Annotated in this window: 37 protein-coding genes; 21 read left to right on the top strand and 16 right to left on the bottom strand. The window is 60.9% G+C overall.

Annotation, left to right across the window (positions count from 1 at the left end; translation table 11 throughout):
* Window positions 1–820 (top strand): EAL domain-containing protein (locus tag VGU61_RS21860; protein ID WP_326861431.1); only part of this gene is annotated, 820 nt, incomplete at its 5' end.
* Window positions 821–880: 60 nt separating this feature from the next.
* Here VGU61_RS21860 and VGU61_RS21855 read toward each other — a convergent pair.
* Window positions 881–1663, bottom strand: coding sequence for a 3-oxoacyl-ACP reductase FabG (locus tag VGU61_RS21855; protein ID WP_326861430.1), 783 nt, complete (start codon window positions 1661–1663; stop codon window positions 881–883).
* Between the two features lie 306 nt (window positions 1664–1969).
* Between VGU61_RS21855 and VGU61_RS21850 the strand changes: the two genes are divergently transcribed.
* Entirely contained in the window at window positions 1970–2290 is a 321-nt protein-coding gene (locus VGU61_RS21850) for a hypothetical protein (RefSeq protein WP_326861429.1), read from the top strand.
* A gap of 3 nt (window positions 2291–2293) precedes the next feature.
* Here VGU61_RS21850 and VGU61_RS21845 read toward each other — a convergent pair whose 3' ends face one another.
* Window positions 2294–3517, bottom strand: coding sequence for a cyanophycinase (locus VGU61_RS21845; protein ID WP_326861428.1), 1224 nt, complete (start codon window positions 3515–3517; stop codon window positions 2294–2296).
* 630 nt (window positions 3518–4147) lie between these two features.
* Between VGU61_RS21845 and VGU61_RS21840 the strand changes: the two genes are divergently transcribed.
* Both VGU61_RS21840 and VGU61_RS21835 read left to right on the top strand, forming a co-directional pair.
* Window positions 4148–6742 carry an ATP-binding protein gene (locus VGU61_RS21840; RefSeq protein WP_326861427.1) on the top strand — a complete coding sequence of 865 codons (2595 nt, stop codon included), beginning with the start codon at window positions 4148–4150 and terminating at the stop codon, window positions 6740–6742.
* A gap of 255 nt (window positions 6743–6997) precedes the next feature.
* Complete coding sequence (locus VGU61_RS21835) at window positions 6998–7702, top strand: glutathione S-transferase N-terminal domain-containing protein (protein ID WP_326861426.1); 705 nt, start codon at window positions 6998–7000, stop codon at window positions 7700–7702.
* A gap of 118 nt (window positions 7703–7820) precedes the next feature.
* Here the strand turns inward: VGU61_RS21835 and VGU61_RS21830 are convergent, their stop codons facing one another.
* Window positions 7821–8444 (bottom strand): hypothetical protein, encoded by a 624-nt coding sequence (locus tag VGU61_RS21830; RefSeq protein WP_326861425.1) that lies wholly within the window; start codon window positions 8442–8444, stop codon window positions 7821–7823.
* 154 nt (window positions 8445–8598) lie between these two features.
* On the bottom strand, window positions 8599–10254 hold the full coding sequence (locus VGU61_RS21825; protein WP_326861424.1) for a phosphoethanolamine--lipid A transferase: 1656 nt from the start codon (window positions 10252–10254) through the stop codon (window positions 8599–8601).
* Window positions 10255–10526: 272 nt separating this feature from the next.
* On the opposite strand from VGU61_RS21825, the gene VGU61_RS21820 reads away from it, so the two are divergent.
* Window positions 10527–11375, top strand: a complete 849-nt coding sequence (locus VGU61_RS21820) for a polyprenyl synthetase family protein (protein WP_326861423.1) — start codon at window positions 10527–10529, stop codon at window positions 11373–11375.
* 102 nt (window positions 11376–11477) lie between these two features.
* Here the strand turns inward: VGU61_RS21820 and VGU61_RS21815 are convergent, their stop codons facing one another.
* The 8 genes from VGU61_RS21815 to VGU61_RS21780 form a co-directional block, all read right to left on the bottom strand.
* Entirely contained in the window at window positions 11478–12416 is a 939-nt protein-coding gene (locus VGU61_RS21815; protein ID WP_326861422.1) for a phytoene/squalene synthase family protein, read from the bottom strand.
* Entirely contained in the window at window positions 12413–13963 is a 1551-nt protein-coding gene (locus VGU61_RS21810; protein WP_326861421.1) for a phytoene desaturase, read from the bottom strand. Before VGU61_RS21810 ends, VGU61_RS21815 begins: the two co-directional genes overlap by 4 nt.
* On the bottom strand, window positions 13915–15066 hold the full coding sequence (gene crtY / locus VGU61_RS21805; RefSeq protein WP_326861420.1) for a lycopene beta-cyclase CrtY: 1152 nt from the start codon (window positions 15064–15066) through the stop codon (window positions 13915–13917). Before crtY ends, VGU61_RS21810 begins: the two co-directional genes overlap by 49 nt.
* Window positions 15059–16378 carry a glycosyltransferase gene (locus tag VGU61_RS21800; protein ID WP_326861419.1) on the bottom strand — a complete coding sequence of 440 codons (1320 nt, stop codon included), beginning with the start codon at window positions 16376–16378 and terminating at the stop codon, window positions 15059–15061. Before VGU61_RS21800 ends, crtY begins: the two co-directional genes overlap by 8 nt.
* Window positions 16336–17061 carry a fatty acid desaturase gene (locus tag VGU61_RS21795; protein ID WP_326861418.1) on the bottom strand — a complete coding sequence of 242 codons (726 nt, stop codon included), beginning with the start codon at window positions 17059–17061 and terminating at the stop codon, window positions 16336–16338. The genes VGU61_RS21800 and VGU61_RS21795 overlap by 43 nt, the downstream gene beginning before the upstream one ends.
* The gene (locus VGU61_RS21790) at window positions 17058–17531 is read right to left on the bottom strand and encodes a beta-carotene hydroxylase (RefSeq protein WP_326861417.1); all 474 of its coding nucleotides are present in this window, start codon (window positions 17529–17531) and stop codon (window positions 17058–17060) included. The genes VGU61_RS21795 and VGU61_RS21790 overlap by 4 nt, the downstream gene beginning before the upstream one ends.
* A 477-nt stretch (window positions 17532–18008) precedes the next feature.
* A complete protein-coding gene (locus VGU61_RS21785; protein WP_414691683.1) occupies window positions 18009–19130 on the bottom strand; it encodes an ABC transporter substrate-binding protein in 1122 nt (373 codons plus the stop codon).
* Window positions 19131–19349: 219 nt separating this feature from the next.
* A complete protein-coding gene (locus tag VGU61_RS21780) occupies window positions 19350–20273 on the bottom strand; it encodes a helix-turn-helix domain-containing protein (RefSeq protein ID WP_326861415.1) in 924 nt (307 codons plus the stop codon).
* A 189-nt stretch (window positions 20274–20462) separates the two neighbouring features.
* Here VGU61_RS21780 and pobA point away from each other — a divergent pair, with 189 nt between their 5' ends.
* Complete coding sequence (gene pobA, locus VGU61_RS21775) at window positions 20463–21644, top strand: 4-hydroxybenzoate 3-monooxygenase (RefSeq protein WP_326861414.1); 1182 nt, start codon at window positions 20463–20465, stop codon at window positions 21642–21644.
* Between the two features lie 24 nt (window positions 21645–21668).
* Here the strand turns inward: pobA and VGU61_RS21770 are convergent, their stop codons facing one another.
* Entirely contained in the window at window positions 21669–22184 is a 516-nt protein-coding gene (locus VGU61_RS21770) for a LapA family protein (RefSeq protein ID WP_326861413.1), read from the bottom strand.
* A gap of 341 nt (window positions 22185–22525) precedes the next feature.
* Between VGU61_RS21770 and mtnP the strand changes: the two genes are divergently transcribed.
* The 14 genes from mtnP to VGU61_RS21700 all read left to right on the top strand — a co-directional run bounded on the left by mtnP (window position 22526) and on the right by VGU61_RS21700 (window position 37350).
* On the top strand, window positions 22526–23371 hold the full coding sequence (gene mtnP, locus VGU61_RS21765; RefSeq protein WP_326861412.1) for an S-methyl-5'-thioadenosine phosphorylase: 846 nt from the start codon (window positions 22526–22528) through the stop codon (window positions 23369–23371).
* A 21-nt stretch (window positions 23372–23392) separates the two neighbouring features.
* A complete protein-coding gene (gene arsS / locus VGU61_RS21760) occupies window positions 23393–24355 on the top strand; it encodes an arsenosugar biosynthesis radical SAM (seleno)protein ArsS (protein ID WP_326861411.1) in 963 nt (320 codons plus the stop codon).
* Between the two features lie 308 nt (window positions 24356–24663).
* Window positions 24664–26802, top strand: a complete 2139-nt coding sequence (locus tag VGU61_RS21755) for an FAD-dependent oxidoreductase (RefSeq protein WP_326861410.1) — start codon at window positions 24664–24666, stop codon at window positions 26800–26802.
* Between the two features lie 13 nt (window positions 26803–26815).
* Window positions 26816–27496 (top strand): TIGR04283 family arsenosugar biosynthesis glycosyltransferase, encoded by a 681-nt coding sequence (locus VGU61_RS21750; RefSeq protein WP_326861409.1) that lies wholly within the window; start codon window positions 26816–26818, stop codon window positions 27494–27496.
* A gap of 267 nt (window positions 27497–27763) precedes the next feature.
* On the top strand, window positions 27764–28381 hold the full coding sequence (locus VGU61_RS21745) for a TIGR04282 family arsenosugar biosynthesis glycosyltransferase (RefSeq protein ID WP_326861408.1): 618 nt from the start codon (window positions 27764–27766) through the stop codon (window positions 28379–28381).
* A complete protein-coding gene (locus VGU61_RS21740; protein ID WP_326861407.1) occupies window positions 28378–29112 on the top strand; it encodes a DUF3047 domain-containing protein in 735 nt (244 codons plus the stop codon). The genes VGU61_RS21745 and VGU61_RS21740 overlap by 4 nt, the downstream gene beginning before the upstream one ends.
* The gene (locus tag VGU61_RS21735) at window positions 29109–30224 is read left to right on the top strand and encodes an FAD-dependent oxidoreductase (protein ID WP_326861406.1); all 1116 of its coding nucleotides are present in this window, start codon (window positions 29109–29111) and stop codon (window positions 30222–30224) included. Before VGU61_RS21740 ends, VGU61_RS21735 begins: the two co-directional genes overlap by 4 nt.
* A gap of 184 nt (window positions 30225–30408) precedes the next feature.
* Window positions 30409–30699 (top strand): DUF427 domain-containing protein, encoded by a 291-nt coding sequence (locus VGU61_RS21730; protein ID WP_326861405.1) that lies wholly within the window; start codon window positions 30409–30411, stop codon window positions 30697–30699.
* 147 nt (window positions 30700–30846) lie between these two features.
* Complete coding sequence (locus VGU61_RS21725) at window positions 30847–31272, top strand: DUF4383 domain-containing protein (RefSeq protein WP_326861404.1); 426 nt, start codon at window positions 30847–30849, stop codon at window positions 31270–31272.
* 91 nt (window positions 31273–31363) lie between these two features.
* The gene (locus VGU61_RS21720) at window positions 31364–31921 is read left to right on the top strand and encodes a sugar O-acetyltransferase (RefSeq protein WP_326861403.1); all 558 of its coding nucleotides are present in this window, start codon (window positions 31364–31366) and stop codon (window positions 31919–31921) included.
* Between the two features lie 222 nt (window positions 31922–32143).
* Window positions 32144–33181 (top strand): extracellular solute-binding protein, encoded by a 1038-nt coding sequence (locus VGU61_RS21715; protein WP_326861402.1) that lies wholly within the window; start codon window positions 32144–32146, stop codon window positions 33179–33181.
* A gap of 97 nt (window positions 33182–33278) precedes the next feature.
* Window positions 33279–35540, top strand: a complete 2262-nt coding sequence (locus tag VGU61_RS21710; RefSeq protein ID WP_326861401.1) for a TonB-dependent siderophore receptor — start codon at window positions 33279–33281, stop codon at window positions 35538–35540.
* An 8-nt stretch (window positions 35541–35548) separates the two neighbouring features.
* A complete protein-coding gene (locus tag VGU61_RS21705) occupies window positions 35549–36238 on the top strand; it encodes a Fe2+-dependent dioxygenase (protein ID WP_326861400.1) in 690 nt (229 codons plus the stop codon).
* Entirely contained in the window at window positions 36235–37350 is a 1116-nt protein-coding gene (locus tag VGU61_RS21700; protein ID WP_326861399.1) for an alpha-hydroxy acid oxidase, read from the top strand. The genes VGU61_RS21705 and VGU61_RS21700 overlap by 4 nt, the downstream gene beginning before the upstream one ends.
* A 13-nt stretch (window positions 37351–37363) precedes the next feature.
* Here the strand turns inward: VGU61_RS21700 and VGU61_RS21695 are convergent, their stop codons facing one another.
* On the bottom strand, window positions 37364–38173 hold the full coding sequence (locus VGU61_RS21695) for a hypothetical protein (protein ID WP_326861398.1): 810 nt from the start codon (window positions 38171–38173) through the stop codon (window positions 37364–37366).
* Between the two features lie 208 nt (window positions 38174–38381).
* Here VGU61_RS21695 and VGU61_RS21690 point away from each other — a divergent pair, with 208 nt between their 5' ends.
* Window positions 38382–40745, top strand: coding sequence for a hybrid sensor histidine kinase/response regulator (locus VGU61_RS21690; protein WP_326861397.1), 2364 nt, complete (start codon window positions 38382–38384; stop codon window positions 40743–40745).
* On the opposite strand, the gene VGU61_RS21685 is transcribed toward VGU61_RS21690, so the two are convergent.
* Together VGU61_RS21685 and VGU61_RS21680 are read right to left on the bottom strand one after the other, a co-directional pair.
* A complete protein-coding gene (locus VGU61_RS21685) occupies window positions 40738–41973 on the bottom strand; it encodes an FAD-dependent oxidoreductase (protein WP_326861396.1) in 1236 nt (411 codons plus the stop codon). The two genes, VGU61_RS21690 and VGU61_RS21685, sit on opposite strands and share 8 nt — an antisense overlap.
* Before the next feature lie 68 nt (window positions 41974–42041).
* On the bottom strand, window positions 42042–42321 hold a 280-nt coding region (locus tag VGU61_RS21680), incomplete at its 5' end, for an alternative oxidase (protein ID WP_326861395.1).

Here is a 42321-nt window from a genome sequence, read left to right as displayed (position 1 = left end):
GATGGAGGTGGCGGCCAACTACAAGATCACGCTGGCGCAGACGCTGCGTCTCGCCATCGAGGAAAACCAGCTTGAGCTTCATTACCAGCCGCAGGTGGATTTCCGCACCGGCGAAATCGTCGGCGCCGAGGTGCTGATGCGCTGGAACCATCCCGAGCGCGGGTTGCTGCCGGCCGGCGACTTCCTGCCGTTCGCCGAGGAAAACAACCTCATGCTGCCCTTGTCGGCATGGATGATCCAGATGGTGTGCCGCGATCTGCAGAAATGGAATGCCGCCGGAAAGCCGGTCTCGCGGGTGTCGATCAACCTGTCGCCGCAATGCCTGGATCGCGGCGACACGGTGCAGAAACTGGCGAATGCGATGACCCGCTACGGCATCGCGCCGGCGCAGCTCGAAGTCGAGATCACCGAGAATGTCTGCATCGGCAATCCGCAGCAGGCCCTGCATCACCTGAACAAGCTGGCCGACATGGGCATCGGCATCGCCATCGACGATTTCGGCATCGGCTATTCGTCGCTCGCCTACCTGCAGCGTTTCCCGGTGAAGACGCTAAAGATCGACCAGTCCTTCGTGCGCGATATCGTCGATCCCGACGGGCATTATCCGGTCGTGCTGGCGGTGATATCGATTGCGCGCAGCATCGGCCTGAACGTCATCGCCGAGGGCGTGGAAACGGAAATCCAGGCCCGCTATCTGCAGCAGGCCGGATGCGACACCATGCAGGGATTTCACTTCTATAAACCGCTCAACGCGGCGGCCTTCAACACGGCGATCGATGCGGTCGCCAGGAGGCCGGCGTCCGTCAAGCTGCCCATCTGACCGGCGCGCAACGCATCGTACCCGGCGCGAGTCGCCGGGACCCGTTCCGGTTTGCCGCCCCTATGCGCCCTGGCCCTGGAACAGCATCAGCGCGCCGTCGACGACGATGGTCGCACCCTGGATATAGCGCGCCTTGGCGGACGCCAGAAACACCGCCACATGGGCAATTTCCTCCGGCTCGCCGGCGCGTTTCATCGGAATGTTCTCGACCTGCCGCTTGCGGTGCTCCGGATCGTCCAGCGCCTTCTGGTTCATCGGGGTGAGTATCATGCCCGGCGCGATATTGTTGACATTGATGTTCTTCTCCGCGAGCTCCAATGCTAGCGTGGTCGTCAGATTGCGCAAGCCGCCTTTCGAGGCGTCGTAGGCCGACCCGCCCGCACGGGGAATTTCCTGGTGGACGCTGGTGATGTTGATGATGCTGCCGTGCCTGCCGCTTCCTTCCATGGCGCGGATGAATTCGCGGCAGCAGTAGAACGGGCCGTACAGATTGGTCTTGAGCGTGGTGTCCCAGTCCTCATCGGTCATGTCGCTGACCGGCTTTCCCAATGCGTTGACACCGGCGTTGTTGACCAGGATGGTCGGCATGCCGAGCGTGTCCTTCACCTGCCTGAACAGGTTCGCGACCTCGGCGGGATTGCGCTGATCCAGCTGGAGCACGGCGCATTTCCGGCCTGCCTTTTCGACTTCCTGCGCCGTCTTTTCAGCACCTTCGCGGTCATGGAAGTACACCGCAACCACATCGGCGCCTTCCCTGGCGAATTCAATGGCGGTTGCCTGCCCGATGCCTGAATCGGCCCCGGTCACGATGGCGATCTCATTGGCAAGTGTCTGTACGGTCATAAAAGCTCCTGGTTGCTGAAATGGTTTGAACACGGCATGCCGGTTCGATGCATCCGTCCACGTCCGGGTTCCATGCAAAAAGCACGATCGCTGCCATGCGGAAAGAGCGGTGCGGCATTGAAATTGCTTGTCCGTTGTACATGGTTCGTGAAACCAGTCATCGGAAAAATCGAGGGGCAGATCATGTCGGGAACAAGCAATCTGGCCGAAGTGCAAAGGTCGTGGGTACACCGGTAAAAATTATCCCGGCCCATGCAAGTTCTCCAATGCCCGGGCACGATGGCGTCTTCAACCCGGAGGTGAATCATGAATAGCGACGGAAGCGGAAAACTGGACCAGGCCTACGAGGGACTTGAGCGGGAAACGCCTGATCGGGTGGCCCGTGCCATCCGCTGGCTGCGCCGACCGGAATCGCGCTGGATCCGGATTCCTCTCGGACTGCTGCTCATTGCCGGAGGCATTTTCGGCTTCCTGCCTGTTCTCGGCTTCGAGTTCATACCGCTGGGATTGCTGCTCATTGCGCAGGACGTGCCTTTCCTGCGCAAGCCCGTCGGTGAATTCACCCTCTGGCTTGAGCGCAAATGGGTGGCGCTGCGGCAGTGGTGGCAGCACCGGCGACGGCACTGATCCTCAGTATGGGTTGGTCGGGAAAAGGCTGCCTGATTCAACGCCGCCGGATTTATAGACGGGGTAGGCTGACCAATCGCTCAGGTTGATCCTCGACGTGTCGTCTGCCAGTTTCCGGATCTGGATCGCTGAAGTCGGGATCGATAAGGGCCTGCCTGAAGCGCATACCGTCGGACCCTGGGTCACATTCACAAAATATATTGCGCTTTCAGTCGTCGTCGATACATTCGTTACCCGTCGTCCTGTATGGCTGCCGTCAGAATTGCGTTGAACGAGCAATGCCGCTTCGACACCGACGCCGATACCCCTGGCTGTATTGTTCTGAAGTACGCCTCCCGTGCAGCCGAGTTGCTGCGTTCCCGCCATGGTGTGTAACGATATCAACCGGGACACGAAGGTGACGAGGCGGCCCATGCGGTCCCGGGAATCGAGATGCGAATCCATGATCATGTTGGCAAACACCGGCGGAGCAATGAAACCTCCGCTGGTGCTCAACGGACTCGGATCAAATGTCATGTACAGGTTATAGGGATCCGTGAGTGCCTGGGTGGAAGTGACGGTGCCGTTGAACCCGGAAAAGTCGAACCCGCCCAGGACTGCCAGGCCCGCGCTGGTCCCGCCGATCGGCACATTCTTTTGCATCAACCCATTCAAGGTCGTTTCGAGAGCCTGGCCTTTCCAGTACCTGAAGTAGTCAGTCTGATCGCCGCCGGCAATCCAGACCGCATTCGCTCTGCTTACAACGGCATTCACAAAAGGATCGTTGGCCGCCGCTGTGCTCGGTATCACCAGGGTCTCGACCGACGTCAGGCCGAGGGATGCCCCGCCGACCCAACCGTCCTGATACGTATTGGACACCGACGATTTCCTGCCGCTGTAATAAATGTAGGGGTTGTAACCGCCGTCGCCCGTCGCGCGGATGACCACCAGGCGGCCGCCCGTCGCGGGCGTGATTCCCGCGCGTTGAATCATCCAGCGGAAAGCCTCGTCCACATCCGGTCCGCCGCCCATCAATACGTAGGAAGGATCGGGCCGTGTCTGTGCAACGGAAGGCGTCATGTCCGGATTGCCAACCGAATAATAGGTGTAGGGCGTCGCCGGTGTGCCGGGCTTCTTTGCCGCGTCGGCAAGAGTCGGCATCAGCAGCAGCAGCACAACCATCGTCATATACGAGAAGGTTGTATTGATGAGTTTTTCAAGGGTTCCATACGTGGCAATGTTGAACATATATCACCTTGGGTATGACAACCGGGGCCGGTTGGAGGAAGGGAATGCCAGTGTATGGCGAAATGCCCTTTTCGAAAGGCGCCGATCACTGTGACTATTGCGTTATCTCAAACCGGACGGAAGTGCGGAGCCAACAGGCAGTGTGAGCATCCGCTGCACAGGACCTTTGAGACGGACGGCATAAGGCGGGTGAAGCATTTGCACCGTATCCGTGGGCGAAATGGATGCACGTAGGTCCAGGTAAAAACACCATCTCCTTGCCAGTTTCATAAGCGCGCTTGTCCATTCCTTCCAGCCGGTTTTTTCTCTATGAAAAGATGCCGATACCAACTAAGATTGCGGCACATGGCTAAGGTCCTTTGCCTTGCGCAAGCTCAATTTCCCCAGAGAATATATCCGGACAATTATTGGCTTTCCCAGTCCGGGCGAATGAACTGCGGCGCTTCATCAATCACTGATAAAAAGTTATACATGGACCATTTTTCGGCCAGCCGCATAAGCCCATTTATTGTCGATCCGGCACAGACGGACAGCGACGTCATGCATTTGATGTACGGCCTGGACTGGTCAACCACGAACGTTTCGCACCCTGCGGAATGGCCGGTCTCCCTGCAAATTTATGTTAGGAACATGCTCTCATCGGGATTCCCGATTCTCACTTTGTGGGGACCCGATCTCGCCTGCCTGTATAACGACGCCTACATTGCTTTTCTCGGCGATAAACACCCGGCCGCGTTCGGAAAGCCATTCAAGGAAATCTGGCCCGAAATTATTCAGGACGTCGAGCCGATTCTTCACAAGGCATTAAGCGGACACTCTTCCTATTTTGAAGACATGCCGTTCTCCATCATCCGTAATGGACAACGTGACATCGTGTGGGTGACATTCAACTATGCGCCGGCATATGGTGACGATGGCACTATTATGGGCATGCACAGTGTGCTAATCGACACGACCAACCGCGTCATGGCGGAAAAGCGCAAGGCCTTCCAGCTGCAGATGGCCGATAGCTTGCGTGAATTATCCGAACCGAACGAGATTATGGAAGTGGCATCGCGGTTGACCGGGGAATATCTCGCGGCAGGCCGGGTCGGTTATTCGGAAATCGACGAAGAGAAAGGAATGGCAAGCGTATATCTGGACTGGACCAACGGCATGCTCTTCACGCTGGCCGGCGAGTCGAGGCCGTTGGATAGTTTCGGGCCGGCCATCATCAGCGAACTCAGGCATGGCAACACCTTGCAGATCAACGATGTATATCTGCACCCGAAATCGATGCATTATGCAGAAGGGTATGCCAGCATCGGCGCTCGCGCGGTTCTCGTTGCGCCTCTGCTGGAAGCAAACGGATTGACGGCCGCCTTTCATGTTCATGAAGCCGCGCCACGCAATTGGACGGACGAAGAAGTGGCCCTGGTGGAGGACGTGGCGAAACGGACCTGGGATGCAGTTCGGCGCGCACGCGTGGAAAAAGCATTGCGCGATGAAACGCGTATTCTCGAAATCCTGAATAAAACGGGCCAGCTGCTGGCATCGACGCTGAATCTGTCGGATCTGCTGCAATCGATCACGGATGCCGGAACCCAATTGGTCGGCGCGAAGTACGGGGCATTTTTCTATAACAATATCGATGCCAACGGCGAGACGTATATGCTTTATACGCTCTCGGGTGCGCCGCGCGAAGCCTTCGAAAAATTCGGGTATCCGAGGGCGACGCAGGTCTTCAGGCCAACGCTTCATGGCGCAAAACCTTTACGCAGCGACGACATCACCACGGACCCGCGATACGGGCAGATGGCGCCGCATCATGGCATGCCCGAAGGTCATCTGCCGGTAAGGAGCTACCTTGCCGCGTCGGTCATTTCCCGAAACGGTGAAGTCATCGGCGGGCTCTTTTTCGGTCATCCCGATGCCGGTGTCTTCAACGAAAAGGCGGAAAGAATCATCGAAGGCGTTGCGGCGCAGGCCGCGATTGCGATCGACAATGCGCGCCTTTATGACGTCGCCCAGAAATCCGCGCTGGAGCGCCAGGTGCTCCTGTCGAGCGAGCGAGCCGCACGTGCCGAAGCGGAAAGGCTTATCCGCGCAAAGGATGAATTTCTGGCCATGCTTGCGCACGAACTGCGCAATCCCCTTGCTCCGGTCAGCGCAGCGGCGCAAATGCTGAAGCTGGCGCCAAACGACGAACCGCGCGTGCGCCAGGCCAGCGCCATCATTTCAAGACAGGTGGTTCATATGACGCACCTGATCGATGACCTGATGGACGTGTCGAGAGTAACGCGCGGGCTGATCCAGCTCGAGAAGGAGACGCTGGACATCCGATCGATTATCGCAAGTGCCATCGAACAGGCGCGGCCGCTGATCGAAGCGCGCCGGCATATTCTCGGCACCCAAATCGATGCAGAGCGTGCATTTGTGCATGGCGACCGCACGCGACTGGTGCAGGTCGTCACCAATCTGCTGAACAATGCCGCGAAATATACGCCTGCCGGTGGAGAAATCGGCCTTCGCGTTGAAACGGCGGACAAGCAGGTGCGGGTCAGTGTGACCGACAATGGCAACGGCATGGATTCATCCCTGGTGCCGCATGTTTTTGATTTGTTCACCCAGGGCACGCGTGACCTTGACCGTTCACAGGGCGGACTGGGAATCGGACTTGCACTGGTAAAGGCAATCGTCGCTCTCCACGAAGGCCATATTTCAGCCGCGAGCGAGGGGCTCGGCAAAGGAAGCACCTTTACCGTCTCCTTGCCGCAAGCCGAGATCGTCACTGTCCGGTCCGAGAATGGCGAGTCCTTGTATGACGTGGATGTGCTTCACATCATGGTGGTCGACGACAACGCCGACGCGGCGCATTCGCTGGCGGTCCTGCTTCAGGCACTCGGCCATTTCGTCACTGTAAAGACGAATGCGAGAGACGCATTGGATGATGCGGTTCTGAATCCGCCGGACGCGTTCATCCTCGATATCGGCCTGCCGGATATAAGCGGCTATGACCTGGCCAAACTGCTGCGCGCTCGTGCGGAATGCAGCCATGCGATGCTTATCGCGCTTACCGGCTACGGTCAGCCACAGGACCGCGATATGTCGCAAGCCGCCGGCTTTGACCACCATCTCGTGAAGCCGGCGGATACGCAGGTAATCATGAAAATTCTTGCGGACGCCAGGCGAACTTCGACACCGCAGCGTTCACCGGAACAGCAGAGCAGGCATAACGCCGGATAGCAGTTCGACCGCATTGTTTTCAGCGGCGCCGATGTGCCGTGGCGTTCGTGGTTCGGACCTGCCGCGATGAACCGCTCGCGCATTTACAGCGGATGGCTTGCTTGCCTTGTCGCGTCAACATCGCGAAATGCGCAAATCATGTACCCTAACCGTCCGTAACATGCCACGCCGATGCATCGGTGTGTCGGGATAGTGTCCCAGGTAAAGTCCTATCCCGTTGCAAGCGGCGGCTTTCCATCAATCAAAGGACTCCCCATGCCCGATCTATCCGCATTTCCCATTACAAAGAAGTGGCCCGCAGCCCATCCCGATCGACTGCAGCTTTATTCCCTGCCCACGCCGAACGGCGTCAAGGTGTCGATCATGCTGGAAGAGACGGGATTGCCTTACGAACCCCATCTCGTCAGCTTCGAAAAGAACGACCAGACCTCGCCGGAATTCCTGTCCCTCAATCCGAATAACAAGATACCGGCCATCCTCGACCCCGACGGGCCCGGCGGCAAGCCGCTCGCCCTGTTCGAGTCCGGCGCGATCCTGATCTATCTTGCCGAGAAGACCGGCCGCTTCATTCCCCAGGATGCCGCCGGGCGTTACGAAACGATCCAGTGGCTGATGTTCCAGATGGGCGGCGTCGGGCCGATGTTCGGACAGCTCGGCTTCTTCCACAAGTTCGCCGGCAAGGATTATGAAGACAAGCGGCCCCGCGACCGCTACGTCGCGGAATCGAAGCGGCTGCTCGGTGTGCTCAATCAGCGCCTCGCGGACCGAACATGGATCATGGGCGACGACTACACCATCGCCGATATTGCCACCTTCCCATGGGTTCGCAACCTGATCGGCTTCTATGCCGCGGGCGATCTCGTCGGCATCAAGGATTTCCCGCATGTCACAAGGGCGGTCGAGCTGTTCGTCGCGCGTCCCGCGGTGGAGAAGGGCTTGTCGATTCCAAAGCGAGATTGAGTAGCGCGGTCGGTTCGGATGCGCGCATTTGTCATGGCAAGAGTGAATACTCCCGAACCGACCTCAGTGACAGAGCCGCTAGCACAGCACGGTTGCTTTCTCGGGGAGTTGAACCCAGTCAACGAGCATGAGCAAGTGCCCAACCCAACCAGATGAGATTTGCAACTGCCAGCAGAATGTAACTAAGCAGGTTCGCACGAAACACGGCGGGCCTTAACTGGTTTTTGGAATACCGAGGTTCGTAGTGACCGATTACGTGCGCCTCCGTGATATAGGACGCAAAAAAGAACGGAGTCAGTAAGGCGAGCGAAGCCGTTGGCACCATCCAGTACAACTCGCCCTCGTATGGAATTAGCCATGGTGCCTGCCAAGTGACGGCAAGCAGCTTTTCTGCGGGCGTGGCTATGCCATACGCCGTGCCTCCGCCCGTACCTCCCTGCAAGGCAAATAGCCCCGCCCAAGTAAAAGGGATTCCCGCTACGGTCGATAACACATTCGCTATCGCAACCGACCTGACCCTCGAAATCACCCTTGTTCCAAGCATGCGGCCCAATACGAACGCTTCCAGTGCGATCACGGGAAGCATCGCGACGACCATGGCGGGAAGCGTCAGGGCGAGCATCGGAACGCCCATATTTGCGCTTGCGTCGCCAGCGAAGGAGAGCAGAAGGAAACTGGCGGCGAGCCTGCGCAGTTGAATCGCATGTATTTTCATAGCAAGCATGTGACCAGTTTTGCTCAAAGGCTGGCTGCTTGCCAAGGTCCAATCACATTGGTATCAAAGCGCAATACCGGGCGTGGCGCCAGGTGAAAATGTGACGATCATCCTGTAGTCGGAAGGATATTCCGCCTCAATCGACCGTACCATCGGCGCAAAGCGCTACATGCTCATCAAGTCATTGCGGCTCCACGCGGCAGGGCGCAAGCATATCCATCCCGCTCCGGTAGGCATCGCTTCTCGTCTCCGTTGCGCCGAGGAGGGTGTGATAGATGTTGTCGTGGCTGAATCGCAGCGGCAACTGGCGCTGCAGGCAGGCTTGATCCAGCTTCATTCTTTGCGCATATCCATCCGACATCCAGAAGATGAGCGGAATCCGCTTCTGCTCGTCCGGTGCGACCGGATAAGGTGCGCCATGCAGGAATACTCCTTTCTCTCCCAACGATTCGCCATGGTCGGAAACGTAGAGAAGCGCCGTATCGAAGCGGGATGCCTTCTTCAGGATCTCGATCTTCCTTGCCAGAACATGATCGGTGTACAAAATGGTGTTGTCATACGCGTTGCGAACCTCTTCCAGGCTGCATGAATCGAGCGCATTGCTTTTGCAGGCAGGCTTGAAGATTTCGAACGCCGGCGGATAGCGCTTGAAGTAGGCCGGTCCGTGGCTGCCCATCTGGTGAAACGCGATCACCGTATCGCCCGCGAGGCCGGCAATACGCTCCTCCAGTCCTTCGAGCAGGAGTTCATCGAAACAGGATTCATCGTTGCAAAGATGTGCCGGGCCCCGGTCAAGGTAGGTGAATGACCGGACCCGTTCGCTGAAGATCCTGCTGCCGGAATTGTTGGCACGCCATTCAGTGTGGATTCCGGCCTTCGTCAGGGTATCCAGCGCATTCCTGTCGTATTGCGCTTTCGCCACATTGAACCGTTCGCGGCCGAGCGGCGAGAACATGCACGGCAGCGACACGACGGTGGAAGTGCCGCAGGACTCGACATTGCGGAAGTACAGGAGATTGCCGGTGCCGCTCAGCCGCGGATTGGTGTGGAGCGCATAGCCGCCCAACTGGAAGTTTGCATGCCGGGCGGTTTCGCCGATGACCAGGAACACCAGCAGCGGTTTGGCGCCCGCTGCCTTCTCGATTCGCCGTGGCGCACCAGCCAAATCGCCTGGGCGGTCGTGACCGATTCCCTGGATGCTCGACCGCGCGAACTGGATCGCGCCATGCACCGCAGCGCCCGGAACGGAAAAGTAGTGGAGATGTTTATGGTCCGATGCGAAAGCGCTGAATCGTGATGGAAAGGCCATCATGACGATGGCCGCAAATGTGCATGCCGCCGCAAGGAACATGCCGCGCTGCCGCAGATGGCTGCGCAGAGGCAGCGACGGCATCCGGGTCCCTCCGACAAGGAACAGCGGCAGAACGCCCAGGCCCAACGTGTAGAGAAGAAGCCGCGGACTGATCATGGACGTCGCTTCGCCCCGGTTCGCGTTCACGAGGCTGCGGATCATTTCCTGATCGATGGCGATTCCGAAGCTGTCGGCGGAAAACGAAGCGGCGGCACCAATCGGGAAAAGCAGGCCGGTGACGGTGAGCATCAAACGTTTCCCCGGAACCATTAGCAGTACCGCTGCGTAAAAAATCAGGAGCAGTATGCAGAGTGAAAAGAGGAAAAGAGCATCCTGCAGATTGCCTTGCCAGAATGCAGCAACAGTTTCATGCCAGAAGCGGTAATTGAAGAGTACGAGAAAAAGCCCGGCAAAAAAAAGGGTGAAGGTTATCGGCGAGCGAAAGTGTATTTCGACGATTCCCTTGTTCCTTTCCGCAGCCTTCATGTCTTCGTTCGCGAACTTGTCGATTTATATGGGACTCGTATTCATATCAAACCGTTCATGCATCGAGCTACCAGACAACGAGGTTTGAAACGCTGCAGGGACGAAAAATTTCCTCGCATCCAGTCCGGCTTTAGATATAGATCAACAGGTCTGTCCATGACATACGTAGACGGGCGAAAGCACGCGTATTTATGGAGGTAGTCACTTTACAATCCGAAAAGCTTCGATCATCCTGATCTGTAACACCCATCGAATCAGAAACGCGAGGGACAATGCTGGCTATCAATGCTGTTGACTATACTGCGGGCGACTGGATCACGCAGACGAGGCAGATGATCGAGGACCAACTTGATCATCATTTAAGTCTTGGACAAACCTCGCCGGTCTCCGAGGCAATGCGCTATAGCGTCCTGGCGGGGGGCAAGCGGATACGTCCGCTTCTCACGATGGCTGTTACCAAGTACCTCGGCTGTGTGCCGGCGCATACCATCGATGTCGCATGCGCGATCGAGATGATCCATTCTGCATCCCTGATCCTCGATGATCTGCCCTGCATGGATAACGACAACGTGCGACGCAACCGGGTATCGACGCATGTGAAGTTCGGCGAAAGCCTGACCATCCTTGCGGCGGTTTCCCTGCTGACACACAGCCAATGCATGATCGCCTCGCATGACAGCCTGCCGGGCGAACTCCGGCTGAAGCTGATCAGGTTGCTGTGCGATACGGTCGGCGCGCAAGGTCTCTCGCTGGGGCAATACATCGACCTGAATACGAAAGTCGAGACGACCAGTCCGGCCGCCATCTCGGATATGCATCACCTCAAGACCGGCGTTCTGTTTGTCGCCGCGGCAAAAGCGGCCTGCATGGCTGCGGATGCATCGCCTGAAAAGCAGCAGCAGGTCATGCATTTCACCACCAATATCGGCCTGGCATTTCAGCTCCTCGACGATATCAAGGATGCGGATGCCGAGGAAACGAATCTGGTGACCCGGATAGGCGTGACGAGTGCACAGCGGAAAGTACGCGAGTATCTTCAGGCCGCCAACATCGCGATCGAAGGAGAACAGAACGCCGAAGTGCTGCAGAGTTTCGTCAGGGAGTTTTTCAGAAAAACCTAGTCGGCGGAGGCCGGCCGCGCCAGGCTGACAGCCGAATTTTCAACATGTCCGCGCCGGCCGGTGCCGGCGGTCAATGCGGATAGTGCATGCGGCGCGGTCGTGTCAGTAGCTCGCCTTGGTCCAGAGTCCGGAACGTCCCGCCGACTTGTCACGATCTCTTTGGCTCACCGCGTTCACCGCGACGAACCAGCCATGACACAGGTGCCATACCTTCCGGCTTCCGGAAATCTGGGTGCGCCCGTTCCAAGCATCCACGCCGCCCGAATGCACCCGCAGGCCGATATCCCGATAGATCAGCAACGCACTCGCGATGGCCCAGGCGCAACGCCAGGGAAGTTGAGACATGCCTATCCTGGCCGACGCATAGTAGCGCTCCGCGAGTTCGACCAGTTCGCAGGCGAGTGCGTGCAGCGCGGCCCGGTGTTGCGGGAGATGAATGTCTTCCCGTGGAATCCGCATCCGTTCCAGCCATTCCTCCGGCAGGTAGCAGCGGCCGATACGCATATCGTCGATGACATCGCGCGCGATATTGGTGAGCTGGAAGGCGATGCCGAGGTCGGCGGCACGATGCATGACTTCACGATCCCTGACGCCCATGATCTGCGCCATCATCACACCCACCACGCCGGCGACGTGATAGCAGTAATGAAGCGTATCGTTCAGCGTCGGAAATCGGGCTTCGGTGGCGTCCAGCGCGAAGCCGTCCAGCAGGTCGAACAGATGGCGCCGCGCAATGCCGTGCTTGCGCACTACCTGCTGCAGCGCGGCGAATGCCGGTATGTCGCTGGACTGGCCGTCGGCGATGCGCGCGGTTTCGGTTTGCAGCAACCGTAGCCGTTCCAGCTTTTCGTCCCGATCCAGGGTTTGCGATCCGTGGCCCAGCGTCTGGCCGTCGATGACGTCGTCGCAGTAGCGGCACCATGCATACAGCATCGTCACGCTTTGCCGCGTGTCCTTGTCGAACAGCATGGCCGCTTTCGCAAAGCTCTTCGAGCCCTGCTTGATCGTCATTTCACTGTAAGAGGCAAGATTTTGCATCATGCTGCGCTCCGGGTGAGTTGCTCGTCGAGGATGATGCGCGCGGTTGCCTTTGCCGATCCGACCACTCCCGGTATGCCGGCCCCGGGATGGGTTCCGGCTCCGACGAAATACAAGCCCTTGATCTGCTGGTCCTTGTTGTGTGTGCGGAAGTAGGCGCTCTGCCAGAGCACCGGCTCCAGCGAGAACGCCGAGCCGACATGCGCGTTCAATTCATCGCGAAAATCATGCGGCGTGAAAATGCGCGACGTGACGAGATCTTTCTTCAGGCCGGGAATGTAGTGCTGCTCAAGGTAATTGAAAATGCGGTCGCGGTAGCGCGGACCTTCGGTGCGCCAGTCGATGTCGGCGTTCCCAAGATGCGGCACCGGGGCAAGCACGTAGTAGGCGCTGTGCCCCGGCGGCGCGAGCGAAGTATCGGTGACGGTGGGGGCATGCAGGTAGAGCGAAAAATCCTCGGCCAGCGTGTGTCCATGGAAAATATCCTGCAGCAGTTCGCGGTAGCGCGGACCGAACAGCACGGTGTGGTGCTGCAGGTCGGTGCGCACGCCTTTCAATCCGAAATAGATGACGAACAGCGACATGCTGAAGCGCTTTTTCTTCAGGCTGGCCGCTTTCCGCTGCGCCTCGGTATTCCGGCGCAGCAGCTTGTCGTAGGTATGCACCACATCGGCGTTGCTGGCGCAGAACAGGGAAGGAATCTGTTCGCCTGATTGCAGCCGCACGGCCGTGACGCGTCCCTGTTCCGCGACGATTTCGTCGACATCGGCATTGAGGCGTATCTCCCCGCCCAGTTCCGTGAACAGTTTCAGCATGCCCTGAATCAAGGCGCCGGTGCCGCCCTGCGGAAAGAAGACACCCCATTGCCGCTCCAGCGCATGGATCAGCGCATAGATGGAAGAGGTTTCGAACGGATTGCCGCCGACCAGCAGCGAATGGAAACTGAAGGCCTGCCGCAGATGCGGATCCTTGATGAAGCGCGACACGATGCCATACACGCTGCGATAGCTTTCCAGCTTGATGAGTTGCGGCGCGACGCGGATCATGCTGCGGAAGTCCGGGAAGGGAACATGCCCGAGCTTGACGTAGCCTTCCTCCAGCACTGCCTTGGAGTAGTCGAGGAATTTTCGGTAGCCCTGCACATCGGACGGCGACTTGGCGCCGATCTGGCGGTCGAGTTCGGCCTGGTCGTTCACATAATCGAAGCGATAACCGTCTTCCCAGCACAGGCGGTAGAAAGGGCTGACCGGCAGCATGCGCACATAGTCGTCCAGGCGCTTTCCGGACAGGGCAAACAGTTCTTCCAGCGCCGTCGGGTCGGTGATCACCGTCGGTCCGGCATCGAAGGTGAATCCCTGGTCGTGATAGACATATGCCCGGCCTCCCGGCTTGTCGCGCTTCTCCAGGATGAGCGTAGGGATGCCGGCCGACTGCAGCCGCAGCGCAAGGGCCAGCCCGCCGAAGCCGCTGCCGATGACGATCGCTTTCTTGACGTTGGCTTTTATGATGGTTCCTTTCCCATGTTGCACATGGCTTTGACCGCTCCCCATACAGGTACCGGCGGCTTGCCGACGAGGATGCGGCATTTGTCGGACAACGTCGGCTGCGCGGCGTAGAAGCGCTCGATGAGTTGCTGCGGTAATTTGTAGAAGCGCTGCAGGAGCCGGTAGCGCTGCGCCGGCGCGCTGGCGAAGAAGAGCATCCGGTTCAGCAGGCGCATGAATAGCTGGCTGTGCCATTGCCGAACTGAAAAGTCGCGGACATGGCGATAGACCGAATCCGCATCCAGTGTCTTCATGCATGCGATGCCGTCTGCAAGGCGCACGGCGAACAGCAGCGAGTAACCGGTCGTGGCGTGAAAAAGGGCGGCGCGCATTCCGCTGCACGGCAGCGCGCCCGGCTTGTCTTCCCAGAAGCGCTCGATGTCGCCGGACAGCGCGATGGGCAATACGCCTGATTCCTCGCGCTCGATCACCGCTCCCTGCCAGCCCCGGCTTTCCATGTAGGCGCGGATGCCGTTCCGGATGACCGGAAGATCGAGGTCCGGCGTCGTGCTGTAGTAGGTGTCCTCGACCAGGATGCGGTTCTCGCTGAAGGGGAGGGTATAGACGAAACGATAGCCGTCGTGCTGCGCCACGGTGGCATCCATGATGACGGGCAGCGCCTGCCCGTGGGGATGGGGCAGCACGACTTCATGGCCGACGAATTTCTGGTACGCATAGCGCATGTGGGCCGATGCGGCATGGCCACGGCCATCGATCACCGCGTGCGCGTCATATAGCCGGCCGTTGATGCGCACGCTGTTCCTGCCGACGTCGGCGACCGACGCATCGAGCAGGAACGCACCGTCGAGCGCCTCGCTCAGTACCTCGTGCAGGCGTTCGGAGCTGATGCTGTAGCAGGCGGTATCCAGCCTGCGGCGATGTCCCGGGAAACGCACTTCGTAAGCAGGCCATGTCCGCACGATCAGCGGGCGTATCCAGGCATGTTGCGCCGGCGTCAGGTCGCGCTCATAGAACGACCAGGTGTGGTTGCCGCCGATGCGCGATTCCTTCTCCACCAGCAACAGGCGCAGCTCAGGCCGCAGCTGGCGCAAACGCCATGCGATGAGGCTGTTGGCCAGGCCGCCGCCGACGAGGATGAGGTCATGCATGATGGAGTTGCTCCTCGATCACATCGCAGGCCCGGTGTACGCCCTGCTCCGCGCGGGTCCGGTCGGCCAGTGCGGCGGCCTTGTCCCGCATCTCCGCGGTCGTCATCGCCTTTTGCAGTGCCTTGCGCAAGGTGGCATGGCCGGGCCGCCGTTCCCTGATGAAGATTGCCGTGCCGAGGCGGCTCAGGCGCATTGCATTGTCGAACTGGTCGTGCGCATGCGGCACGACGACCTGCGGCTTGCCGGACTGCAGCGCCTTGAAGGAGGTGGCCACGCCGCCGGAATGCACGATGACGGCGGCATGCGGAAAGATCTGCTCGAAGGGCGCGTAGTCGATACGGAAAGCCCAATCGGGCAAGGGCGCGTCGAACGAAGCGGATGCGGCGAGCCCGCCCATCACCAGCAGGGCGCGCATGCCGAGCGATCCGGCTGCCTTGAGACTTTGCTGATAGAAATCGCCGGCGTCGTTGCTCGATGCGGAAGACAGCGTGAACACGGCGAGCGGGCGCGATGTCCGGCCGAGAAATTCTTTCAGGTCCGCGGGCAGGGAAGCGTTCTCCGGAAGGTACAAGGCGGTGCCGGTCTGCACCGCCGACGCCGGCCAGTCCGGTTGCGGACCGCCCAGGAGCGGGGAGAACATCGCCATCACGCAAGCCGGCGAATGCTGGCCCTCGTACATCGGATGCTCCTGCCGGGCGATCCCCAGCTCGCGCCGGAAGTCGATGACCGGCTTGACCCAATCTTCGGTGTGTTTCTTCACGTAATGGAACACCCGGCTGTGGAATTCCGGCGATCGGCCGCACAGCCATGGCAGTAGGGGAACGGGCAGGTAGTTCGGCCTCTCGTGCACCGAGAAGAAGGACATGGGCTGCAACACGGCGGACACCCAGCGGATGCCGGTTTTCGCGGCGACGAGCGGTGCGGCGAGTGCCATCAGGGACTGGCTGACGAGCATGTCGGCGCCGCGTGTGGCCTGCGCCAGGTCGTTGTAACTGGTGCGTATGGCCGGTCCGAGATATTCCTTGTAGACAAATTCCCCGCCACTCTTCGGATGCATGTACTTCGCATGGAAGGCGGGCGTGTTGTCGGGATCCGGGCGCATGTGCCGAAAGCCGAGGCCGGCCTGCGCCACATGCGGCTGATGATGGGTGCTGGTGGCCACCGTGACGCGGTGGCCGCGCCGCTGCAGCTCGCAGCCCAGGGCAAGGAAGGGGTGCAGATCGCCGAGCGAGCCTGTCGTGGCAAGGACGATATGACGCGGTCCGGCGGTCATGGCGACGGCGCCTTCCTGATCGACGGCAGGCGCCACCACGGCACGCCAGGTTGCAGGTGGTGCTCATGGTGGTAACCGAAATGAAAGCAGGTCAGCAGGGATGACAGGTAGCCGAACTGGTTGCTGCGCGAATTGTGGTGGTCGGGAAAGAGGGGCTTTGACTGCGCGTGGGTATGGCGATGCGGAAGATAGGTGCCGAAATAAAAGAGCTGGAATGACGACAGGATGCCCGGCACGGCGAAAAACAGCAGGATGTTTTCCACCCTGGCGCCGAGCAGCAGGTAGACGCCGACGCGGATCGCCATGATAAGCAGTTCCCGTTGCCGGAAGTAGGTTTTCAGGAAGCGGCCATACCAGGCGATTGCCTGTCCCGGCGTGTCCGGCGCGAAATCTGGATCGTCCACCGAGCCGGGATTGCGATGGTGCGCATGATGCTTGGGGCACAGCTGCCTAAATGAAAAGCCGGCATACAGTCCGACGGCCAGCGCGCCGATGCGGTCGCCCGCCGCGCGGTTGGCCGGCCACAGCGAGCCATGCATGGCGTCATGGGCAACGATATACATGCCGACCGACAACCAGGTCAGCAACAAAATCAGGCCGAGCGACAGAAGCGGACGTGACAGGTCGGCGAAGAACACGCCGTAGACATGCAGGACGAGCCAAGCGCCCATGATCAGCGCGGTCAGAAACAGCCCGATCCATGTCTGCCTGGCGGAGCTCATGGCACTTTCTTTCTTTCGCGCAGCTCCTCACGCAAGGCCTCCACCGGCGGCGTGTACAGAAAGCCGAAGGAAACAGCGCCCTCGCGGGTGCGCACCGCGTGGTGCAGGTGATGCGCTGTCTTCAGGCGTTGCAGATAACGGTTCTTCGGCTGCCACTTGAGCGGCAGACGCCGGTGGATCAGCACATCGTGGAGAATGCTGTACAGCAAGCCGTAGAGCGTGATGCCGAATGCCACCCACCACAGCGGCGCATCGGTGCCGCCGCCCACTGCGAAGAGGATAATCGTCGCCGATGCGAACACCACCGCGTAGAGGTCGTTCTTTTCCCACCGGGCGGATTTGCCGGGCAGGTGATGCGACTGGTGCCAGCCCCAGCCGATGCCATGCATGACGTACTTGTGGAACAGCGTCACGGCGAATTCCATGACGAGCAGAGTGGCAACGACGATCAATATGTTGGAAAGCTTCATGCCGGGCGATGTCGGTTCAGCCGGGGTTCGCTTGAGCGGCCGGCAATTCTTGCTGCATTTGCTGAGGGTGTCGACTTTTGGACTAGGTATCCGGCGCGATGTTCAGACGTGCGGAGTGCCGGGTTTTAAAATACTGTATTTCTGTCGTAGACAAAGAGGGTGTTTGTGCAAGTATGATGTCGATCAAACTGCTTGATTCCCGATTGACTATTTGTGCTTCGGGGTAACCGAGAATCTTGCAATTGATCACTGTGGGATTTCTGTAAGACAGGACCGCCAAAGATTGATGACGGACTAGGGACGGAAATTGTGCAGGCGTAAGGTACAAGGGGAAGAGGACCTTGCAGGATTGTCAGATAAGCAAATTCGACTGTCCGCCTTCTGATTGCTAAATTCTTGCTTCGCCGCCAAAAACCAAAAGCCCCGCACGCTCACGCGCCGGGGCTTTCGCAACAAATGACTTCCGGTGCCAGTGATTTACTTCCCCGGATCCTTCATATCCGCGAACTTGTCGAACTCGACGTTGTACAACTCGCCGTTCACCTTCTCCACCTTACGCACATACACCGTTTGCACAACGTCGCGCGTGGCCGGGTCGATCATGATGGGCCCGCGCGGGCTGTTGATTTTCATGCCCTTGAGCACGTCCATCGCCTTGTCGCCGTCAATCTTGCCGTTGAGCTTCTTCGCCACTTCATAGATCGCATGCATGCCGTCATAACCGGCCACCGCCATGAAGTTCGGGCGGCCACCATTCGGGTTGGCATCGGCGAACTGTTTCAGGAAGGTCTTGTTTTCGGGTGAATCATGGGCGGCGGAATAGTGGAAGGTAGTGATCACGCCGAGCACCGCATCGCCCATTGCCGGGAGCACGTGGTCGTCGGTGAGATCGCCGGTGGCGATGACCTTGATGCCGGCATCGGCGAGGCCGCGCTCGCGGTAGCCCTTCATGAAGGCGATGCCCTGTTCACCCGCCGGCACGAAGATGAAGACCGCTTCCGGCTTGGCGTCCTTGATGCGCTGGATGAAGGGGGCGAACTCCGGATTGCGCAGCGGCACGCGGATCGATTCCAGCACCTGTCCGCCGCCGCCGGTGAAGGTGTTCTTGAAGGCGGTTTCGGCATCGATGCCGGGGCCGTAGTCGGCTACCAGCGTCACCACCCGCTTGATGCCGTTTTTCGCCGCCCAGGTCGCCATTGGCGCTGAAATCTGGGGCAGGGTCATCGACACGCGGGCGATGTAATCGGACTTGGTCGTGATGACGGAGGTCGCCGCGTTCATGATGATCATCGGCTTCTTCGCCTGCTGCGCGATTGGCGCCACCGCCAGCGCTTCCGGCGTCAAACCAAAGCCGGCGAGGAAATCCACCTTGTCGCGCACCACCAGTTCCTGCGCCAGCCGCTTGGCGACTTCCGGCACCGGGCCGGTGGTGTCCTTGGCGATGATCTCGATCTTCTTGCCGGCGACGGTGTCGCCATGCTGTTTCATGTAGGCCTTGATGCCGCCTTCCATCTGCTTGCCGTAATCGGCAAAGGGGCCGGAGAACGGCGCCACCAGTCCGATTTTGATGGTTTCCTGCGCCTGCGCGCCGAACGACATCAGACCCGCCACGCCGATTGTCGCAACCGATCTCCATAGTGTCTTCAGTTTCATGCCTGTCTCCTCTTGTAATGATCTGGAAGTACGCCATACGAACCTGGCCGGAACATTGATCCTGATCCATGCCGAAGCCGATTTGCCGATCGATCATATCCCACGATATGTTCGTTCAACAGATACCTGTGCGGTAGGCGAACCGTTTGTCCGAAAACCCTGCTATCAGCGGTGCAGGGCTTCCGCCTGCTGGCGGAATTGTTTCGGCGACAGGCCGGTTGCCCGCTTGAAGAAGCGGGTGAAGTAGGCCGGGTCGGCAAACCCGACGGCATAGGCAGCCTCGCTGACCGTCATCGAGGTATAGATGAGGGTGCGTTTCGCTTCGAGAACAATACGTTCATGAATCATCTCCAGCGCGGATTTGCCAGCCGTCTGCCGGCACAGCAGGTTGAGATGGGCGGCGGAAATGCCGAGCGCCGCCGCATAGGCCGCGACCGGCTGATGACTCAGGTATTGTTCCTCCAGCATGTCGCAGAAACGCACGAAGTGGCCGCCGGAGCGGGGAGCCGGGCGGGATTGCGAAGGGGGTTGTTGCGGTTGCGCATCGAATGCGCTTCGCGTCAGGCGAATCAGGATGGTCGTCAGCAGCGCTTCCACCAGTGCCTCGCGCTGCGGCAGGTTGGCGGCATATTCCTCGTTGATCGCATGGAACGACATCCGCAGGGAATCGCCTTCGGCATCCTCCGCGAGCCGGTGCAGGCTCGGACGTCCGAAGCGGGCGAACCGGCTGGCGAAGCGGTCGCCGAGGCGGCGCGTCAGCTGATGAATCAACGGATAGGCGAGGGTGAATACATACCCGACGGCATCACGCTCGAAGCGGAAGCCGTGAATGCAGAACTGCGGAACCATCAGCACTTCCCCGGCCTGCATGCGGCTGGTCCTGTCGTCGAGCCGGACCTCGGCTTCGCCCTTCTCCAGGTAGAGGATCTGGAACAGGCCGCTGTGCTGGTGCGGCTTGATATGCCAGTTGTGCAATTTGCTGCGGGCGGCGATCGCCTCGCAGTGCACCATGTCCGGCGTCGGCCACGGCTCCCGTTCGCCATACAGCTTGTAAGTCGGAATGGGAGGAATGGCGGTGTCCGTGTCCATGGAGGGCGGGTTCCTTGCGCGTGACCGTAAAACCGGATCGTATCAGAAGCGGAAAATATGCGAAAAGTGCAAATGTTTCGCATAAAAGTCCCTTCCAGGAAGCGCGGTTTCATCCGACTATGAATGGAAACAACATCCTTATTCGCCTCGCCCCGGATGGCCGGCGGCCAGGGAGACCGGAGACGAACAATGAAGACACAGGTAGCCATCATCGGCGCCGGCCCGTCCGGCTTGCTGCTCGGCCAGCTGCTCCACCTGCAGGGCATCGACACGGTCATCCTCGAAGCGCGCACGCCCGAATACGTGCTGAGCCGGATACGCGCCGGCGTGCTGGAGCAAGGCACGGTCGACCTGCTGCGCGAGGCACAGGCGCATTCCCGCATGGACCGCATCGGCCTGATACATGAAGGCGTAGCCCTGTCGTTCAACGGCCGCTGCGAACGCATCGACCTGAAAAACCTGAGCGGCGGCAAGACGGTGATGGTCTACGGACAGACCGAAGTCACCCGCGACCTGATGGATGCGCGCGCCGGCAACGGCGGCATCAGTATCTATGAAGCGCAGGATGTCCGGCTGCATGATGTTTACTCGGACAAGCCGCGTGTCACCTTCGTCAAGGACGGGGAAGAGGTGACGCTGGAATGCGACTTCATCGCCGGCTGCGACGGCTTCCACGGCGTATCGCGGCAGTCGGTGCCGGCGGATGCGATCAAGACGTTCGAGCGCGTCTACCCGTTCGGCTGGCTTGGCATCCTGTCGGAAACTCCGCCGGTGTCGCATGAGCTGATCTACGCCAACCACCCGCGCGGCTTCGCGCTGTGCAGCATGCGGCATTCGATGCTGAGCCGCTACTACGTGCAATGCACGCTGGAAGACAAGGTGGAGGAATGGCCCGATGAGCGCTTCTGGGAGGAATTGAAGATTCGGCTGCCCGCGCATGCCGCCGCATCGCTGGTGACCGGCCCGTCGATTGAAAAGAGCATCGCGCCGCTGCGCAGCTTCGTTGCCGAGCCGATGAAATTCGGGCGCTTATTCCTGGTCGGAGACGCCGCGCACATCGTGCCGCCAACCGGCGCCAAGGGACTCAATCTCGCCGCCGGCGACGTGCGCACGCTGTACCGCATCCTGCGCAAGCATTACCAGGAGGGCCGGTCGGACCTGCTGGACCGGTATTCGGAGATATGCCTCAGGCGGGTCTGGAAAGCCGAGCGGTTCTCGTGGTGGATGACGTCGATGCTGCACAAGTTCTCGGACGATCCGTTCGCCCAGCGCATCCAGCTCGCCGAACTGGAGTACTACACCGGTTCCCTCGCGGGCCGGACCACCATTGCGGAAAACTATGTCGGCCTGCCTTACGAACCGATAGAGTAATCACCGCGCCGCAGCGGGACCGCGTCAGTGCTCGTGCCGGATCACCGTGGCCGGCAGCACCGGGCGGTGCGCCTCGCGCTCCAGCCGGTCCTCGATCTCGCCGAGCTGGGCCGCCATGGAATTTCCCGACTCTTCCAGCGACATGCTCAGCTTCTGTTCCATGCGGTCGATGCGAGCCTGTATGGCGGCATTGGATTCCGCATCCCGTACCGCCACCGCCTGCAGTTCCCCTTCGATGAAGCGCCGCAGCTCGGTGAAACGCGATGCCTCGGCGCGGTCGGCAAGTTCGCGGTGCGCCTGCAGTTCGCGCGCATGGCGGCGCGCTTCCAGCAGTACCGAGGTTTGCAGGGTGACGATGTATGTCAGGAATACGGCAGCGAGGACGGCCAGCAGGCCCAGCATGATCATGCCGAGCGGCGCAACGATGGTCGCCACCCCGAACGACACCGTCGTCGTGGCGAGGAAGGCGTTCCAGTTCAGCGCCACGAAGGCGATGATGAGGATCAGCACCGCCGCTAAAAATACATTACGCAGTTTCAAGGCTATTCTCCTTGTGGAAATTCCGGAGGCAACCGTCCGCATGCCGCTCGCTGCCATGGGTCGCCAAATCTTCGGCTCGTATAAGAATGAGTTGAATTAATCCAATTTGTTCCACAGTCAAGCTTGATATGGACGAAACCGAAAGAGCCGTCGGCACGTATATGACTCGTGACCAATGAGCGTGCAGCGCCGCGAGCGCATTCCCGCGCTTCGGTGTAAGGTTTCAGCTCGGCGCGCGACTTAGACAAAACCGGCGGCGAAACTGTCTGGCAGGAAACGGACGCGGGGCCAGTATGCGGGCTCGCGTAAGAGAGGCGATTCATATAACAAGGACGACTTCGATGCTTGCGATCATCGGCGGAACAGGGGTGTACCAGCTTGACGGACTGGAAGTATTGGACAACATCGACGTGCAAACGCCGTTCGGTGCGCCGTCGGCACAGATAGTGCGCGGTCGCATGGGCCATCAGGAAATCCTTTTCCTGGCAAGGCATGGCACGCAGCACACCCACTTGCCGCACGAAATCAATTACCGCGCCAATATTTTCGCGCTCAAGTCGCTGGGCGCAACGCAGATCATCGGCATTTCCGCTGTCGGCAGTCTGCGCGAACAGATCGCGCCCGGCGACCTCGCCGTCCCCGAGCAGTATTTCGATTGGACCAGGGGGCGTCGCGCAGCCAGCTTCTTCGGCGGCGGCATTGCGGCCCACATCTCCACCGCCAATCCGGTCAGCGGCCAGCTTGCGCGATGGATCGCCGCCCATGCCGGCAGGCTAGGCATCACGCTCCATGGCGGCGTCACCTACGCCTGCGTCGAAGGCCCGCGGCTCGGCACCCGCGCCGAAAGCCATTTTCTGCGGCAGGCCGGCTGCGATCTCGTGGGCATGACGAATGTGCCGGAAGCCTTTCTCGCCCGCGAGGCGCAGATCTGCTACGCCACGATCGGCATTGCCACTGACTACGACTGCTGGATGGAAGACCCGGCCCAGCATGTGAGTGTCAGTTCCATTTTCACGCTGTACCGCCAGAGCCTGGAAAAAGTGCGCGACCTCCTGGTCGCCCTGCTCAATGACGACAGGGCGCCCGAGGAGCCGGAAATCCGCTCCGCGCTCGCTCATGCCATGCTGACGCCGGAGAGCGCTCTGAATGAAGAGCAACTCGACTGGCTTGCAGTTCTCAAACGCTGAACCCGATCTGGAGATCACCCGATGCATGCCACCTACCCGCTGCTGAAAAAGACCGATTTCCCTCCGATCCGGCGGAAGACGCTCGATACCCTGCAGGTCAACCTCGGCTACAAATGCAACCAGACCTGCCAGCACTGCCACGTCAATGCCGGGCCGACCCGCAAGGAAATGATGGATAGGGAAACCGTCGATCTCGTCTTGCAGGTGTTGCGGGACCGGAAGCTGTCGACGCTGGACGTCACCGGCGGCGCGCCGGAAATGAACGACCACTTCCGCCACCTGGTGCGGGAGGCGAGGGCACTCGGCGTGCGTGTGATCGACCGCTGCAACCTCACCATTCTTTTCGAGCCGGGTTATGAGGACATGGCTGAATTCCTGGCGCGGCATGAGGTGGAAATCACCGCGTCGCTCCCATGCTATTCGCAGAAAAATGTCGACCAGCAACGTGGCGACGGCGTGTTCGACAAGAGCATCGCCGGCCTGCGACTGCTCAATTCGCTCGGCTACGGACGCGATGGCGGCCCGGCGCTCAGCCTGGTGTACAACCCGCAGGGACCGTCGCTGCCGCCGAACCAGCAAAAACTGGAAGCGGATTACAAGCGCGAGCTGATGCAGCATTTCGGCATCGACTTCACCCGCCTGTATGTGCTGGCGAACATGCCGATCCAGCGTTTCGGCAGCATGCTGATCTCGAAGGGGCAGTTCGTCGACTACATGAACCTGCTCAAGCACAACTACAGCAGCGCCAATCTCGACGGCGTGATGTGCCGTACGCTGGTAAGCGTGGACTGGCAGGGGCATTTGTACGACTGTGACTTCAACCAGATGCTGGCGATGCCGGCACGCCTGAATCGCACTGGCAGGCCGCATCTGCGGGACTTGCTGGAGCGCGAAGTGGAGGGTGAGCCGATTGCGATCGCGGATCACTGCTACGGGTGTACGGCCGGACAGGGGAGCAGTTGCGGAGGGGCGTTGGCAGCTTGAGGATGTAGCTGGGGATGAAGCCGGGGTTTCGCAATGCATGCATTGCGCCGGCTGAATCGGAGCCGCCTATGAGCGGCGACGTGGACAGGTTGTAAGCGAACCCGCTCCTTCCCCCTCGTAGGGGAAAGGCTAGGATTGGGTGTGAAGGCCGTGCAACTGCATGTGATGGCTCAACCTCACTACCCCCATCTCACCCTTCCCCCTGCGAGGGGGAAGGAGCTCTTCGGATCAGTTTCGTAGTGAGTCTTCATGGCGATTGACCTATCAAAGCAAAATTCAAAACCGAGTTCAACCAACAACCCCAAAAAATGAACCGCCAAAAACTCCTCATCCTCCTCGCCATCACCGCCGCCGTCGCGGCGTTCTTCCTCCTCGACCTCGACCGCTACTTCAGCCTCGACTTCCTCAAATCCAGCCAGCAATCCTTCCGGTCCTACTACGAGGCGCATCCGGCGCAGGCGATGCTGATCTACGTCGCCATCTACATCACGGCAACCGCGCTGTCCCTCCCCGGCGCCACCATCATCACGCTGGCCGGCGGCGCGCTGTTCGGCCTCGCCATCGGTACGCTGCTGGTATCGTTCGCGTCCGCCATCGGCGCCACGCTCGCCTTCCTCATGTCGCGCTACCTGCTGCAGGACTGGGTGCGCGGACGATTCGGCAAGCGCCTCGCGCCGATCGACGAGGGCATCGCGCGCGACGGTCCGTTCTACCTCTTCACCCTGCGGCTGGTGCCGCTGTTCCCGTTCTTCCTTGTCAACCTGCTGATGGGCCTGACGAAGATCCGCACCTGGACCTTCTACTGGGTCAGCCAGGTCGGGATGCTGGCAGGCACGCTGGTCTATGTGAACGCCGGCACCCAGCTCGCGCGCATCGACAGCCTGCGCGGCATCGCATCGCCGGCGGTGATCGGCTCCTTCATCCTGCTCGGCATCTTCCCGCTGGTCGCGCGCAAGGCGCTGCACGCTTTCAAGGCGCGGCAGGTGTATGCGAAGTGGAAAAAGCCGGCAAAATACGATCGCAACCTGATCGTCATCGGCGCGGGCGCGGCAGGGCTCGTGACGTCGTATATCGCCGCCACGGTGAAGGCAAAAGTCACCCTGATCGAAGGACACAAGATGGGTGGCGACTGCCTCAACTTCGGCTGCGTGCCGTCGAAGGCGCTCATCCGCTCGGCGAAGTTCGTCAAGCAGGCGCGTGAATCCGCCTCCCTTGGCATCGCCAAAGCCGATGTTAGTTTCGATTTTGCCGACGTAATGGCGCGCATCCAGCGGGTGGTCCGCGACATCGAGCCGCATGATTCGGTCGAGCGCTATACCGGCCTGGGCGTCGATGTGGTGCAGGGCAAGGCGAGGATCGTATCGCCGTGGGAAGTGGAAGTGAACGGACGACGCCTGACGACCCGCAGCATCGTCATCGCCGCCGGCGCGCGCCCGCTGGTGCCGCCGATTCCCGGCATCCATGATGCGGGTTATCTGACGTCGGATACGCTGTGGTCGCTGAAGGAACTGCCAAAGCGGATGGTGGTGCTCGGCGGCGGCCCGATCGGCTGCGAACTCGCGCAGGCATTCGCCCGTTTCGGCAGTGCCGTGACGCAGGTGGAAATGGCGCCGCGCCTGATGGGGCGCGAGGATGAGGATGTCGCCGCGCTTGTCACCGCCGCGCTGGAGAGCGATGGCGTAACGGTAATGACCGGCTTCAGGGCGGTGCGCTGCGAAAACAACGGCGGCATCAAGCGCCTGTTCGTGCAGCAGGACGGCGGCAGGGAAGTCGCCATCGAGTTCGACCTGCTGCTCTGCGCCGTCGGACGCGCCGCCCGCACCGAAGGCTATGGTCTCGAAGAACTCGGCATTCCGCTGACGCCGCGCAAGACCATCGACACCGACGGCTATCTGCAGACCCTGTATCCCAATATCTATGCCTGCGGCGACGTCGCCGGTCCGTACCAGTTCACCCACACCGCCGCGCACCAGGCATGGTTCGCCGCCGTCAACGCGCTGTTCGGCCAGTTCAAGCGCTTCCGCGCCGACTACAGCGTGATCCCCTGGTGTACCTTCACCGCGCCGGAAGTCGCCCGCGTCGGATTGTCCGAACAGGAAGCGAAGGAGCAGGGCGTCGCGTACGAAGTGGCCCGGTTCGACATTGCCGAGCTCGATCGCGCCATCGCCGATGAAGCGGCATCCGGCTTCGTCAAAGTGCTGACAGTCCCGGGGAAGGACCGCATCCTCGGCGTCTGTATCGCCGGCGAACATGCCGGCGAACTGCTGGCGGAATACGTGCTGGCGATGAAACACGGCATCGGTCTCAACAAGATACTCGGCACCATCCACACCTATCCTACGATGGCGGAAGCGAACAAGTACGTCGCCGGCGAGTGGAAGCGCGCCCATGCGCCCCAGAAATTGCTGCAATGGGTCGGCCGCTACCATGCCTGGCGGCTGGGCTGACGAAGGTAGGCCGATGCTGTCGATCATCCTGCCCGTACTGAATGAAGCAGAGCACATCGCCGCATCCCTGACGCGGCTGCAGGCATTGCGGGCCGACGACGTGGAACTGATCGTGGTCGATGGCGGCAGCAGCGACGACACGGTCAGGCTTGCAACGCCGCTGGCAGACAGGCTGGTTCATGCGCACCGCGGGCGGGCGCGGCAGATGAATGCCGGCGCCGCGCTCGCAAAAGGCGACATCCTGCTGTTCCTGCATGCCGACACGGAGCTGCCCCGCGATGCGCTGAACGCGATGCAAGAAGTGCGGGAGGGCCTCGCATCGCCGGCGCACGCATGGGGGCGATTCGACGTACGCATCGAAGGCCGCTCGCGGATGTTCGTCCTGATCGCGGCGCTGATGAACCTCCGCTCCCGCATCACCGGCATAGCGACAGGCGACCAGGCGATCTTTGTAAGGCGCGATGCGTTCAATGCGGTCGGCGGGTTCCCGGAACAACCGCTGATGGAAGATATCGAACTGTCCAGGCTGTTAAAGTCGCGAACGAAGCCGCTATGCTTGCGTGAGAAGGTAACCACCTCGGGCAGGCGATGGGAAAAATACGGTATCTGGCGAACGATTGTATTGATGTGGCGGCTGCGGTTGCTGTACTGGATGGGAATACCGGCGGAGCGGCTGGCGAAGGCGTACAGGTAATGCGAGCAAGCAAAGGCCGCGCATAGAGGCTATGGGGTTGAAATCCGCTTGGCGCTTTGGTCCCCATTTCTCCGGGAGAAGGAGTACGCGCTTGCAAGCGCGTACCGTTATGCAGGCGGACAGCATGCTGTCCTAATTCCCTGCAAAACCCTGCGCGGGAATGACAAGGATTAAATCGCTTTGCCGGTTGTGTGACCATCAAGAGTTTGAAGTTGCCGATAGGACGTCCACCGAGATGAAGAAGCCGAGAATGATCGCTACCTTAAAATGACTCCACAAAACTGCGCCCTCATCATCTTCGCCAAAGCCCCCATCCCCGGCCAGGTCAAAACCCGCCTCGCCCAAACAATAGGCGACCAAGCCGCAGCCCGCCTCGCCATCCGCATGCTCCACGACACCCTCCACCGCGCCATCGCCGCACAGGTCGGCCCGGTCGAACTCTGCTGCGCCCCCGATACTACCCACCGCGAATTCCGCCACGCCGCAGCGCAATACGACATCAGCCTCACGATGCAAGGCGGCGGTGACCTCGGCGAACGCATGTACCGCGCCCTCGAACGTGCGCTGCTGCGCCACCCGCGGGCACTGCTCGTCGGCACCGACGCACCAGGCTTGGGTATCACGCAACTCCGCCAGGCAGCTGATGCATTGCTCACGAACCCGGCGGTATTCGTGCCGGCGACCGACGGCGGATACGTGCTGGTCGGCATGAGCGAGCCGATGCTTTCCCTGTTCGATGACATTCCATGGAGTACCGCCGCCGTCATGCAGCGCACGCGCGAGCGCGTCGCGCAGCTTGGCATCGATGCGGTGGAACTGGACCCGGTCGATGACGTGGATGTACCCGACGATCTGAGGCATGTTCCGGCGGAGTGGCTCACATGAGGAACCGGCGAACGGCGGCGCTCATGTTCCTCTTCATCGGGACTTCGATGAACCTGGCCGGCGCGGCCGAGGTACCAGCCTTTTCCGCGATGGCTCCCGGCGCGTCGATAGAAGGATGGCAGCCATTGCGTCCTGCGCCGAACGCGCCCGACACCCGTTACGCCCTGGTAAAGGAAGGCGACCGCACGGTACTGAAGGCGGAAGCACAGGCATCGATGTCCGGGCTGGTCCATACCGTGCGGGTAGACCTTCGCAAGACACCCTTCCTGAGATGGCGCTGGAAAATCGCCGCACCCTTGAACAGCGCGGATATGCGGGAGAAGGCCGGCGACGACTATGCCGCCCGCATCTATGTGATGTTCGATTACCCGATAGAGAAGCTGCCCTTCGGTACCCGCGCCAAGCTGAAGCTGGGCGAGGCGCTCTATGGGCAAAAGCTTCCCACCGCCGCGCTGAATTACATCTGGGACAACCGCCAGCCGGTCGGCACCATCCAGCCCAATACCTATACCGACCGCGCCCGCATGATCGTGGTGGAAAGCGGTGCCGGCAAGGCCGGACAATGGGTTACCGAAACCCGCGACCTGCGTGTCGACTTTCGGGCCGCATTCGGCGAGGAAGCGCCGGATGTGATTGCCGTGGCGCTGGCCACCGACACCGACAACACCGGCGAAAACGTGGTGGCGTGGTATGGCGACCTGCAATTCCTGCCGGAAGGAAGCGGCCGATGAAACGGCTGGTGCTGGTCGGCGCAGGACACGCACATGCACGCGTGCTGCTTGATTTCGCGCATCGCCCCATGGCGGATGTCGAGATCGTGCTGGTCTCGCCGGTCGCCCTGGCGCCGTATTCCGGCATGGTGCCGGGATGGCTGGCGGGCCATTACACCTGGGAAGAATGCTGCATCGACTTCGTGTCGCTGTGCCGGCGCGCCGATGCCGCCCTGCGGCCGAGTGCGGCGATCGCGCTCGACCCGGCGCAGCGGGTGCTGCTGCTGGCGGATGGCGAGTGCGTCGATTATGACTTTCTTTCCATCGATATCGGCGCCACGCTGACGCCACCCAAAGCCGAACGCATGGCACTGCTGCCGGTGCGGCCGCTGTCGGCAATGCAGCTGCGATGGGATGCGCTGCTCGACGAGATCCGCACGCTCGGGGCAGGCACCGTGTACCGGGTGGCAGTCGTGGGCGGCGGCGTGGCTGGCGTGGAAAGCATGCTGGCGATGCACCGCCGCTTCACCGGGCTGGCCCCGCAGGCGGAGTTTCGGTTCACGTTGGCCACGCAAGGCGACGAACTGCTGCCGGGCATGGCGGCGGGCGCGGTCAGGCGGCTTGCTGCTCACCTGGCCCGGCGCGGCATCGAGGTGTTGCACGGCTTTTCGGCGGAGACCGTCGATGGCGTGCAGATCGTCGGGGAAGACGGCAGGACGATCGCCGCCGATGCGGCGTTGTGGGCAACCGGCGCGCAGGCATACCGGTGGCCGCGACAGGCGGGCCTGCAGATCGATGAGCGCGGATTCATCCGGGTGGACGAAGCCCTGCGGTCCACATCGCACCCGAACGTATTCGCCGCCGGCGACTGCGCCGGATGGGGCAAGCCGTTGCCGAAAGCCGGCGTGTTCGCAGTGCGGATGGGGCCGGTACTGTCGCATAACCTGCGTGCGGCGATCAATGGCGCGTCGCTGACAACGTATCGGCCGCAGCGCCGGTATCTGATGCTCGTCGGCACGGGAGATGAACATGCGGTTGCGGTGCGCGGTGGTTTGTCGGCGGAGGGGCGCTGGGCCTGGCGGTGGAAACAGGGAATCGATCGGCGGTTTTTGGTGAGGTATAACAGGGAATAGCCAGCCGGTTTTTTTAGGATGAATGGTTTGTCACTGCACGAATGAATTTATAGTCAGGTTCCTTTCCTTCTCCGGGGAAGGGGAGCGGTCACTTGCCTTGCACGCAATAGGATTCCCCTGCTGCAAGAAACACATACCGGAGTTTTCCACAATCCGCAGCATCAACTTAACGTCAGGAGGTTCTATGCCCAAAGCAATCTGGAGCGGCGCCGTCATCGCCGAAGCATCCGATAGCGAAGTGGAAGTGGTAGAAGGAAATGTGTATTTCCCCATGGATAAGGTCAACCAGCAATATCTTGTCCCCAGCGACAAGGTCACAACTTGTCCATGGAAGGGCAGCGCCAATTACTTCCACGTGACCGTCAACGGCGAAGAGAACAAGGATGCCGCATGGATCTACCGCCAGCCGTTTGACGCGGCGAAACAGATTACCGGGCATGTGGCGTTCTGGCGCGGCGTGACTGTGGAGAAGTAATCGGCAAGTTTGTAACAAAATGTGTAATTTTTATCATCGCGGATAAACAGACAAGCGGTTACGCAAGGCGTATCTGCCATATTGATGAATTGGCACGCAATCTGCTGAAGGCGCGGCATGCGAACAACTTTTTAGTGAGGTGCCATCATGAATGTCCGTCGATTCGCCCTGATATTCGGGATCATCTATGTCGTCGTCGGCCTCGCCGGCTTCGTGCCCGGGCTGCTGCAGCAGCCTGCCGGCGGCGATCCATCGCTTACTGTGGATACCCTGCACGGCCGTCTGCTGGGCCTGTTCCCGGTCAACGTGCTGCATACGCTCGTCCACCTCGCCATCGGCATCTGGGGCCTGATTGCGGCCAAGAGCGTCGGTGCCGCCACCGGCTATGCAAAAAGCCTGGCAATCATTTACGCCTTGCTGGCGATCATGGGATTGGTCCCGGGACTGAACACCATGTTCGGACTGGTGCCGCTGCACAGCCATGATGTCTGGCTCCACGCGGGAACGGCACTGATTGCCGGCTATTTCGGTTTCGTCAAGAAGCACGATACCGCTCATCCGCAGCGCGTCTGAGTCATCCCGGCGAAAGCGCTGGTGAGTCAGAAAAGCAGCCCGCAAGGCCATTGCCTTGCAGGGCTGCATCGCTTGTTTGCCGGGAGATTGCATGAAGACCGAAAAGGAAAAAATGCTGGCCGGCGAACTCTACGATCCGCTCGACCAGCAACTCTGCGATGAGCGGCGGCGCGCCCGCCTGCTCTTCAAGGCGCTCAACGATACGCGCGACGACCAGATGGAGGAACGCAGCCGCCTGCTCAAGGAGCTTATTCCATCGGCCGGGCCGAACGTCTGGATCGAGCCTCCCTTTTACTGCGACTACGGCAGCAACATTCTTCTCGCCGGCAAGGTATTCATCAACTTCAATTGCGTCATCCTCGACGTCGCACCGGTCCGTATCGGCAACGGCGTGCTGATCGGCCCGGCAGTGCAGATCTATGCCGCCACGCATCCGCTGACAGTAGCGGAACGCAGGGCGGGAGTCGAATTCGGCAAGGGCATCGAGATCGGCGATGACGCATGGATAGGCGGCGGCGCAATTCTCTCGCCCGGCGTCCGAATAGGGAAGGGCTCGATCATCGGCGCCGGCAGCGTCGTGACCCGGAACATCCCGGAAGGCGTCGTTGCCGCCGGCAATCCCTGCCTCGTACTTCGTCCAGTCGACTAGCTTTTTCACAAGCTGCCGCAATCGCGGATGTTCAATCGGAACTGACCATTCAGCTTGCCGTTCTTCAGTATTTCCCTGGCTTACGCCCGTTCTGCACAGTAAAACCGGTTTCTGAAAGCAGTGCAAATTCGTTACACATATATTAGAATGCGAATCGTTATCGTTTAGATTCAAAAAAAGTCCCTTCGGCCGATCCGCCCGAACAACCTGACAGGACCCTGAATGACGTTCCGCATCAAGATTTCCATTCTCGCCGCTGCGCTCATCAGCATGTCGCCGGCGCAAGCCCAGGACAATGTGCTGAATCTTTATTCCGCACGTCACTATCAAACCGACGAAATTCTGTACAGCAACTTCACCAATCAGACCGGTATCCGCATCAATCGCATCGAAGCCGATGATGCCGCGCTGATGGAGCGTCTGCGCACCGAGGGCAAGAACAGCCCGGCCGACGTGATCTTGCTGGTCGACGCCGCCCGCCTGTGGCGTGCCCAGGTCGAAGGCATGTTCCAGCCGGTGAAGTCCAAGGTGCTGGAAGAGCGGATTCCCGCCAACCTGCGCGGGGGCGACGAAGGGCAGGGCGCGCAATGGTTCGGCCTGTCCACCCGGGCGCGCGTCATCGTCTATAACAAGGTGCGCGTCAAGCGCGACGAGGTTGCCACCTATGAGTCGCTGGCTGATCCCGTCAACAAGGGCAGGGTCTGCACGCGCTCCGGCGCGCACCCGTACATGTTGTCGCTGGTCGGTGCCATGCTCGAACGTAACGGCGAAGCAGCGACCGAGAAATGGGCGCAAGGCATGGTCGCCAACTTCGCGCGTCCGCCGCAGGGCGGCGACACCGATCAGATCAAGGGTGTGGCAAGCGGCGAATGCGGCGTGGCGCTCGTCAATTCCTACTACTACGCGCGCCTGCTGCGTTCCACCAAATCCGAAGATCGCGAGATGATGAACAAGGTCGGTTTCGTCTGGCCGAACCAGGAAAGCTCCGGCACTCACATCAACATCGCCGGTGGCGCGGTCGCCAAGAATGCCCGCCAGCGCGACGCCGCCGTCAAGTTCCTCGAATATCTGGCCAGCGATGACGCCCAGGCCTACTTCGCCAACGGCAACAACGAATGGCCGGTGGTAAGTTCTGCGGTCGTCAAGAATCCGGTGCTGCAGCAGATGGGCAAGTTCAAGACCGAGAACGTCTCCATCACCGCCATCGGCAAGAACCAGGTCTCCGCGCAGAAGATACTCGACCGCGTCGGCTACAAGTAATCCGTTTTTTGTTTTTCGTTTCAAGAGGTCGCAGCCAGCCATTCCCTGAAGATAGCCAGCCTGACGATACAGATAACTTTACCTACAGGGATACACAATGAAGAAGAAATTGGCGACGCGCCGGCCGACGCAGGATAACGCACGTGCGCAGCAGACCTCGACACCGTCACAAATTGAAATCCGCCGCCCGTCCAGCCTGCCGCTCGGCGCGCTCATGCTGGCGGCATCGTTCTCCGCGGTGGCGCAAACCACCGCACAGCCTCCTTCCTCCCCCGAACAGGTGATGCCCGCCGTGGACGTGAAGGGGCAGCAGGAAACGCTGAGCAAGGAGTCGTTCCGCACGACGACGACCGGCATCGGCAAGGGCAACCAGGAACTGCGCGACATTCCGCAGTCGGTCACGGTGATGACCGAGAGGCTGATGGACGACCGCAATCTCGACGACTTCCGCGAAGTGCTGCGCACCACCGCCGGCGTGACCTTCCAGGCCGGCGAGACGGGTGAGGAAGATGTGCGCCTGCGCGGCTTCTCGCTCGGCCAGGCGGGCGACATCTACACCGACGGCATGCGCGATGCCGCATTGTATGAGCGTGACACGTTCAACAATGACCGCATCGAAGTCCTGAAGGGTTCGGCATCGATGTTGTTCGGCAAAGGCTCGACCGGCGGCGTCGTCAATCAGGTCAACAAGACACCGTTCCTGTTTAACCAGAACGAAGTGACTTACACCCTCGGCACCGGAGAACTGCACCGGTTAACCGGCGACTTCAATATTAAGACCGGTGACGACGCGGCCCTGCGCCTGAACGCAATGGTGCATAACGCCGAAAACTGGGGCGCCAGGCAAAAGAAATTCGGCATTGCGCCGACGTATAGCTGGGGCATCGGCACCCGCGATGAATTCACTGTCGGCCTGTTCCACCTGCGTGTCGAGGGCCGGCCCTTGTACAACCATCCGTGGTTCCTGTCGGGCGGCACGCGCGGCGAAATCATCGAGACGCTGCCGGCGAAAAATTACTACGGCCTCGCCAGCGACTATCTCGATACGCAGGCTACGTACGGAACCGTCGGCCATGTTCACCGCTTCGACAACGGCAGCCAGCTCAAGACCACGCTGCGTCACGGGCGGTATGAGCGCGATCTTTGGGCCAGTGTGATCCGCTTCGGTACCGGCACCACTCCCGGCAATCTGAGCGGTGCGACCGTGATCAACCGCACGCCGAAGGGACGGATCGGCGTCAGCGACACAACCCAGCTGTCGAGCGACTTCACCGGCAATTTCAACTGGGGCGGGCGCAACCATTCCATCCTGGCGGGCGTCGATGTCTACAACGAGGATGCCAAGCGTGACTACAACTCCATCGGCACGCCCGTGGTCGCCAAACCGAACACCACGGTCGGCAGGCCGAACGATGGCGCATCCGTTGCCGACACCCGGATCATGCGCGGCTATAACAACTTCGATGCACGCAACATCGGCTTGTACTTGCAGGACATGGTGAGTGTCACCCCGACGGTCAAACTGCTCGGCGGCTTGCGTTTCGATCACTTCGAAGCATCCTATGTTGCGCGCGACGGGGTCTCTTTCAAGCGTAATGACAACCTGTGGTCGCCCCGTGTCGGCGCATTGTTCCAGCCCAGCGATGTCGCGTCCTACTACGCGTCCTTCGGCACCTCCTACAACACCTCCGGCGACACCTATCAGTTTGCGGTCAATTCGCCCAACCTCAACGATGCGAGGACGCCGGCCGAGAAAAGCCGCAACCTGGAAGTCGGCGGCAAATGGGAACTGTTCGAAAAGCGTGCCTCACTCGGCGTGGCGGCCTTCTATAGCGAGAAGTACAACGAGCGCAATACCGACGAGGATAGCGCGGCGACACAACAGCTGTTGTCCGGCAAGCGTCATGCGACCGGCATGGAGTTCAACCTGGCCGGCCGCATCACGCCGAAGTGGGAAGTCTTCTTCAACCATACCTGGATTCCAAATGCCAAGATCGACAAGAGCAACGTGGCACGCAACGCAGCCGGTACCGGCGCGCAGGTTGAAGGCGACCGCCCCGGCCTGACGCCCAAACACAGCAGCAGTCTCTGGACCACCTACCGCGTGTTGCCTGCGCTGCGCCTTGGCGCCGGTCTTACTTATCGCGGCGAGCAGAACCCGGAAGGTGCGCGTCACGTCACGGCCGGCAGCTTCACCGTATTTGACGCCATGGCCGAGTACACGATCAACGAAACCTGGACGGCCAAGCTCAACGTCACCAATCTGACCGACAGGCTGTACGCGGATTCGCTGTACCGCGGCTTCTACGCGCCGGGCGCCCCGCGTCGTGTAGAACTGACACTGAAGGCGATGTTCTAAGGCGACGCATGCTACTGCACCTGAAAAACGTTCTTACCCGCGACGAACTCGCCACCGCCCGGGCCCTGCTCGGGCCTGGTGCGCCGTGGGTGGACGGGCGCAGCAGTGCGGGCGGTCAGGCGGTCGCCCGCAAGAACAACGAGCAACTGGCGCAGGACAGCGATGTCTCGCGACAGTTGCAGGCGCTGATACTCGGCGCCGTGCAGCGCGACCCGATGTTTTTCTCCGCGGCGCTGCCTCGGAAGATCTTCAATCCGCTGTTCAACCGCTACAGCGGTGACAGCAACCATTACGGCGCGCATATCGACGGCGCCGTGCTGCATTCCCGCAATCCGGCGCAATGGGTGCGGACCGACCTTTCCTGCACCGTGTTTTTGGCCGAACCGGATGAGTACGACGGCGGCGAGCTGGTGATCCAGGATATGCAGAGCGAGCGGCGCATCAAGCTGGCCGCCGGCGATCTCGTGCTGTATCCCGGTACCTCGCTGCATCAGGTCACGCCGGTGACGCGCGGCGCGCGGCTGGCGAGCTTCTTCTGGATAGAGAGCATGGTGCGCGGCGACGACCAGCGCCGGCTGCTGTTCGAGATGGACATGGCGCTGCTCAAGCTGCGCGAGTCCCTCGGCGAGCAGGAACCTTCGGTCGTGCAGCTCACCGGTACCTATCACAACCTCCTGCGCATGTGGGCCGACACATGAGCAGGATCCCCGCGGTCGAGCCGATACCGCCAGGCATCGTGTCGCTGGAAGACCATGCGGCGCATGCCCATGCCCGCCTGGACGACAACGCATGGTCATATTTCAGCGGCGGCGCGGCGGACGAAATCACGATGCGCGCCAACCGCAGCGCATGGGATGGCATATCGCTGTCGACACGGGTGCTGCGCAACCTGGTGGGCGGCCATACGCGGGTGGAACTGCTTGGCAGAACGCTGGCGCATCCCATCCTGCTTGCGCCGGTCGCTTTTCAGCGGATGGCCCATCCGGACGGGGAAAACGCCACCGCATTCGCCGCCGCCATGCAGGGCGCCGGCATGGTGCTGAGCACCCAGGCGACCATCCTGCTTGAGGATGCCGCACGGATCGTTCTGAACGAGCCGGGGCGTGGTCCGCTATGGTTCCAGTTATACCTGCAACATGAACGCGGCTTCACGCGTGAACTGGTGCGGCGCGCCGAGGAAGCGGGCTACGAGGCGCTGGTCGTCACCGTGGATGCGCCCAGCAGCGGCGCGCGGGACAAGGAGCGACGCGCCGGATTCCGGCTTCCGCCGGGCATCGCCGCCGTAAATCTGGCCGGCATGCCGCCTGCGCAGCCCATCGAATTGCATGCGCACCAGAGCCGCATGTTCGATGCATTGCTGACCACCGCGCCGACCTGGGACGACATCGAATGGCTGAAAGGCATTACCCGGTTGCCGGTCATCCTGAAAGGCATCATGCACGAGGAGGATGCCCGCCTTGCCATCGAGTCCGGCGCAAGCGGCATCATCGTCTCCAACCACGGCGGCCGCACCCTGGACACGATGCCGGCCACCGCCGCCGTGCTCCCGCGCATCCGCGCTGCGGTCGGCGAGGCGCTACCAGTCCTGGTCGACGGCGGTATCCGGCGCGGTACCGATGTGCTGAAAGCCGTCGCGCTGGGCGCGGATGCGGTCCTGATCGGCCGGCCGTACCTGTTCGGGCTGGTCAACGCCGGCGCGATGGGTGTGTCGCATGTCATCCGGCTGCTGCGCGACGAGCTTGAAATCGCGATGGCGCTGTGCGGCTGCGCCACGCTGGCCGACGTCGATGCGAAGGTGCTCTTCAAATAGATATGACGGCCGGCTACTTTCCGTCGCGCGCCTCCGCAAGCGCAATCGTCAGGTGCTGCACCTTCTTCTTCAACTGGTCGCGTTCCTCCGTCAGTTCCGTCACCAGTTGCGTCAACCTGTGAATCTCGAGCTGCTCCGGCGTGGCGTCGTCAGGCGGTGGTGCAGGCTCGGGCTTGGGCGGGAGGCGTGCCTCGCGCACCTGCCGTGCCGCCTCGCGCAACTCCTTCTTTCCACCCGCGACCGCCGCCACCTGCTTCTCTTCGGGCAGGGAAGCCACCGCCGCAGCGGCGTTGATCGAAATCATTCCTGTCTTGACCGCATTCACGAGTTCCGGCGCGGCCGTTTTCTGAATCTTCTCGATCTGGCCGAGCGTCGCGCTGCTCACCCGCGCGGCGCGGGCGATGCTTTCCCTGGTGAGTTGCGGCAAGGTATCGGCGGGCACGGCAGCCGCTTCGGCGGCGGGCTCGGCAGGCGCCTTCTTATCCTGCGCCTGCGCCAGCCGGGCAGCGACGATTTCCTTCTTGCGCAGCGCCAGCACGCCGCGCTGAAAATCCGACACGCTGCGCCGCCCGAGATGATTGTCGATCATCCACAGATGCACATCGTCGATTGACTGAAACGTCTGATTTTGTACGGTATTGAAAGGAATGCCATGCTTCCGGCAGATGCTGTAGCGGTTGTGGCCGTCCACCAGCAGATCGCCCCACAGCACCAGCGCATCGCGGCAACCCTCGGCAAGCAGGCTGCGTTCCAGCGCGGCATATTCATCTTCGGTTAATGGGTCGATGTAGGCACGGAGATCTTCGTTAACGGTGATGGTCATGGTCCAGGCAAAGTAAAACGCGAGCGCGGTAGTGTACACATCGCCGGTGCTTTCGTGCGGGAATCCATGCGGGGCGTGTACAGACGTGCAATCGGGGCAAGCCCCGGCATCCCTGTCCCGGATATCTGGTCATTTTTTTAAATTGCCGCTGCGGCTATACTGCCATGGTCCAACGACCGCAGTTTTCCCCTGAATAATCCCTAGCAATATGCCAAATCTGCCGAGCGCCTTACTTCACGGTGATGGAGAACTCAAGTCATTGATCCGTAACAGGGACTGGTCCACCTCGCCGCTGGGATCGCCGGAGACATGGGATCCTTCCTTCGTGGCGGTGACCAGTTTTGCATTGGATTCCAAATTTCCAATGTTCCTGACCTGGGGTGATCAACTCGCATGCGTCTATAACGACGCGTATTCGGAGCTTCTCGGCAACAAGCACCCGTGGGCATTGGGCAGGCCTTTCGAGGAGGTGTGGCCGGATATCTGGAACGACGTCCATCCATTCGTGCAACGTGCGCTGTCCGGTGAATCCGTCTATCTCGAGAACCTGCCACTGACGATGCACCGCAAGGGGTACGACGAGGAGGTATGGTTTACCTTCACGTATTCCCCGGTGCGCGATGATCGCGGCATGGTCAGGGGGATGTGCTGTACCTGCGTCGAAACCACGCAGCAGGTGCTGACCGAACGCCGGCGTGAGGAAGAATTCGAACGATTGCGCGACCTGTTCCAGCAGGCGCCGGGCATGATGGCCGTGCTGCGCGGCCCACGGCATGTGTTTGAACTCGTCAACGAAGCGTACATCCACCTGGTCGGCGAGCGCCGGCAGATCGGCATGCCGGTGCGCGAGGCGCTTCCGGAACTGGAAGGGCAGGGCTTCTTCGAACTGCTGGACAAGGTGTATGCGACAGGCAAACCCTACGTGGGGCGCGCGGTTCCGATCACCTTGCGACGGAACGAGGACGGCACGCTCGACGAGCGGTTCGTGGATTTCATCTACCAGCCGATTCGCGACGAACGGGGCAATGTTTCCGGCATTTTTCTCGAAGGCAGCGACGTCACCGAAGCGGTCCGGGCCAATATGGCCTTGCGTGACAGCGAAGAAAGGCTGCGGCAGCTCGCCAACACGATTCCCCATCTTGCATGGATGGCCAATCCGGATGGCTATGTGCACTGGTACAACGACCGCTGGTATGAATTCACCGGCACCACCTTGCAAGGCGTGGAAGGATGGAACTGGACGAATCTCTTCGACGCCGAAGATTTGTCGCAGATGCTCGTCAAGTGGCGTCACGCCATCAGCACCGGCACGCCTTATGACGTCACCACCTCGATGCGCTCGGCCACCGGCGAGCGCCGGACGTTTTATGTCACCGCCGCGCCTTTGCGCGATGCAGCGGGAAAGATCGTTCAATGGTTCGGCACCAATACCGATGTCACCGATATCCAGCGTGCCCAGGAAGAACTGAAAGCGGCGAACCGGCGCAAGGATGACTTTCTCGCGATGCTTGCGCATGAACTGCGCAATCCGCTGGCGCCTATCAGCACCGCCGCCGAGCTGCTCAAGCTGGCGGGCCTGGACAAGGACAGGATTCGCCAGACCGGCGAAGTCATCACCCGGCAGGTTGCCCACATGACGGAACTGGTGGACGACCTGCTCGACGTATCGCGGGTCACGCGCGGACTGATCAAGCTGAAGGAAGAAGTGCTCGATATTGAGAACATCATCGCCGATGCGGTGGAGCAGGTGCATTCCCTGATTGAAGCCAAGCATCAATACTTCGTACTCGACGTGCCGGACCGGGTGTTGACCGTGAAGGGAGACCGCACCCGTCTCACGCAAGTGCTGACCAATATCCTCAACAATGCGGCCAAGTACACGCCGGAGTATGGCAACATCAGTTTGCACCTGGCACCGCGCGGCAGGCAGATCGACGTGACGATCAGGGACGACGGCATCGGCATCGCGCCCGAGCTGCTGCCTCATTTGTTCGAGTTGTTCACACAGGCGGAGCGAACGCCCGACCGCTCGCAGGGCGGACTTGGATTGGGGCTGGCCCTGGTCAGGAGCCTGGTGGAGCTGCATGGCGGCACCGTATCCGCGACCAGCCCCGGGCCTGGAAAGGGAAGCGAATTCACGATACGCCTGCCCCTGCTGGAGAGCGGCGTGGCGGAGCACGACGACCGCGCCGTGGCTGCAGATGCAAACCTGTCGCGCAACGCCAGGCAATGCCTGGTCGTGGATGACAATATCGATGCAGCGCATACCCTGGCCCTGATGCTGGAAACACTCGGCCATCGAGTTGCCGTCGAATATCATCCGGCCAAGGCGCTGGAGGCGGCGGGCCGCGTTGTGCCCGAGGTGTTCATCCTTGATATTGGCTTGCCCGAGATGGATGGGTACGAACTGGCAAGGCGCCTGCGCGCCATGCCGCAACTGGCCGGCGCCCTGCTCATCGCGGTGTCAGGCTATGGCCAGCAGGAGGATAAGGACCGGGCACTGCAATCGGGATTCGATCATCATCTGACCAAGCCGATCAGGCTGGATGATCTTCTCTGCCTGATCAATTAAACCCGGGCGATCTCACGTGTTCAGGCCTGACGCCGATGCCGACAGCATAAGCCGGCACGACACGCAATGCGGGCCATCGGTTCAACATTCTGACCGGCCACGGTGCATCGATCCGATCCCGGCGTTCGCCATCCAATACCGGCGTCAGAAACCTGTTCTGTATCGCCAGTTGCGCGGCCTGCGTTACCCGCGTCGGGAAGAGCCGGCGCCGCTCCACCTGCGCCAGCAGCGGTGTGAGTTGCTCCGGTGTCACGCCGGCATCCGCCAGCGGCGCCGCGAGGATGTTTGCCGCGGCGACCGCATCTTGGATCGCCAGGTTGATGCCCACCCCGCCGATCGGCGACATGGCGTGCGCGGCGTCGCCAATGCACAGCAGGCCGGGCTTCCACCAGCGTTCAAGCCGGTCGACGGTGACGCTCAGCAGCTTGACGTCGTCCCAGCCGCGGATTGCCTGCGTACGCGCCGCCAGCCACGGCGCCACGCTTGCGATCTCCGCCCGAAAGGCGTCCAGACCACGCGCCTGTACCGCTTCGATCCCGCCCTTGGGAATGACGTAGGCGCATTGCCAGTAGTCGCCGCGATAGATCATGGCCAGGAAATGGCCGGTATTGACATGGCCGCCGCTTTCCACCGGATCGCCGGGCATGACCGGCAAACGCATCCACAGCACATCGATCGGCGCACCGAGATTGCGCACCGTCAGCCTAGCTGCCTCACGCAACCTCGACCGCCGTCCGTCGGCGCCGACGACCAGGTCCGCCATGACGGTCAGCGGCCCGCCTTCGGCTTGTACCCGCACGCCGCGGATGCGCCCGCCATCCTCCACCACGTCGACGGCTTCCGCCCCGAGCAGCAGGCGGAAATTGGGCCATATCGACGCATGGTCGCGAAGAAAATCAAGGAACTCCCATTGCGGCATCATCGCAATGTACTTGCAGGCGGTGCGCAGGCCGGAGAAGTCGGCGACCACCGCGTCGGTGCCGCTGATCGACACCCGCACCCGATGGGCCTTGTCATGCGGGCGGCTCAGGAAGGCATCGAGCAGCCCGAGTTCCTGCATCACCTGCAGCGTCGACGGATGGATCGTGTCGCCGCGAAAGTCGCGCAGGAAATCGGTATGCTTTTCCAGCACGACGACATCGACGCCGGCACGCGCCAGCAGGTAGCCGAGCATCATGCCGGCCGGTCCGCCTCCGGCGATGCAGCAGCGGGTGTTTAACGTTTCCATGGCAATGTCTTCCTCTCGAACATTTTTTCGAAACAGACGTCGGCCGGCAGACCGGTCACATCAGCGACTCATGCCTTGCGCGCCGCGCAGAGTTGATCCGCAAATGCATGGTTCACATCCCGGTGTCCCGCTTCATCGGCGCGCACCGCGATGACGACATCGCGCAGGCGCGCGTCCGCGGGCAGGTTCCAGTACCGTATCGCCAGCGCCGGAGCGGGAACGTTTTCATACGTGCCGTTATCGATGCCGTTCAGGTACTCCGAATAGCTGTACACCGCTTCCTCCTCGAAATAGCCCACGATCCGGTGCGCCGTCTTCGGCGACAGCAGGTAGATGAAGAAATACAGG

It is taken from the genome of Noviherbaspirillum sp. (genome assembly GCF_035944575.1).
Classification (GTDB): domain Bacteria; phylum Pseudomonadota; class Gammaproteobacteria; order Burkholderiales; family Burkholderiaceae_D; genus Noviherbaspirillum.
This window is presented reverse-complemented; position numbering and strand designations above follow the sequence as displayed.

What these genes read in the sequence shown, in the direction of transcription:
- VGU61_RS21790 (WP_326861417.1), bottom strand. Translation starts at nt 17,531, where the DNA reads ATGAAGCTTTCCAACATATTGATCGTCGTTGCCACTCTGCTCGTCATG.
- VGU61_RS21815 (WP_326861422.1), bottom strand. Translation starts at nt 12,416, where the DNA reads ATGATGCAAAATCTTGCCTCTTACAGTGAAATGACGATCAAGCAGGGC.
- VGU61_RS21850 (WP_326861429.1), top strand. Translation starts at nt 1,970, where the DNA reads ATGAATAGCGACGGAAGCGGAAAACTGGACCAGGCCTACGAGGGACTT.
- VGU61_RS21695 (WP_326861398.1), bottom strand. Translation starts at nt 38,173, where the DNA reads ATGACCATCACCGTTAACGAAGATCTCCGTGCCTACATCGACCCATTA.
- VGU61_RS21685 (WP_326861396.1), bottom strand. Translation starts at nt 41,973, where the DNA reads ATGGAAACGTTAAACACCCGCTGCTGCATCGCCGGAGGCGGACCGGCC.
- VGU61_RS21845 (WP_326861428.1), bottom strand. Translation starts at nt 3,517, where the DNA reads ATGTTCAACATTGCCACGTATGGAACCCTTGAAAAACTCATCAATACA.
- VGU61_RS21785 (WP_414691683.1), bottom strand. Translation starts at nt 19,130, where the DNA reads ATGTCGTTCGGCGCGCAGGCGCAGGAAACCATCAAAATCGGACTGGTG.
- VGU61_RS21820 (WP_326861423.1), top strand. Translation starts at nt 10,527, where the DNA reads ATGCTGGCTATCAATGCTGTTGACTATACTGCGGGCGACTGGATCACG.
- pobA (WP_326861414.1), top strand. Translation starts at nt 20,463, where the DNA reads ATGAAGACACAGGTAGCCATCATCGGCGCCGGCCCGTCCGGCTTGCTG.
- VGU61_RS21795 (WP_326861418.1), bottom strand. Translation starts at nt 17,061, where the DNA reads ATGAGCTCCGCCAGGCAGACATGGATCGGGCTGTTTCTGACCGCGCTG.
- VGU61_RS21745 (WP_326861408.1), top strand. Translation starts at nt 27,764, where the DNA reads ATGACTCCACAAAACTGCGCCCTCATCATCTTCGCCAAAGCCCCCATC.
- VGU61_RS21835 (WP_326861426.1), top strand. Translation starts at nt 6,998, where the DNA reads ATGCCCGATCTATCCGCATTTCCCATTACAAAGAAGTGGCCCGCAGCC.
- VGU61_RS21825 (WP_326861424.1), bottom strand. Translation starts at nt 10,254, where the DNA reads ATGAAGGCTGCGGAAAGGAACAAGGGAATCGTCGAAATACACTTTCGC.
- VGU61_RS21740 (WP_326861407.1), top strand. Translation starts at nt 28,378, where the DNA reads ATGAGGAACCGGCGAACGGCGGCGCTCATGTTCCTCTTCATCGGGACT.
- VGU61_RS21735 (WP_326861406.1), top strand. Translation starts at nt 29,109, where the DNA reads ATGAAACGGCTGGTGCTGGTCGGCGCAGGACACGCACATGCACGCGTG.
- VGU61_RS21705 (WP_326861400.1), top strand. Translation starts at nt 35,549, where the DNA reads ATGCTACTGCACCTGAAAAACGTTCTTACCCGCGACGAACTCGCCACC.
- VGU61_RS21750 (WP_326861409.1), top strand. Translation starts at nt 26,816, where the DNA reads ATGCTGTCGATCATCCTGCCCGTACTGAATGAAGCAGAGCACATCGCC.
- VGU61_RS21715 (WP_326861402.1), top strand. Translation starts at nt 32,144, where the DNA reads ATGACGTTCCGCATCAAGATTTCCATTCTCGCCGCTGCGCTCATCAGC.
- VGU61_RS21755 (WP_326861410.1), top strand. Translation starts at nt 24,664, where the DNA reads ATGAACCGCCAAAAACTCCTCATCCTCCTCGCCATCACCGCCGCCGTC.
- VGU61_RS21710 (WP_326861401.1), top strand. Translation starts at nt 33,279, where the DNA reads ATGAAGAAGAAATTGGCGACGCGCCGGCCGACGCAGGATAACGCACGT.
- mtnP (WP_326861412.1), top strand. Translation starts at nt 22,526, where the DNA reads ATGCTTGCGATCATCGGCGGAACAGGGGTGTACCAGCTTGACGGACTG.
- VGU61_RS21780 (WP_326861415.1), bottom strand. Translation starts at nt 20,273, where the DNA reads ATGGACACGGACACCGCCATTCCTCCCATTCCGACTTACAAGCTGTAT.
- crtY (WP_326861420.1), bottom strand. Translation starts at nt 15,066, where the DNA reads ATGCATGACCTCATCCTCGTCGGCGGCGGCCTGGCCAACAGCCTCATC.
- VGU61_RS21690 (WP_326861397.1), top strand. Translation starts at nt 38,382, where the DNA reads ATGCCAAATCTGCCGAGCGCCTTACTTCACGGTGATGGAGAACTCAAG.
- VGU61_RS21855 (WP_326861430.1), bottom strand. Translation starts at nt 1,663, where the DNA reads ATGACCGTACAGACACTTGCCAATGAGATCGCCATCGTGACCGGGGCC.
- VGU61_RS21730 (WP_326861405.1), top strand. Translation starts at nt 30,409, where the DNA reads ATGCCCAAAGCAATCTGGAGCGGCGCCGTCATCGCCGAAGCATCCGAT.
- VGU61_RS21810 (WP_326861421.1), bottom strand. Translation starts at nt 13,963, where the DNA reads ATGGGGAGCGGTCAAAGCCATGTGCAACATGGGAAAGGAACCATCATA.
- arsS (WP_326861411.1), top strand. Translation starts at nt 23,393, where the DNA reads ATGCATGCCACCTACCCGCTGCTGAAAAAGACCGATTTCCCTCCGATC.
- VGU61_RS21700 (WP_326861399.1), top strand. Translation starts at nt 36,235, where the DNA reads ATGAGCAGGATCCCCGCGGTCGAGCCGATACCGCCAGGCATCGTGTCG.
- VGU61_RS21720 (WP_326861403.1), top strand. Translation starts at nt 31,364, where the DNA reads ATGAAGACCGAAAAGGAAAAAATGCTGGCCGGCGAACTCTACGATCCG.
- VGU61_RS21840 (WP_326861427.1), top strand. Translation starts at nt 4,148, where the DNA reads ATGCTCTCATCGGGATTCCCGATTCTCACTTTGTGGGGACCCGATCTC.
- VGU61_RS21725 (WP_326861404.1), top strand. Translation starts at nt 30,847, where the DNA reads ATGAATGTCCGTCGATTCGCCCTGATATTCGGGATCATCTATGTCGTC.